Annotated in this window: 55 protein-coding genes (1 of these 55 running past the window's edge); 29 read left to right on the top strand and 26 right to left on the bottom strand. The window is 73.3% G+C overall.

Translation table 11 applies throughout. From position 1 onward, the window contains the following. Nucleotides 1-207: 207 nt before the first annotated feature. The 3 genes from PIJ49_RS08760 (at nt 208) to PIJ49_RS08750 (ending at nt 2,029) form a co-directional block, all read left to right on the top strand. Entirely contained in the window at nt 208-378 is a 171-nt protein-coding gene (locus tag PIJ49_RS08760) for a CsbD family protein (protein WP_066656081.1), read from the top strand. 65 nt (nt 379-443) lie between these two features. Beyond that, nucleotides 444-1,619, top strand: a complete 1,176-nt coding sequence (locus PIJ49_RS08755) for an Asp23/Gls24 family envelope stress response protein (protein ID WP_271826362.1) — start codon at nt 444-446, stop codon at nt 1,617-1,619. After that, nucleotides 1,616-2,029, top strand: a complete 414-nt coding sequence (locus PIJ49_RS08750) for an MFS transporter permease (protein WP_251155789.1) — start codon at nt 1,616-1,618, stop codon at nt 2,027-2,029. The genes PIJ49_RS08755 and PIJ49_RS08750 overlap by 4 nt, the downstream gene beginning before the upstream one ends. A gap of 27 nt (nt 2,030-2,056) precedes the next feature. Here the strand turns inward: PIJ49_RS08750 and PIJ49_RS08745 are convergent, their stop codons facing one another. The 4 genes from PIJ49_RS08745 to rimK form a co-directional block, all read right to left on the bottom strand. Then, the gene (locus PIJ49_RS08745) at nt 2,057-3,031 is read right to left on the bottom strand and encodes an NAD-dependent epimerase/dehydratase family protein (RefSeq protein ID WP_066658648.1); all 975 of its coding nucleotides are present in this window, start codon (nt 3,029-3,031) and stop codon (nt 2,057-2,059) included. Further along, nucleotides 3,028-5,832: an alpha/beta fold hydrolase gene (locus PIJ49_RS08740; RefSeq protein WP_271826361.1), complete on the bottom strand. Its 2,805-nt coding sequence runs from the start codon at nt 5,830-5,832 to the stop codon at nt 3,028-3,030. Before PIJ49_RS08740 ends, PIJ49_RS08745 begins: the two co-directional genes overlap by 4 nt. Then, nucleotides 5,829-6,902: a 3-oxoacyl-ACP synthase III gene (locus PIJ49_RS08735; protein ID WP_066658652.1), complete on the bottom strand. Its 1,074-nt coding sequence runs from the start codon at nt 6,900-6,902 to the stop codon at nt 5,829-5,831. Before PIJ49_RS08735 ends, PIJ49_RS08740 begins: the two co-directional genes overlap by 4 nt. A gap of 68 nt (nt 6,903-6,970) precedes the next feature. Continuing rightward, nucleotides 6,971-8,149, bottom strand: coding sequence for a 30S ribosomal protein S6--L-glutamate ligase (gene rimK / locus PIJ49_RS08730; RefSeq protein WP_058727301.1), 1,179 nt, complete (start codon nt 8,147-8,149; stop codon nt 6,971-6,973). A gap of 68 nt (nt 8,150-8,217) precedes the next feature. Between rimK and PIJ49_RS08725 the strand changes: the two genes are divergently transcribed. Both PIJ49_RS08725 and PIJ49_RS08720 read left to right on the top strand, forming a co-directional pair. Continuing rightward, nucleotides 8,218-8,679, top strand: a complete 462-nt coding sequence (locus tag PIJ49_RS08725) for an ATP-dependent zinc protease family protein (RefSeq protein WP_066656091.1) — start codon at nt 8,218-8,220, stop codon at nt 8,677-8,679. Between the two features lie 349 nt (nt 8,680-9,028). Beyond that, complete coding sequence (locus PIJ49_RS08720; RefSeq protein ID WP_209685816.1) at nt 9,029-9,700, top strand: peroxiredoxin-like family protein; 672 nt, start codon at nt 9,029-9,031, stop codon at nt 9,698-9,700. Between the two features lie 105 nt (nt 9,701-9,805). Here the strand turns inward: PIJ49_RS08720 and PIJ49_RS08715 are convergent, their stop codons facing one another. Further along, nucleotides 9,806-10,360 (bottom strand): TetR/AcrR family transcriptional regulator, encoded by a 555-nt coding sequence (locus tag PIJ49_RS08715; RefSeq protein ID WP_271826360.1) that lies wholly within the window; start codon nt 10,358-10,360, stop codon nt 9,806-9,808. A 23-nt stretch (nt 10,361-10,383) separates the two neighbouring features. On the opposite strand from PIJ49_RS08715, the gene PIJ49_RS08710 reads away from it, so the two are divergent. From PIJ49_RS08710 to PIJ49_RS08690, 5 genes are all read left to right on the top strand, one after another. Further along, nucleotides 10,384-11,622, top strand: a complete 1,239-nt coding sequence (locus PIJ49_RS08710) for an MFS transporter (RefSeq protein WP_271826359.1) — start codon at nt 10,384-10,386, stop codon at nt 11,620-11,622. A gap of 10 nt (nt 11,623-11,632) precedes the next feature. After that, nucleotides 11,633-12,901, top strand: coding sequence for a sensor histidine kinase (locus PIJ49_RS08705; protein ID WP_271826358.1), 1,269 nt, complete (start codon nt 11,633-11,635; stop codon nt 12,899-12,901). Continuing rightward, nucleotides 12,883-13,590 (top strand): response regulator, encoded by a 708-nt coding sequence (locus PIJ49_RS08700; RefSeq protein ID WP_209685824.1) that lies wholly within the window; start codon nt 12,883-12,885, stop codon nt 13,588-13,590. The genes PIJ49_RS08705 and PIJ49_RS08700 overlap by 19 nt, the downstream gene beginning before the upstream one ends. Nucleotides 13,591-13,720: 130 nt before the next feature. Further along, nucleotides 13,721-14,602: an ABC transporter ATP-binding protein gene (locus PIJ49_RS08695; protein ID WP_271826357.1), complete on the top strand. Its 882-nt coding sequence runs from the start codon at nt 13,721-13,723 to the stop codon at nt 14,600-14,602. Continuing rightward, nucleotides 14,599-15,675: an ABC transporter permease gene (locus PIJ49_RS08690; protein ID WP_209685828.1), complete on the top strand. Its 1,077-nt coding sequence runs from the start codon at nt 14,599-14,601 to the stop codon at nt 15,673-15,675. Before PIJ49_RS08695 ends, PIJ49_RS08690 begins: the two co-directional genes overlap by 4 nt. Nucleotides 15,676-16,103: 428 nt before the next feature. Here PIJ49_RS08690 and PIJ49_RS08685 read toward each other — a convergent pair whose 3' ends face one another. Beyond that, nucleotides 16,104-17,168: a YeiH family protein gene (locus PIJ49_RS08685; RefSeq protein ID WP_271826356.1), complete on the bottom strand. Its 1,065-nt coding sequence runs from the start codon at nt 17,166-17,168 to the stop codon at nt 16,104-16,106. Between the two features lie 53 nt (nt 17,169-17,221). On the opposite strand from PIJ49_RS08685, the gene PIJ49_RS08680 reads away from it, so the two are divergent. Next, the gene (locus PIJ49_RS08680; protein WP_271826355.1) at nt 17,222-17,914 is read left to right on the top strand and encodes a hypothetical protein; all 693 of its coding nucleotides are present in this window, start codon (nt 17,222-17,224) and stop codon (nt 17,912-17,914) included. 19 nt (nt 17,915-17,933) lie between these two features. On the opposite strand, the gene PIJ49_RS08675 is transcribed toward PIJ49_RS08680, so the two are convergent. Then, nucleotides 17,934-18,557: an LppP/LprE family lipoprotein gene (locus PIJ49_RS08675; protein ID WP_271826354.1), complete on the bottom strand. Its 624-nt coding sequence runs from the start codon at nt 18,555-18,557 to the stop codon at nt 17,934-17,936. A gap of 172 nt (nt 18,558-18,729) precedes the next feature. Between PIJ49_RS08675 and PIJ49_RS08670 the strand changes: the two genes are divergently transcribed. Then, nucleotides 18,730-19,071: a hypothetical protein gene (locus tag PIJ49_RS08670; protein ID WP_066656115.1), complete on the top strand. Its 342-nt coding sequence runs from the start codon at nt 18,730-18,732 to the stop codon at nt 19,069-19,071. 100 nt (nt 19,072-19,171) lie between these two features. Here PIJ49_RS08670 and PIJ49_RS08665 read toward each other — a convergent pair whose 3' ends face one another. Together PIJ49_RS08665 and PIJ49_RS08660 are read right to left on the bottom strand one after the other, a co-directional pair. After that, a complete protein-coding gene (locus PIJ49_RS08665) occupies nt 19,172-20,029 on the bottom strand; it encodes an ABC transporter permease subunit (RefSeq protein ID WP_271826353.1) in 858 nt (285 codons plus the stop codon). Next, nucleotides 20,026-20,946 (bottom strand): ABC transporter ATP-binding protein, encoded by a 921-nt coding sequence (locus PIJ49_RS08660; protein WP_271826352.1) that lies wholly within the window; start codon nt 20,944-20,946, stop codon nt 20,026-20,028. Before PIJ49_RS08660 ends, PIJ49_RS08665 begins: the two co-directional genes overlap by 4 nt. Before the next feature lie 214 nt (nt 20,947-21,160). On the opposite strand from PIJ49_RS08660, the gene PIJ49_RS08655 reads away from it, so the two are divergent. Further along, on the top strand, nt 21,161-21,619 hold the full coding sequence (locus PIJ49_RS08655; protein WP_271826351.1) for a DUF4383 domain-containing protein: 459 nt from the start codon (nt 21,161-21,163) through the stop codon (nt 21,617-21,619). Nucleotides 21,620-21,800: 181 nt separating this feature from the next. Here the strand turns inward: PIJ49_RS08655 and PIJ49_RS08650 are convergent, their stop codons facing one another. The 3 genes from PIJ49_RS08650 to PIJ49_RS08640 are packed head-to-tail and all read right to left on the bottom strand — an operon-like array spanning nt 21,801 to nt 24,563. Next, nucleotides 21,801-22,742, bottom strand: a complete 942-nt coding sequence (locus PIJ49_RS08650; RefSeq protein WP_271826350.1) for a 3-oxoacyl-[acyl-carrier-protein] synthase III C-terminal domain-containing protein — start codon at nt 22,740-22,742, stop codon at nt 21,801-21,803. Next, entirely contained in the window at nt 22,739-23,566 is an 828-nt protein-coding gene (locus PIJ49_RS08645) for an MBL fold metallo-hydrolase (RefSeq protein WP_271826349.1), read from the bottom strand. The genes PIJ49_RS08650 and PIJ49_RS08645 overlap by 4 nt, the downstream gene beginning before the upstream one ends. Beyond that, the gene (locus PIJ49_RS08640) at nt 23,559-24,563 is read right to left on the bottom strand and encodes an NAD-dependent epimerase/dehydratase family protein (protein WP_271826348.1); all 1,005 of its coding nucleotides are present in this window, start codon (nt 24,561-24,563) and stop codon (nt 23,559-23,561) included. Before PIJ49_RS08640 ends, PIJ49_RS08645 begins: the two co-directional genes overlap by 8 nt. 50 nt (nt 24,564-24,613) lie before the next feature. On the opposite strand from PIJ49_RS08640, the gene PIJ49_RS08635 reads away from it, so the two are divergent. Then, nucleotides 24,614-25,867 (top strand): glycosyltransferase, encoded by a 1,254-nt coding sequence (locus tag PIJ49_RS08635; RefSeq protein ID WP_066656131.1) that lies wholly within the window; start codon nt 24,614-24,616, stop codon nt 25,865-25,867. Nucleotides 25,868-25,923: 56 nt separating this feature from the next. Here the strand turns inward: PIJ49_RS08635 and PIJ49_RS08630 are convergent, their stop codons facing one another. The 3 genes from PIJ49_RS08630 to PIJ49_RS08620 are packed head-to-tail and all read right to left on the bottom strand — an operon-like array spanning nt 25,924 to nt 29,284. Next, a complete protein-coding gene (locus tag PIJ49_RS08630; RefSeq protein ID WP_271826347.1) occupies nt 25,924-27,081 on the bottom strand; it encodes a Gfo/Idh/MocA family protein in 1,158 nt (385 codons plus the stop codon). Beyond that, on the bottom strand, nt 27,078-27,920 hold the full coding sequence (locus PIJ49_RS08625) for a sugar phosphate isomerase/epimerase family protein (RefSeq protein WP_235426371.1): 843 nt from the start codon (nt 27,918-27,920) through the stop codon (nt 27,078-27,080). The genes PIJ49_RS08630 and PIJ49_RS08625 overlap by 4 nt, the downstream gene beginning before the upstream one ends. Continuing rightward, the gene (locus PIJ49_RS08620; protein ID WP_066656135.1) at nt 27,917-29,284 is read right to left on the bottom strand and encodes an MFS transporter; all 1,368 of its coding nucleotides are present in this window, start codon (nt 29,282-29,284) and stop codon (nt 27,917-27,919) included. The genes PIJ49_RS08625 and PIJ49_RS08620 overlap by 4 nt, the downstream gene beginning before the upstream one ends. A gap of 302 nt (nt 29,285-29,586) precedes the next feature. Here PIJ49_RS08620 and PIJ49_RS08615 point away from each other — a divergent pair, with 302 nt between their 5' ends. Beyond that, nucleotides 29,587-29,892, top strand: coding sequence for a putative quinol monooxygenase (locus tag PIJ49_RS08615; RefSeq protein WP_066656138.1), 306 nt, complete (start codon nt 29,587-29,589; stop codon nt 29,890-29,892). A 116-nt stretch (nt 29,893-30,008) separates the two neighbouring features. On the opposite strand, the gene PIJ49_RS08610 is transcribed toward PIJ49_RS08615, so the two are convergent. Beyond that, complete coding sequence (locus tag PIJ49_RS08610; RefSeq protein ID WP_271826346.1) at nt 30,009-31,265, bottom strand: endo-1,4-beta-xylanase; 1,257 nt, start codon at nt 31,263-31,265, stop codon at nt 30,009-30,011. Between the two features lie 203 nt (nt 31,266-31,468). Between PIJ49_RS08610 and PIJ49_RS08605 the strand changes: the two genes are divergently transcribed. The 6 genes from PIJ49_RS08605 to PIJ49_RS08580 all read left to right on the top strand — a co-directional run bounded on the left by PIJ49_RS08605 (nt 31,469) and on the right by PIJ49_RS08580 (nt 38,963). After that, nucleotides 31,469-33,520 (top strand): glycosyltransferase family 39 protein, encoded by a 2,052-nt coding sequence (locus tag PIJ49_RS08605; protein ID WP_271826345.1) that lies wholly within the window; start codon nt 31,469-31,471, stop codon nt 33,518-33,520. Between the two features lie 28 nt (nt 33,521-33,548). Continuing rightward, the gene (gene mobA, locus PIJ49_RS08600) at nt 33,549-34,157 is read left to right on the top strand and encodes a molybdenum cofactor guanylyltransferase (RefSeq protein ID WP_271826344.1); all 609 of its coding nucleotides are present in this window, start codon (nt 33,549-33,551) and stop codon (nt 34,155-34,157) included. 4 nt (nt 34,158-34,161) lie between these two features. Then, the gene (locus PIJ49_RS08595) at nt 34,162-34,494 is read left to right on the top strand and encodes a DUF6457 domain-containing protein (protein WP_271826343.1); all 333 of its coding nucleotides are present in this window, start codon (nt 34,162-34,164) and stop codon (nt 34,492-34,494) included. Then, the gene (locus tag PIJ49_RS08590; protein ID WP_271826342.1) at nt 34,491-35,687 is read left to right on the top strand and encodes a molybdopterin molybdotransferase MoeA; all 1,197 of its coding nucleotides are present in this window, start codon (nt 34,491-34,493) and stop codon (nt 35,685-35,687) included. The genes PIJ49_RS08595 and PIJ49_RS08590 overlap by 4 nt, the downstream gene beginning before the upstream one ends. A 106-nt stretch (nt 35,688-35,793) precedes the next feature. Next, nucleotides 35,794-36,660: a formate dehydrogenase accessory sulfurtransferase FdhD gene (fdhD, locus tag PIJ49_RS08585; protein WP_209685856.1), complete on the top strand. Its 867-nt coding sequence runs from the start codon at nt 35,794-35,796 to the stop codon at nt 36,658-36,660. A 38-nt stretch (nt 36,661-36,698) separates the two neighbouring features. Next, nucleotides 36,699-38,963, top strand: a complete 2,265-nt coding sequence (locus PIJ49_RS08580) for an FdhF/YdeP family oxidoreductase (protein ID WP_209685966.1) — start codon at nt 36,699-36,701, stop codon at nt 38,961-38,963. Between the two features lie 145 nt (nt 38,964-39,108). Here PIJ49_RS08580 and PIJ49_RS08575 read toward each other — a convergent pair whose 3' ends face one another. The 5 genes from PIJ49_RS08575 to PIJ49_RS08555 all read right to left on the bottom strand — a co-directional run bounded on the left by PIJ49_RS08575 (nt 39,109) and on the right by PIJ49_RS08555 (nt 43,234). After that, nucleotides 39,109-39,984, bottom strand: coding sequence for a hypothetical protein (locus PIJ49_RS08575; protein ID WP_271826341.1), 876 nt, complete (start codon nt 39,982-39,984; stop codon nt 39,109-39,111). Continuing rightward, nucleotides 39,981-40,541, bottom strand: coding sequence for an RNA polymerase sigma factor (locus PIJ49_RS08570; protein ID WP_066656163.1), 561 nt, complete (start codon nt 40,539-40,541; stop codon nt 39,981-39,983). Before PIJ49_RS08570 ends, PIJ49_RS08575 begins: the two co-directional genes overlap by 4 nt. A gap of 67 nt (nt 40,542-40,608) precedes the next feature. After that, the gene (locus PIJ49_RS08565; RefSeq protein WP_271826340.1) at nt 40,609-41,118 is read right to left on the bottom strand and encodes a hypothetical protein; all 510 of its coding nucleotides are present in this window, start codon (nt 41,116-41,118) and stop codon (nt 40,609-40,611) included. A gap of 128 nt (nt 41,119-41,246) precedes the next feature. Beyond that, nucleotides 41,247-42,848 (bottom strand): MFS transporter, encoded by a 1,602-nt coding sequence (locus tag PIJ49_RS08560; protein ID WP_271826339.1) that lies wholly within the window; start codon nt 42,846-42,848, stop codon nt 41,247-41,249. 161 nt (nt 42,849-43,009) lie between these two features. Continuing rightward, nucleotides 43,010-43,234 carry a PLDc N-terminal domain-containing protein gene (locus PIJ49_RS08555; protein ID WP_066658679.1) on the bottom strand — a complete coding sequence of 75 codons (225 nt, stop codon included), beginning with the start codon at nt 43,232-43,234 and terminating at the stop codon, nt 43,010-43,012. A 111-nt stretch (nt 43,235-43,345) separates the two neighbouring features. On the opposite strand from PIJ49_RS08555, the gene PIJ49_RS08550 reads away from it, so the two are divergent. From PIJ49_RS08550 to PIJ49_RS08540, 3 genes are all read left to right on the top strand, one after another. Then, nucleotides 43,346-43,762 carry an HIT family protein gene (locus tag PIJ49_RS08550; RefSeq protein WP_209685867.1) on the top strand — a complete coding sequence of 139 codons (417 nt, stop codon included), beginning with the start codon at nt 43,346-43,348 and terminating at the stop codon, nt 43,760-43,762. A gap of 106 nt (nt 43,763-43,868) precedes the next feature. Continuing rightward, entirely contained in the window at nt 43,869-44,300 is a 432-nt protein-coding gene (locus PIJ49_RS08545; protein ID WP_251155735.1) for a hypothetical protein, read from the top strand. Nucleotide 44,301: 1 nt separating this feature from the next. After that, nucleotides 44,302-45,732 (top strand): FtsX-like permease family protein, encoded by a 1,431-nt coding sequence (locus tag PIJ49_RS08540; protein ID WP_271826338.1) that lies wholly within the window; start codon nt 44,302-44,304, stop codon nt 45,730-45,732. A gap of 30 nt (nt 45,733-45,762) precedes the next feature. On the opposite strand, the gene PIJ49_RS08535 is transcribed toward PIJ49_RS08540, so the two are convergent. After that, on the bottom strand, nt 45,763-46,191 hold the full coding sequence (locus tag PIJ49_RS08535; RefSeq protein ID WP_066656185.1) for a hypothetical protein: 429 nt from the start codon (nt 46,189-46,191) through the stop codon (nt 45,763-45,765). Nucleotides 46,192-46,402: 211 nt separating this feature from the next. After that, nucleotides 46,403-46,852, bottom strand: a complete 450-nt coding sequence (locus PIJ49_RS08530) for a DUF4383 domain-containing protein (protein ID WP_066656188.1) — start codon at nt 46,850-46,852, stop codon at nt 46,403-46,405. A gap of 161 nt (nt 46,853-47,013) precedes the next feature. Here PIJ49_RS08530 and PIJ49_RS08525 point away from each other — a divergent pair, with 161 nt between their 5' ends. After that, entirely contained in the window at nt 47,014-47,736 is a 723-nt protein-coding gene (locus PIJ49_RS08525; RefSeq protein ID WP_271826337.1) for a tyrosine-protein phosphatase, read from the top strand. A gap of 101 nt (nt 47,737-47,837) precedes the next feature. Here the strand turns inward: PIJ49_RS08525 and PIJ49_RS08520 are convergent, their stop codons facing one another. Beyond that, nucleotides 47,838-48,704 (bottom strand): SMP-30/gluconolactonase/LRE family protein, encoded by an 867-nt coding sequence (locus PIJ49_RS08520; protein ID WP_271826336.1) that lies wholly within the window; start codon nt 48,702-48,704, stop codon nt 47,838-47,840. 29 nt (nt 48,705-48,733) lie between these two features. Then, the gene (locus PIJ49_RS08515) at nt 48,734-49,762 is read right to left on the bottom strand and encodes an LLM class flavin-dependent oxidoreductase (RefSeq protein WP_066656203.1); all 1,029 of its coding nucleotides are present in this window, start codon (nt 49,760-49,762) and stop codon (nt 48,734-48,736) included. A gap of 59 nt (nt 49,763-49,821) precedes the next feature. Here PIJ49_RS08515 and PIJ49_RS08510 point away from each other — a divergent pair, with 59 nt between their 5' ends. Next, on the top strand, nt 49,822-51,732 hold the full coding sequence (locus tag PIJ49_RS08510) for an ABC transporter ATP-binding protein (protein ID WP_271826335.1): 1,911 nt from the start codon (nt 49,822-49,824) through the stop codon (nt 51,730-51,732). A 431-nt stretch (nt 51,733-52,163) separates the two neighbouring features. Continuing rightward, nucleotides 52,164-52,652 (top strand): hypothetical protein, encoded by a 489-nt coding sequence (locus PIJ49_RS08505; protein WP_271826334.1) that lies wholly within the window; start codon nt 52,164-52,166, stop codon nt 52,650-52,652. Nucleotides 52,653-52,676: 24 nt separating this feature from the next. On the opposite strand, the gene PIJ49_RS08500 is transcribed toward PIJ49_RS08505, so the two are convergent. Continuing rightward, on the bottom strand, nt 52,677-53,624 hold the full coding sequence (locus PIJ49_RS08500) for a LysR family transcriptional regulator (protein ID WP_066656220.1): 948 nt from the start codon (nt 53,622-53,624) through the stop codon (nt 52,677-52,679). 119 nt (nt 53,625-53,743) lie between these two features. Between PIJ49_RS08500 and PIJ49_RS08495 the strand changes: the two genes are divergently transcribed. Next, nucleotides 53,744-54,748, top strand: coding sequence for a putative oxygenase MesX (locus PIJ49_RS08495; RefSeq protein WP_271826333.1), 1,005 nt, complete (start codon nt 53,744-53,746; stop codon nt 54,746-54,748). A 20-nt stretch (nt 54,749-54,768) separates the two neighbouring features. Beyond that, nucleotides 54,769-55,335, top strand: the 5' portion of a protein-coding gene (locus tag PIJ49_RS08490) for a methionine synthase (RefSeq protein WP_271826332.1). Its footprint extends 483 nt past the window's final position; the window shows 567 of its 1,050 coding nt (coding positions 1-567); its start codon is at nt 54,769-54,771; the stop codon falls past the right edge of the window.

Here is a 55,335-nt window from a genome sequence, read left to right as displayed (position 1 = left end):
GGCCGACAGATCCCGGTCCTGGTCCACCTCACCGGCGGCACCCGCACCGCACTGGCACGCACCACCCGCGTCCAGTAGCCCCACCCGGCGGACGACGCCGGACACGAACGCACCACCAGCACCACCGCAACCCGGTCGGACGAGGCAGACCGAGCCTCCCGACCGTCACCACCGGGCACCAGCCCACGAGCGAGAAGGGAACCCACCATGGGACTCGACGACAAGATCAAGAACGCCGCACAGGACCTGACCGGCAAGGCCAAGGAGGCCTTCGGCAACGCGACGAACAACGACGAGAAGGTCGCAGAGGGCAAGAAGGACCAGGCCGCTGCGAGCGCCAAGCAGACCGGCGAGGACGTCAAGGACGTCTTCAAGTAACAGCGGACCACGGCCGTCGCTCCCCGAGGGGAGCGACGGCCGTCCTGTTCACAGAGGAGGAAGCCATGCAGCACGATCCGAACGCCCGGACGCAGATCACCGAGGTCGACCTGCCGCCCGAGCTGACCACCCCGCTCCCCGAGGATGCCGGGCCCCTGGTGGTCGCCGCCCGCACCGCGGCGGAGACGGCGCTCGGCGTGCCGGGCGTCCACCACCTGGGCGGGCTCGTCGCCCGCGCCGCCGACCGCGTCCGCTCGCAGCTCGGCCGCACCGCCGGAGCGCCCGGGGTGCAGGTCGACGACAACGACGGCACGCTCGACGTGACGGTGTCCGTCGTCATCAGCTACCCGCAGCCGGTCCGCGAGGTCGCCGAGGAGGTCCGCCGCCAGGTGGCCGCCGCGGTGTCGCAGCTCGGCGCCGGACAGCCCACCACGGTCGACGTCCGCGTGCTCGACGTGCACGGGCCCTTCGACGACGAGCCGACCCCCGTCGACCGGGCCCGGGAGGCCGTGGGCGATGCGGTGGACCGCACGAAGGAGGCCGTCTCGGGTGCCGCGGAGGACGTCCGCGGCGGTGCCGCCGAGGTCGCCGAGCGTGCACGGGACGCCGCGCAGGACGCGGCGGGTGCCACGCGCGAGGCCGCCGGTCGCGCACGTGACGCCGCCGGCGACGCCGTCGACCGGGCACGGGAGACCGCGGGGGACCTGCGCGAGCGGGCGTCCGACGCCGTGGACACCGCGCGGGCGAAGGCGGCCGACGCCGTCGACACGGCGCGCGAGACCGCATCCGACGCGGCGGAGCGTGCCGCGGAGAAGTCCTCCGACGCCGGCGACGCGGCGAAGCAGGCCGTCAGCGCGGCGAAGGACGCCGCGGCGGACGCCTCGCAGGAGGTCCGCGACCGTGCCTCCGGTGCTGCCTCGGCAGCGACCGACGCCGCGGCCGACGCGGGCGCAGCGGCCTCGGACGCCGCCGACTCCGCAGCGACCGCGACGCAGGACGCGGTGACCGCGACGCAGGACGCAGCGGACCGTGCACGTCGCGAGGGCAGCACCGACGCCGACGAGCCGTCGGCGGAGAGCGCACCCGCCGCGGACGAGCAGGTCGCCGACGCGCTGGACGAGGCGGCCGACCGCATCGAGCACGCCGCGGACGTCGTCCGCGACGAGGCCGACGCCCGCCACGACCAGGCCGCCGCCCACCGCAGCGGCAGCGGCGACGGCGACGGCGAGGCACAGCGATGACCGCGTGGGCGGGACGCCGGGGCACCACCGCCCGGCGTCCTCGCCCGCGCGGCGTCTGGACCACGTCGGGCATCGGCATCGTGCTGGTGCTCGCCGTGGCCCTCGGCGGGTACCTGCCGCTCGTCGGGTTCCTCGGCGGCGTGACCGCCACCACAGCGGGGCTCGTGCCGTTCCCGTTCGTCCGGATCGCCCTCGTCACCGTGCTCGGCCTGGTGGTGGTCCTCGCCCTGTTGCTCTGGGCGCTGACCCGACGGCACACGGTCACGTCGGTGTTCGCCGTCGTGCTCGCGGTCCTGGTCAGCCTCGCGGTCACGGCCTACCCCGTGGTGACGATCGCCATCGCCTCGGCGGACCGCGCGGGCGACGTGTGGCCGATCGTCACCGAGCTCTGGCAGCGCTTCACCGGCTGACGGTCCGCCCACCCGACCGACGGCCGGTCAGTGTCCGGCGGCGGCCGCCAAGCGGGCCAGGCCCTCGTCGATCGTGATCGTCGGGGACCAGCCGAGGTCGTGGCGCGTCCGTCGCTGGTCGAACCAGTGGGCGGTGGACAGCTGCTCGGCGAGGAACCGCGTCATCGGCGGCTCGTCCGCCCCCGGACGCACCCGCCACACCGCCTCGACCACGGACCCGGCTGCACGGGCGACGGCGGCGGGCACGTGCAGCCGCGGTGCAGGGACGCCGGACGCGGTGCAGATGCCCGCCAGGAGCTCCCCCACCGGCCGCGGCTCTCCGTTCGTCACGACGTAGGCGTTGCCGTGCACGGCGTCGTCCGCCGCGTGCTCGAGCGCAGCGACCATCGCCGAGGCCGCGTTGTCGACGTAGAGCGTGTCGATGAGCGCGGCGCCCGAGTCGAGGAGCGGCAGCCGACCGGCACGTGCCCGGTCCACGATGCGTCCGACCAGCTGCGTGTCGCCCGGTCCCCACACCAGGTGCGGGCGGACGGCGACGACCGCGAAGCCCGGCTCGTCGGCCGCCAGCGCGAGGAGCTCCGCGGCGCCCTTCGTCCGCGCGTAGTGCCCGCGGGCGGCCATCGGCTCGGCAGGGTCGGCAGCGGCGCCGGCCAGCGACGACCCGGTGTGCGCCACGGACGGCGACGACACGAAGACGAAGCGCCCCACCCCGGCGGCCCGCGCGGCGTCGAGCAGCGCGCTCGTCCCGGCGATGTTGACCCGCGCGAAGTCGGCCGGGTCCCCGGCGAGCGAGACCTTCGCCGCCAGGTGCACCACGGCGTCGACGCCCTCGACCGCGCGCGCGACCGCAGCGGTGTCCGTCATCGTGCCGAGCGAGTCCTCCACACCGTCGACCCGGGACGGCCGACGCTGGAACGTGCGGACGTCGTGCCCGGCGTCCCGGACGGCAGCGGCGGTCGCCCGGCCGAGGAAGCCGCTGGCACCGGTGACCAGGACCCTCACGGGCGGGTCATCCGGCCGCCGCCGAGCACCGTCGTCGCCCATCGCGACAGCCGGGCGCGGTCGACCTTCGAGTTGTGCCGGACGTCCGTCGGCAGCACCGGGACGACGAGCACCGCGGCGAGCGGGACCCCGGCGGCGGTGCGGACGGCGGCGGCGAGCTCGGCCGACGCGAGGCCGGGACGCCGGGCTGCGGGGACGGTCTCGACCACGGCGACGACCTGCTGGGTGCCGGACGGTCCGGTGCTCGCGATGCCGGCACGGCCGACGCCGTCGACGCGCTCGATGCGCTGCTCGGGTCCGACGGGTGTCACGACACCGTGCGGGGTCGTCACGACGTGCTGGAGCCGGCCCTCGATCCACAGGCGCCCGTCGGCGTCGAGGTGCCCCACGTCGCCGGTGCGGTGCCCGCGCGGGTCGTCGACCCCGAGCCGCGAGACGCGGTCCGTGCGCCAGAGTCGGTCGTAGTGGTCGCGGACGTGCGGGGCCGCGACGACAACCTCGCCCGTGACGCCGGCCTGCTCCGTGAGGTCTCCGGTCGGTGCGCCGTCGGCGTCGAGCGGCGCGATCCGCACGCGCACACCGACCGCCGGTCGACCGACGCAGATGCCGTCGTCGGGAGCGGAACCCGCCGACCGGACGCCGTCCAGGTCGACGTCCGTCATGAGCAGGCCCTCGGTCATGCCGTAGGGCGTGTGCGCCGCTGCGTTCGGCATGAGGTCGGTGGCCGCCCGGAGGAGCGCCGCGGGCACCGGTGCCCCCGCGGACAGGAACAGACGCACCCGACCGAGGGCATCGCGGTCGCCGGCCGCCAGCGCCGGTGCCGTCGCGACGACGTTCGCCAGCGCTGCGGGTGAGAGGAACACCACGGTCGCGTCCACGGCGGCCACCGCGTCGGCCACCGCCGACGCCGTCAGCGTGCGCGGACGGGTGACGTCCATGTCCGGGGCCACCGACCGGGCACCGAGGGCGGGACCGAGCAGGGCGAACGGCGCGAAGCCGGCGACCAGCCCCGTGCCGACGCCGACGCCGTACTGCGCCGCGAGGACGTCCCGCACCGCGGTGAGCTGCCCGTGCGTGTAGACGACGCCCTTGGCCGGACCGGTCGAGCCCGAGGTGAACAGGACGGCCGCGGGTGCGTCCGGCGACGGTGCAGCGGGCAGGTCTGCTCCGGCTGCGAGTCGTCGGGCGCCACGTCGGGCGACCTCGGTCAGGGTGTGCTCCACGCCGAGGACCGCTCGCGCGGGGGCCGGGAGCGCGACCGTCGCGATGCGTCGACCCGGCCACCCGAGTGCGCGCGCAGCTCCGAGACCGGGCAGCGCCCCGATCACCCAGTCCGGCCGGGCGCCGCGGACGGCACGGGTGAGCCCGCGCAGACCGAGGCCGGCGTCCGCGACGACGACCACGGCACCGATCCGGACGCAGGCGTACAGGACGGCCGTCAGGTCGGCCCCGGGCGTGACGAGCAACGAGACGCGGTCGCCGGGACGCACGCCGAGGTCGGCGAGACCGACGGCGACCTCGCGGACACGGCGGGCGAGCAGCCGCCACGAGACCGTCCGCGGGCCGCCGGGAGCGGCCATCTCGACGAGCGCCGGGCTCGCGTCGTCCGCGAGGTCGTCGAGGGCTGCCCAGAGCGGTCGGTCGATCGCGGGGCCCTCGGTGGTCGCGCCGGTCGCGTCGCTCGCGTCGGCCGTCCGGGCGTCGGCCGTCCGGGCGTCGGCCGTCCGGGCGTCGGCCGTCCGGGCGTCGGCCGTCCGGGCGTCGGGCTGGAGGCTCGACTCGCCGCCGCCGGGCGCGTGCCCGTCCGGCAGGCGGTCGCCGAGCCAGTCGAGCACCGTGCCCGCGACGTCGGCGTCGTCCGGCAGCAGGTGACCGGCACCCTCGAAACGGTGCACGTCGGCGTGCGGCAACCGGTCGGCCAGGTCGTCGAGGTACCGCTCGAGGAACACCGGGTCACGCGGTCCCCACATGACGAGCGCCGGGACCTCGAGCGCCGCGACACCGGCCGCGATCCGGTCGAGCTCGGTCGCGCTGGGGTGCGCGGCGTCGACGGGGATGTCCGCCACGAACCCGCCGATGCCCCCGCGGCGGGCTGCTCCGCGGTACGGCGCCCGGTAGGCGTCGGCGGTCGGCCGGTCGAGCGTCGGGTGCGCGATGGCGAGCGTCGTCTCGAGGAACGCGGGCGTCAGGACGGTGCCGCGACCGAGCACGCCGGGACGCAGGGCCAGCCGCAGCGGTGCGGGGATCGGGGCGTCGTCGGGCTGGTGCACGGCGGTGTTGCACGTCGCCACGCCCACGACGAGGTCGGGGTGGTCGACCGCCCAGCCGAGCGAGACGACGCCGCCCCAGTCGTGCCCGAGCGTGACGACGGGTCCGGCGAGTCCGAGCTCGTCGGTCAGGGCGCCGAGGTCGCGCACGCGGTCGGCCAGACGGTGCTGGTCGGCGGTGCGCTCCGAGAAGCCCATGTCGAGCTGGTCGACGGCGATCACGCGCCAGGCCGGGCCACCGGCCCGGGCGACGCTGAGCGTGCGGGCCGCGACGGACCGCCAGAGGTAGGACCAGGTGGGGTTGCCGTGCACGCAGAGCAGGGTGCCGACCGGGGTGACGCCGAGCGCCTCGAGCTGACCGGCCGTGTCGAGGAGGTGCCAGGTGCGCGCGGGGTGGTGCGTGCCTCCCGGCCGGCCGTCCGGCGACCCGGGGACGGTGACCAGACGGGACCAGGCCGGGTCGAGTCCGGGCAGGGGCGGCGGGAGCGTCGCCGGGGCCGTGCTGGCGGCGACGCGCGGGAGGCCGGACCTCACCAGCGCAGTTCCATCATCGCCGTGTTGATGCCGGAGCCGACGCCGCCCAGGAAGACGCGGTCGCCGCGGGTGATGCCGCCGCGGTCGACCTCGTCGGCCAGGGTGATCGGGATCGACGCCGGGCCGACGTTGCCGTAGCGCTGGTAGGTGGTCGGGACCTTCGTGCGCGGGATGCCGATCGCCTCGACGAAGGCGTTCGTGTGCACGTCGGAGACCTGGTGGAGCACGTAGCGGTCCATGTCCTGCCAGTCGAAGTGCGAACGCGCCTCGGTCCAGGCGGCGACGACGAGCTCCATGCCGCCCTTCAGCAGCATCTTCGCGTCGGTGAACATGCCGTCCACGCTGCCGACGCACAGGTCGTACCACTGCGTCGCCGCGCGGGTGACGCCGCCGATGATGCGGTGCCCCTCGGGGTGGACGTCGGACGGGCCGAGCACGGCGGCCGCGGCGCCGGACCCGAGGGTCAGGCTCGCGAACTCGCTCATGAAGTCCTTGCGGTTCCGACCACCCTGGTTCAGGCGGTCGATCGTGTTGAGCTGCACCTGGTCGGCGTCCTCGCCGTCCACGATGAGCGCGTACTTGATCTGCCCGGAGTCGATCATGCCCGCGGCGACGCTCATCGCGTTGACGAAGCCGAGGCACGCGTTCGCGATGTCGAAGTTGATGGCCGACGTCGGCAGCCCGAGCCCGTGGTGCAGGCGGACGGCGACGCTCGGCTCGAGGTGCGGACGGGTCACCGAGGTGTTGATCAGCAGACCGACGTCCTCCGGGCGGATGCCGGCCTCGGCCATCGCGCGACGGCCGGCGTCGATCGCGGCGTCCTGGAAGGTCTGCCCCTCGCCCCAGTTGCGGCGTTCGGTGACACCGGCGACACGCTCGAGCAGACCGGTCGGGAGACGGAGCCGACGCAGCGCCCCGCGGAGCTTCGCCTCGATGTCCGCGGAGGTCGTCACACGGTCCGCGACGGTCGTCGCCACCGACAGCAGCGACACGTTCTGGTGCTTCGCCGTGGCGTTGCCGGGGCGCTCCGGTTCGCTGCTCGTCGACTGGTCGACCGGTCGTTCCGTCATGATCGTCACCGACACATACTTCCGCATCCGACCTGGATGTGCGATCCGGGTGCGCTGGGCGGCACCGGTCAGGCGTCCTTCGGCAGCTTGCGGACCTTCGACCGGCGACGCCGACGGTCCGGGATCATCGACCGCATCTCCTCGAGCTTGCCGAAGCAGAGCAGGCGGTCGCTGGCCTGCAGCTCGACGCCGCTGCGGGGGTTCGGGATCACCGAGGCGCCGCGGTGCAGGGTCAGGACCGTGATGTCCCGGTCCCAGAGCCCGGACTCCTTGATGGTCTTGCCGACCAGGTCCGCGTTCGTGTGCACGAGGAGCTCGGCCACGCCGTAGCCGGTCGAGACGCTGAGGCGCTGACGGACGTCGATCTCCGGGAACGCGACCTGGTTGCCGATGAAGTCGATGATCGCGCCGGCGACGTCGAGGCCCGTCGCACGCTCGATGCCCTCGAGCCCCGGCGAGGAGTTGACCTCCATGACGAGCGGTCCGTCGTTGCCCTCGAGCATGTCGACGCCCGCGACGCGGAGCCCCATGATCTGCGCCGAGCGCACCGCCGCCTCCTCGTACTCGGGGCTCAGGGTGACCTTCTCGACGGTGCCGCCGCGGTGCACGTTCGAGCGGAACTCGTCGCCGGAGGCACTGCGACGCATCGCAGCGACGACCCGGTCCCCCACGACCAGCGCACGGATGTCCCGGCCCCGGCTCTCGGAGATGAACGCCTGGATGAGCACGTTCTGCTTCGTGGAGTGCAGCGTTTCGACGATCGACTCGGCGACCTTCGCCTCGGGTGCCAGGATCACGCCGATGCCCTGCGTGCCCTCGAGCAGCTTGATGACGACCGGCGCCCCACCGACGCTGTCGATCGCCCCGCGGACGTCGGCACGGCTGTTCACGAACGTGGTCGCGGGCATGCCGATGTGGTGGCGGGACAGGATCTGGTTCGCCCGGAGCTTGTCGCGCGAGTTCGTGATGCCCGTCGCCGTGTTCGGCGTGTAGACGTCCATCTGCTCGAACTGCCGCACCACCGCGGTGCCGTAGTAGGTGATCGAGTTGCCGATCCGCGGGAGCACGGCGTCGTAGTCGCTGAGCAGCTTGCCCCGGTAGAGCAGGTCGGGCTCGTCCCCGGACAGGTCGATGGCGAACCGCAGGGTGTTCAGCACCTTGACCTCGTGGCCGCGATCGACCGCGGCGGCACGCAGACGCTGCGTCGAGTACGCGTGCGGGGCGCGCGACAGGATGGCGAGTTTCATCGGGGTTGCTCCACGGGGTCGAGACGTCGACGGCGACGCTCAATCAAAGCATGCGACAGGATGGGCACATGGCCCGGAACCCGACGATCGCAGGATGGCGTGAGTGGGCTGCCCTGCCCGGGCTGGACCTGCCCTGGATCAAGGTGAAGCTCGACACCGGGGCGCGGAGCTCGGCACTGCACGCGTTCGACCTCGAGGAGCTCCCCGGCGACCGCGTCCGCTTCTCGGTGCACCCGTGGCAGGACACCGACGCCGACGCCGTCACGCACGAGTGCGACGTGCACGACCGACGGATCGTCCGGAGCTCGACGGGGCACACGCAGGAACGCATCGTCGTGCTGACGCCGATCACGCTCGCGGGTCGCACGATCGACGCCGAGGTCACGCTGAGCAACCGCGACCAGATGGGCTTCCGCATGCTCGTCGGCCGCGAGGCGCTGCGCCAGGGCTTCCTGGTCGACCCCGCGCGGTCGTTCATGGCCGGCCGGGCCCCGAAGGAGATCCGGCGGCGCAACCGCGGTCGCGCCTGAGGCGCGGGGCGGGCCGCTTGCGCGACGGTGCGCGCCGCGCGCAGCGCGCTCCTCGTGGCCGACGGCGTCTGGCCGTGCGCGGCGCTCCCGCACAACGGGGAGCAATCCGCGCCACGTCGTTCCGTGGTGCGTAGTGCTCTCCGTTGTGCGCGCCTCCCGCCGCGCGTTCCGCACCACGGCGGACGGGAGGCGCGGGGCGGGTCGGATCCGCGCCTCCCGTCCGCCGCTCGGGTCGCGCTCCGCAGCCCGGATGACGCTCCGTGACGACGCCCGTTCCCCCGCCGAGGTGACGTGCCTACGCTCCACGCACCGGCCCAGTCGCCGGCGTCCCGGACCCGAGGAGACCGACGTGACCGACCAGACCATCGCCCGCCAGGTGGACGACTTCAACCAGGGCTTCACCACCCAGATCGGCCCGGAGCTGTCCGCGGTCTTCGACGGCGAGCAGGCCGACCTGCGCGCCTCGGGGGTGCCCGACGGGGTCGTCGGTGTCGGCGAGACCGCCCCGGACGCGCGACTCGTCACCCCGACCGGCGACGAGACGTCGTTCGCCGCCGTCCGCGGCTCCACGCCGACCGTCGTCGTCTTCTACCGCGGCGCCTGGTGCCCCTACTGCAACATCACGCTGCGCACCTACCAGCAGGAGCTCCTGCCGGCGCTGCGGGAGCGGGACGTCCAGCTCGTCGCGGTCTCGCCGCAGACGCCGGAGGCCGCCGAGCAGTCGATCGCGAACGGGGAGCTGGAGTTCCCGGTGCTGACCGACCCGGAGAACGTGCTCGCCGGACGCTTCGGCATCGTCACGGAGCCGAGCGACGCCGCGCGGGCGGCGCACACGCAGCTCGGGTTCGACGTCGCCGACAGCAACGCCGACGACACCGCGGCGATCCCGTTCCCGTCGGTCTTCGTGATCGACGCGGACGGCGTGGTCCGCTCCGCTGACGTGCACGTCGACTACACGACGCGCACCGAGGTCGCGGACGTGCTGACCGCGGTCGACGCCCTGGTGGTCCCCGCGCCCTGACCGGCCGCTCGGCGCGGAGCCGACCGGGGCGGACGGGAGGCGCGGGCCGGGTGACGGACGTCCGTCACCCGGACCGCGCCTCCCGACCGCACCGCGGCGCGGCCGTCAGGGCAGGAGTGCGGACGCGACCGCGCGTGCGGTGGCGGAGTCCGCAGCGGGGTCGCGCAGGCGCATCGCCAGCGCACCCGAGACGACGAGCAGCAGCTGCTCGGCGAGCGCCGGGGCACGGTCGCCGACGAGCGGACGAGCCGTCTCCGTCAGCCGCCGTCGCAGGGTGTCGGTCTCGCGGTCGAGGACGGCGCGCAGGTCCTCCGGGGCATCGACGTACTCGGCAGCGGTGCCGAGGAAGGCGCACCAGCGGGAGCCCGTCGGGGTGGACCGGTACTCGTCGAGCGCGTCGAACACGGCGAGCAGGCGGCCGCGGTCGTCGGTCGCCTGCTCGAGGGCACGGTCCCACGTCGCGACCCAGTCGTCGTGTCGTCGGTCGAGCGCCGCGGCGACCAGGGCCTCCTTGCTCGGGTACCCGCGGTAGAGCGTCGCCGACGACACCCCCGCGCGTTCGAGCACCGCGTCGACGGGGGTCGCCGCGATCCCGCGGGTGAAGAACAGTTCCTCGGCGGCGTCGAGCACCCGTTGCTCGGTCCCTGGACGCATCGCCATGCAGCCAGCCTAGGGTCGCAGAAGTGAAACGATCGTTTTCGTTACCGACCTCCGTCCTGCTCGCGAGCGGGCTGGGGCTCGTCGCTGCGACCTACGGCCTGGTGCGCCTGGCGTTCGGGCTCTTCCTGCCGGACGTCCAGCGCGACCTCGGCTTCGGCGCGGACGTCGGCGGTGCGGTGTCCTCGGGCGCCTCGGTCCTGTACTGCACCGGTGCCGTCGTGGGGTTCCTGCTCGCCGACCGCGCCGCCCGGGAGCTCGTCGTGGTCGCGGCGCTCACCGCAGGCCTCGGCGCGATCACGACGGCGGCGAGCGCGACGACCCTCGTCTTCGGGGTGGCAGCCGTGGTGGCGTCGACCGGGGCCGGGCTGGCGTCGCCGGCGATGGTGCAGCTGGTCGCCGGCCGGCTCGACGGCGCCGCACGCGACCGGGCCCAGGCGGTGGTGAACTCCGGGACGGGCCCGGGGCTCGTCGCGGCCGGGGTCCTCGCGCTCGTGCTGCTGCCGGACTGGCGCACCGCCTGGGCCGCCGCCGGCGTGGTCACGCTGCTGGTCGGTGCGGTGGTGTTCCTCGCGGCCGGGCGCGGGGCACCGGACGCGCGCTCCGCCCCGGCTCAGAGCTCCGCACTCCGGCACCCCGCGGTCCGGCGCTCCGCGCCCCGGCGCCCCGCGCTCCACGCGGCGCTCCCGGGCCGGTCGTGGTTCGGCGCACAGGTCGTGCCGGTCGTGGTCGCGCTCCTCTTCGGTGCGGGCTCGGCGGTGGTCTGGACCTACGGCCGCTCGGCGCTCGTCGGAGCCGGCGTGCCGAGCGGACTGACGGTCGTCGCGTGGATCGCGCTCGGCGTCGGCGGGGCCTCGGTCGCGGTGACGGCACGGTGGACGAGCGGGCTGCCCGCTGCCCGCCTGTGGCTGCTGACGACGACGCTCGCCGCCGTCGCGGTGCTCACGCTCGGGCTGCTGCCCCACGTCGTCGGGGCCGCACTGGTGGCGTGCGCGCTGTTCGGGTGGGGCTACACCGCGGCGACGGGCGCGCTCATCGCCTGGACGACCGAGATCGACCAGGACCACGCGGCCGCGGGCACCGCACTGCTCTTCGTGGTGCTCGTCGCCGGCCAGGCACTCGGGGCAGCGGCGGCCGGTGTGCTGGTCGGGCCGGCGGGCACGGCGACGACCTTCACCGCGGCAGCCGCCGTCGTGGCGGTCGCTGCCACCACACCGCTCGTCGTCGCCCGGCGGGACCTGCGGCCGGCGGCGCCCACCCGGTAGCGTTGCCCGCATGGGGTGGACGAGGGAGGGGTGGGCCCGGTTGCCCGTCGGACCGCGGGAGCACCGGCAGGACGAACTGCTCGCGCTCGTGCTCGGCGTCGGGTTGGCCGTCACGACCACGCTGTACGGCGCCGCGGGCGTCTACGAGGACGACCAGGCGCCGTGGTGGGTGTCGGCGCTCATGGTGGTCGCGAACGCCGCGCCGATCGCGTTCCGCCGCCGCTGGCCGATGACCGTCGCCGTCGTGTCCGCGCTGGCGTTCGCCGCGACACAGCTGCTCCACGTCCCCGAGATCATCCTCGTCAACTTCACCCTCTTCATCGCGCTGTACACGGTCGGGGCGTGGTGCTCGGACCGGATCCGTGCCGAGGTGGTCCGCTGGGTGATCATCGGCGGGATGTTCGCGTGGGTGTTCCTCGCGCTCTCGTTCGGGTGGGCGGTGCCGAACGCGCTGCCGAACGACGACGACGCCCTGATCCCGCCGTACATCGCGTACTCGCTCGTCAACATCCTCATCAACGTGCTGTACTTCGGCGGCGCCTGGTACGCCGGCAACCGCGCGTGGGCAGCCGCGGTGGCCAAGCACGACCTCGCCGAACGCACCGCGGAGCTCGCCGCCGAACGGGAGCGCACGGCTGCCCAGGCGATCACCCTCGAGCGCGTGCGGATCGCCCGCGAGCTGCACGACGTCGTGGCCCACCACGTGTCGCTGATGGGTGTCCAGGCCGGAGCCGCCCGACGCGTGGTCGGCCGCGACCCGGAGCAGGCGACCGCCTCGCTCACGGTGGTCGAGGACAGCGCACGCACCGCGGTCGAGGAACTCCGCCGGATGCTGGGGACCCTGCGCGAGGACGACCCCGGCGCGAGCGCGACCGACACCGCGCCGAGCACGGCCGGGCTCGGTCGGATGCCGGAGCTGGTCGACGCCGTCCGCTCCTCGGGCCGGGACGCCGGGCTCGTCGTGGTCGGTGACGAGCGCTCGGTGCCGCCGACCGTCGGGGCCGTGGCGTTCCGCATCGCGCAGGAGGCCGTGACGAACGTCGTCAAGCACGCCGGCCCCACCGCCCGCGCGGACCTGCGCCTGCGGTACCTCGACGACGGCATCGAGGTCGAGGTCGCCGACGACGGACACGGCGCCGGCGCGGTCCGCGACCCGGGCGGCAGCGGGCTGGGCCACGTCGGCATGCGGGAGCGCGTCGCCGCCGTGGGCGGTCGCATCGAGATCGGGCCCCGCGCCCGGGGAGGGTACCTGGTACGGGCATGGCTGCCGACGACCTGACGATCGTGCTCGCGGACGACCAGGACCTGGTGCGTGCCGGCTTCCGCGTCATCCTGGAGTCCGAGCCGGGCTTCCGCGTGGTCGGCGAGGCCCCGGACGGCGGCGCCGCGGTCGACGCGGTCGTCGCGCTGCGACCCGACGTCGTGTGCCTCGACGTCCAGATGCCCGGCATCGACGGGCTCGAGGCGGCACGACGCATCGGCGCGCTCCCGGACCCGCCGGCGGTGCTCGTGCTCACCACGTTCGACGACGACGACGCCCTGTTCCAGGCGCTCGAGGCGGGGGCGAGCGGGTTCCTGCTGAAGAACGCCTCCCCCGAACGGCTGATCGACGCCGTCCGCACGGTCGCCGCCGGGGACGCCCTGCTCGCCCCCGACGTCACGCGCCGGGTGATCAGCCGCGCGACCGCCGGGCACGGGCCCACCTGCCCAGCGCACGCCGGCCACACGGCGTCCCCGGTCGACGACGGTGCGGCCGCCATCGCCGCCGCGGGGCTCACCGAACGCGAGGCCGAGGTCCTGCGACTGCTCGCGCGCGGCTGCAGCAACGCCGAGATCGCCCGCGCGCTCTTCGTCGGCGAGGCGACCGTCAAGACGCACGTGTCGAACGTCCTGCAGAAGACCGGCGTGCGCGACCGCATCCAGGCGGTCGTGTGGGCCTTCGAGCACGGCGTCTCCTCCGCGGCCTGACGGACCCCGCTCCCCCGCGCGGCGGAGCCGGGTCGTCGGGAAGTCCCGCCTCCCGCCGGAGGTGGGCAGTGCCTCCCGGACCGTAGCGTCGAGACGTCGGCGAGGACCGCCGGCGGAAGGGGAACGGGCGATGCTCACCATCGAAGGCGTGACGAAGCACTTCGGCGACCGCCGGGTGCTCGACGACGTGGGGTTCTCGGTCGGCAGCGGCCGGCTGACCGGGTTCGTCGGCGGCAACGGCGCCGGCAAGACGACCACCATGCGGATCCTGCTCGGCGTGCTGCAGGCCGACACCGGGCGCGTGTCGATCGACGGCACCGAGGTCGGCCCGACCGACCGCCGCCGCTTCGGCTACATGCCCGAGGAACGCGGGCTCTACCCGAAGATGCCGGTCGCCGAGCAGATCACCTACCTCGCACGCCTGCACGGTGTCGACAAGCGGACCGCGGGGCAGCGGACCACCGCGCTGCTCGAACGACTCGACCTCACGCAGCACGCGAGCGACGCCGTCGAGAAGCTCTCGCTCGGCAACCAGCAGCGGGTGCAGGTCGCCGCGGCGCTCGTCCACGACCCCGAGGTCCTGGTGCTCGACGAGCCGTTCTCGGGCCTCGACCCGATGGCCGTCGACACCGTGCTCGGCGTGCTCCGCGAGCAGGCGGCGAAGGGTGTCCCGGTGCTCTTCTCGAGCCACCAGCTCGACGTGGTCGAGCGGCTGTGCGACGACGTCGTCGTGATCGCCGACGGGACGATCCGTGCCGCCGGCTCCCAGGAGGACCTGCGCCGCAGCGCCGGCCCCGCCGCGTGGGAACTGCTCGTCGACGGCGACGTCGCGTGGATCCGCGACGAACCCGGCGTGACCGTGCGCGAGTTCGACGGCGGGTACGCCGTGTTCGAGGCCGACGAGCCCACGGCGCAGCGCATCCTGCAGCGCGCCGTCCAGCACGGCACGGTGGGATCGTTCGCCCCACGCGTGCCCCGTCTCAGCGAGGTCTTCCGGGAGGTCGTCCGATGACCAGCCACTTCGTCGACGCCGTCCGGCTCGTGACCGTCCGCGAGATCCAGGCCCGCGTCCGCAGCAAGGCCTTCGTGGTCTCCGCCGCGATCCTGGTGCTCGCCGTCGTCGTGTCCGTCGTCATCGCGGGCATCATCGGCAAGGCGACCGCAGACGACACCACGCCCGTCGCGGTGGTCGACGGCGTCTCGCTCCAGTCCACCGACGGCCTCGACGTCACCCCGACCACCACCGTCGCCCAGGCCGAGCGCCTCGTGCGGAGCGGTGACGTGGACGCCGCCGTCGTGCCGTCCGACGACACCCTCGGGTACAGCGTCGTCGGGCTCGAGGACACCCCGACCGACGTCGTCGGTGCCCTCAGCGTCACCCCTGCGGTGGAGCTCCTGCAGCCCGGCACGCTCTCGGCGGGCCTGGTGTCCGCCATCGGCATCCTGTTCGGCGTCGTCTTCTTCACCTCCGCCGTGACCTTCGGGTCGTCGATCGCGCAGAGCGTCGTCGAGGAGAAGTCGACGCGGGTGGTCGAGATCCTGATGGCCGCCATCCCGGCCCGTGCCCTGCTCGCCGGGAAGGTGCTCGGCAGCAGCATCATGGCGTTCGCGCAGATCATCGCCATCGCGATCGCCGGCGCCGTGGCCCTCGCGGTCACCGGGCAGGACAACCTGTTCACGTTGCTCGGCCCCAGCGTGCTGTGGTTCGTCGGCTTCTTCGCCGTCGGCTTCGTGCTCATCGCCGCGCTGTTCGCCGCGTCCGCCGTGCTCGTGTCCCGCCAGGAGGACGTCGGCAGTGTCACGATGCCCGTGATGCTCCTCGTGATGATCCCGTACATCCTCATCGTCTCGGCGGCGGACAACGAGACGATCGTCGGGATCATGTCGTACGTCCCGTTCAGCGCGCCGATCGGGATGCCCATGCGGATCTTCCTCGGCACCGCCGAGTGGTGGGAGCCGATCCTCTCGCTGCTGCTCGTCGCCGCGTCGGTCGTCGTGGTCGTCGCCGTGGGCGCGCGCATCTACGAGAACGCGCTGCTCCGGACCGGCGGACGGGTGAAGCTGACGGAGGCGATCCGCGGCTGACGTCGCCGCACGACGGACGGGAGGCGCGGCGCCGGCTGGCACCGCGCCTCCCGTCCGGAACGCAGCCGCGCCGGGCGCGGGGCGCCCCGCACAACCAGACGCACGTCACGCCACGAAACCGCACGGCGCGACGTGCCTTCCGCTGTGCGGGAGCACGTCACGCCACGCGAACGCCGCCGGACGGGAGGGACGGTGCCGGCTGGCACCGTGCCTCCCGTCCGGAACGCAGCCGCGCCGGGCGCGGGGCGCCCCGCCCAACCGGAAGCACGTCACGCCACGGAACCGCACGGCGCGACGTGCCGTCCGCTGTGCGGAAGCACGTCGCGCCACGGAACCGCGCGGCGCGACGTGCCTCCCGTTGTGCGGGAGCACGTCACGCCACGCAGGCGTCGCCGCCGCGACGGCGCCGCCGCCGCACGACGGGCCCGTCAGAGCTGACCGAAGGCCGCCTGCACGCCCAGGCTCGTCCCCGCGACGAGCACCCACAGCACGATGCCGAGCAGCATCGGCCGGAACCCGGCCCGGCGCAGCGCCGCGAAGTCCGTCGAGACCCCGACGGCCGCCAGCGCCACCGTGATGAGGAACGTCGCCGCCGTCGAGAACCCCGGGGCCGCCGCCGCGGGCAGGACTCCGGTGGTCCGGAGGAGGACCACGACGAGGAAGCCGACCAGGAACCACGGGACCAGCCGCAGCACGCGGACGCCCCCGGCACGACCCGTGCCGTCGACGGCGGCGGGCTGCGTGCGGGCGGTGCGGCGCGCCTCCAGGCCGGCGAGCCCGATCACGATCGGGATGATCATCAGGGTCCGCACGAGCTTGACGACGACGGCGGTGTCCGTCGCCTGACGGCCGTAGACCGTGGCGGTCGCGACGACGGAGGACGTGTCGTTCACGGCGGTCCCGGCGAAGACGCCGAACGCGTGCTGGGACAGGCCGAGCGCGTGGCCGACGAGCGGGAAGACGAAGACCGCGGCGATGTTGCAGAGGAAGATCGTCGACAGGGCGTAGGCGACCTCGGCACTGGCGGCACCGACCACGGGGGTGATGGCAGCGATGGCCGATGCGCCGCAGATGCCCGTGCCGACCCCGATCAGTGTGCGGAGCGTGCTCGACACCCGGAGCAGCCGGCCGATCCCCCACGCCGCGACGAGGCACACCACGAGCGTGGTGAGCATCACGGGGAGGGTCTCGCCGCCGATGCGCAGGACCTCGCCGATCGACAGCTGTGCGCCGAGGAGCACGACCGCTGCCTGCAGGACGCGGCTCGACGCGAACTTCACGCCGGGCTGGAGCCCACCGAGGTCGGCTGCTCCGTCGTCCTGGGCCCGTCGACGCCGGACGAGCCAGCCGACCAGCGCACCGAGCAGGACGGCCGGCACCGGACCGCCGACGACAGGGACCGCGCGGCCGACCAGGGTCGCGGCGACGCCGATCACGACGGCGAGCGCGACACCGGGCAGGGCAGCGACGAGCGCCGGGCGGGACAGGGGCATGCGGACCAGCATCCCACCGTCCGGGGCCCAGACGGTACGGGCAGGCTGAGGTGGTGGACCATCAGTCGGAGCCGTGGGTGCAGCGACTGCGCGACGGCGTCGTACCGCCGCTGTGGCCGTTCGTCGCGGGCGCGCTCGGCCTGTTCGCCGTCGCGGTCGCCGTGCTCGTCGTCGAGGCCCGGTTCGTCGACCAGGCGTCGCTCACCGGCCGCGGCTCGGTTGCCGTCCTCCTGCCGCTGCTCGGCGCCGTGGGGTGCGTCGTCGCGCCGATCAGCGCCTGGCGGGACGGACGACGGGACCGACGTGCGCTCCGGCACGCGCACGGCCACGGCCGGGGTCGACCGGCGTTCCACCTCCCGGTCTCCGCCCGCGGGACCATCGCCGGACAGGACCTCCCCGACCCGCGGATCGCACTCGTCACCGTCGACCGGAGCGGGCTGCTCGGCTGGTCCCCCGTGTCACCCGACCCGGTGGTGACGATCCCCTGGACGCACGTCGCACGGATCGACCTGGCCACGAAGGACCACCGCGGGCGACGGGAGGACTACGGGCTGTGGCTCACCCTGACGGACGGCGGAACGTTCGTCCTCGAACCGCGTTCGGCACTCGGTCGACCGTTCAGCGCAACCCAGCCCCGGCTCGGCGTCCTGCGGGACGTGCTGCGGGCGCTGCGCCCCGGGTCAGGGCCCGGGTCACGGCCCGGGTCCGGGTCCGGGTCCGCCGGTCGACGCGGAGCACCGCGCTGAGTGACAGGGCGGCGGGACGTCACCGGGCGGGCGGGACGTCCCCGGACATCTCAACGCGACCGGCAGCGTCGTCCCACGTGTACGTCGCGGTCGCTCGACCGGAGGGGTCGGCGTTGCTGTCCGCACCCTGCGGGTAGCGGTACTCGACGCGGATCGCCCCCGCGGACTCCCGCGTCACCTGCGGGACGAACGGGTACTGCTCCTTCGTCGCCGTCCCCAGGTACGTCCCGTCGTGGAAGAGCAGGATCGCGACCGGCGAGCTCGCGGTGCCGTCGACGACGCTGACGGTCACCGCGGACAGCGCGGCGCAGCCGTCGTAGACCGAGGTGTCGGCGTTCGACGCGTCCCACCGCGCCGACTCGAGGCCGGCGGGCAGCGGGAGGTCGGCGATCGGACCAGCGGCGGCGGCGGCCCCGTCGGACGGTCCGCAGGAGGGTGTCACGGTCGGCGTCGACGACGGGCCCGGGGTCCCGCTGCCCGTCGTCGACGACGAGGACGACGCCGAGTTCGAGGGCGTGACCGTCCGCGTGACGGTCGCGGTCGGGCCACCGCCGCCCCCGCCGGTGCACCCCGCGAGGGCGAGGGACGCCCCGGCGACGATCAGGAGCAGGCCGGCGGGACGGGAGTGACGTGTGGTGCGCATGGGACCACCCTGCCCGCCGCGCTGCCCGGATGTTCATCCCCCGACCGCACCGACGCCTGGAGACCCCACCGCCTGTCGGCGTACCATCCAGGCGGAAGCAAGGGCGGTTCCGAACACCTCCCGAGCACCGACCTCACGGGCCGGTCGAGTCAGACACAGATCAGAGCACGCCGTGACCGAACACCTCATCGAGTACGTCGCCCGCGACCGGACGGGCATCACCACCGTCGTCACCACGACCGGTGTCTTCGACGTCGACACCGTCATCGACCACATCCGCGCCGGGCACGCCGGCTACTACGTCGCGGCCGATTCGTGGAAGCGGACGCCGGTCCGGAGCATGTCGTTCATCGGCGGTTCCTACCTGTTCGCGAACTGGGACGGCTCGAAGCGGAACATGCTCCACGACCTCGCCTTCCGGATGCCGACCCGCGCGGTCGAGGTCGTCCAGCAGCCGCGGCGCTCGTGGCGACTGACGCGCGCCCTGCGCGGGCTGTTCTCACGGGCGGCCTGAACCGCCCGTACCCGGCTGCGGACGGACGGGAGGCTCGGTGCCGGTCGGCACCGAGCCTCCGTTCCGTCACGCCCCGCCTCGCGGGCCGCGCGGCTCGTCGTCAGACGTCGCGCTTCTTGACCGCGGCCAGGGCGAGGACACCGATCGCGACGACCCACGCTGCCAGGACCCCGCCGCCAGCCCAACCGTTCAGCACGACGCCCTCGGGTGCGGGCTGGCCCGCGGACCGCTCGTAGGTGTAGAGCTGGCTGCCGGCCTGGTCGGGCAGGAAGCGGGACACATCGAGGAGCCACTGCTGGTCCACCAGCCCCGCGAAGAGCTGCAGCACGATCGGCAGGACGAGCAGCACGCCGAGCGCGATCGCGATGCCACCGGCGCTCGACCGGACCAGGAGGCCGATGCCGAAGGCGAGCAGTGCGATCCCCGTGACGTAGACCGACGAACCGAGGATCGGCATGAAGACCGCGGGGTCGGCCAGGTCGGCGTGCACGCCCTTGTCCGCCTGGAACAGCGCGACGAGCACGACCCCGATCCACGTCGCCGCTGCACTGACCACGAAGGTGGCCACGGCGAGGACGACGGCCTTGGCGAGGATCGCACCGGTGCGCCCGGGGTCGGCCGTGAAGGTCGAGCGGACCTGCCCGGTGCCGTACTCACCCGTGATGATGAGGACGCCCAGGACCGCGGCGACCAGCACGGTGAAGCCGACCGACGAGATGCTGAGGTTGACGATCTGGGCGTTCGCGACCGTCTGGGTCACCTCGGCGCCCTCGGGCAGACCGACGATCGGCGCGTAGAGCCCGAGCAGCGCACCGAGCCCGATGGTCAGCGCGACGATGATGGCGTAGCACCACCACGTCGACCGGATGCTGCGGAACTTGATCCACTCGCTGCGGACGAGTCGACCGAACCCGAGTCCGACGCGGTCGGGCAGCGCGGTGGCCGTCGCGGCGCTCATCGTGCGACCTCCGCCTGGTACTCGACCTCGTCCTTCGTGAGGGCCATGTACGCCTCCTCGAGGCTCGCACCCATGGGGGTGAGTTCGTGGAGCACCGCGCCGGCACGGGCGGCGATGGTGCCGATCTGCTGTGCGTCGGGACCGACGACCACGAAGGCGCCGTCCTCGCGCGGGGTGATCGACGACGCCGCTGATCCCACGGCATCGAAGAGCTGGTCGGGGTGCGGGGTCCGGACGAGGGTCCGTGCGCCGCCGCCCTGTCCGCTGCCCGCGACGAACTCCGCGATCGGGGCCTCGGCCAGGACCTTGCCGCGGCCCAGCACGACCACGCGGTCGGCCGTCTGCGCCATCTCGCTCATGAGGTGACTGGAGAGGAAGACCGTGCGTCCCTCGGACGCCAGGTGCCGGGCGAGCTGACGCACCCACACGACGCCGTCCGGGTCGAGGCCGTTGACCGGCTCGTCCAGGATCAGGGTCCTCGGGTCGCCGAGCAGTGCCGCCGCGATGCCGAGCCGCTGCCCCATGCCGAGGGAGAACCCGCCGACGCGCTTCTTCGCGACCGACTCGAGGCCGGTGAGCTCGATCACGTGGTGCACGCGGGACTTCGGGATGCCGTGCGTCGCCGCGAGCGAGAGCAGGTGGTTGTACGCGCTGCGCCCGGAGTGGACGGCCTTCGCCTCGAGCAGCGCGCCGACCTGGCGGAGCGGGTCGCGGAAGGACCGGTAGTCCTGGCCGTTCACCCGGACGCGTCCGGACGTGGGCGTGTCGAGGCCCATGATCATCCGCATGGTCGTGGACTTCCCGGCGCCGTTCGGCCCGAGGAAGCCGGTGACGCTGCCGGGACGGACGACGAAGGAGATGTCGTCGACGGCGGTCTTGGCGCCGTAGCGCTTGGACAGATGCTCGATCTCGATCACGTGGTCCACGCTATTTCCGGGACACCGTCGAGCGCGTCCCCCCTGGGGCGGAGACCCGGGGTCATCCCGGAGGAGGACGCCGCGCTGGAAGGACACCCGGACGGCGCACCAATCCGGCTGCGCACCTGCTCCGAAACCCCTGTACGACGACGACGCTGCCCCTGCGCGGTGACCCGGAGACGCCGTCGTGGAACGCATTCGGAAGGACCGCACCATGACCAGCAACGCAGCATCACCCCGTACCGGTTTCGCGTCGACCCTCGTCCAGAAGGGCGCACTGCTCTTCGGCGTCGTCTTCCTCATCGTCGGCGTCGCCGGCTTCATCCCGGGCCTGACCATGGACATGGGCACCATGTCCTTCGCCGGCAACAGCTCGATGGCCATGCTCCTCGGCCTGTTCCAGGTGTCGGCCCTGCACAACATCGTCCACCTGCTGTTCGGCATCGTCGGCATCCTCGCCGCCCGCTCCGCCGCAGGGTCGCGCTCGTACCTGCTCATCGGCGGCATCGTCTACGCCGTGCTGTTCGTCTTCGGCCTCTTCGTCGCCGGCATGGCCGGGGCTGCGAACTTCGTCCCGCTCAACAGCGCCGACAACGTCCTGCACGCCTTCCTCGCCGTCGCGATGATCGTCCTCGGCGTGCTCCTGCCCCGCGCCGGACGCACCACCCGCTGACCGACCCCGGTGGACCGCCCGGTGCTGGGCGGTCCACCGGACCAGCGGTGACCTCCCCGGGGATCAGGGGTCATCGGAAGCCCCCGCCGCAGCAGCGGCGGGGGCGTCGTCGTGTCCCCGGGGAACCCGGCGCAGCGCAGAGCGCGTGCGCGCCAGAGGCGCAACGCTGACCTCGCGCGCGTCAGAGGCGCAGCGCGAGGGCGTTCGCGGTCAGGCCGGCAGCCGTCCCGCAGAGCAGCACGGTGTCTCCGCGCCGGAGCCGACCGTCGTCGAGGCACCGCGCGAGCATGAACGGCACCGACGACGAGACCGAGTTCCCGAACGCCGCGACCTCGTCGACGTACCTGTCCGTCGGGATCCCGAGCCGGCGCATCGCGAGCCCGATCGCGCCGCTGGCCTGGTGCGGCACGACCAGGTCGACGTCGTCCAGCCCGAGACCGCTGCGCTCCCAGAACCGCGCGAAGAACCCGGGCAGGACCCGGAGCATCCCGGTCAGGGCGCGCCGGCCGTGCATGTCGAACAGGTAGTCAGCGGGGTCGCCGTCGGCGTACTGCTGCGCCGGGTACCGGGACAGGCCGCCCCGGAGCTCGGTGTCGTGGGCGTGCTCCGGCCAGGTCTGCTGCAGCGCCGACAGCACCCCCTGCGTCCCGTCGCCGCGCGTCAGCACCACCGCGGCCGCAGCGTCGGAGAACAGCTCGGCGGACTCCCGTTGCCCCGGGTCGAGGAAGCGTGACCCGACGTCCCCGGAGACGATGAGCACCCGGTCGTGGTCGCCGTCCTCCAGGTAGCGGGAGGCGATGTCGAGTGCCGTGATGAAGCTCGTGCACGTCGAGTTCACGTCGAACGCGGCCGCTCGGGCGTCGGGCGCGACCCGCTCCGTCACGAGTGCCGCCGTGCAGGGGATCGGCTGCACGCCGGCGGCGCAGGCGGCGATCACGAGGTCGAGGTCGGCGGCGTCGATGCCGGCGTGCGCGACGGCCCGGGACGCTGCCGTGGCGAGCATGTCGAGGTGCGACACGTCGTCGGCGATGCGGTACCGGGTGACGGTGCGGGCACCGCTGCCGTAGGTGACCGTCCGGTCCGGCAGTGCCGTCCCCCACCCGGCGATGGCGCAGTGCTTCATGGTCCCCCTCGGTCCTCGTCGTCGTCGACGAGCAGGTCCACCCCGGTCCGGTGCTCGTCGTGGCTGAACAGCAGTCTGACACCTGCGCGCTCGAGGGCGAGCAGGCGCTCGGCGGTGTCGCGCTGCGATCGGGCGTCGTGGGCGACCGCACGCGGCAGGAGGCGCAGGTCGCGCTCGCGTCCGAGCAGGTCGCGGCTCCAGGCAGCGTCGCCCGCGAGCAGCACACGGTCCTCGACCAGGAGGCCGAGGTGCCCGTCGGCGTGCCCGGGCAGCCGGACGAGCCGCGTGCGACCGTCGCCGAACGGGTCGGCCGTCGACAGACCGACCGCGGCGAGCGGCCCGGTCGGGGCGGGGCCGAAGGCGCTGTCCGGGACGACCTGCAGCCGGTCGACGAGCCCCGCGGGCAGCAGCCCCCGCAGCTGCCCGGCGAGCACCCGCGGGCGGGCGGCGCTCCGGGCCACGCCCTCGGAGACCAGCACCCGCGCGTGCGGCACGGCAGCCAGCCCGCCGACGTGGTCGGGGTGCAGGTGCGACAGGACGACGTGCGTGACGTCGTCCGTGTCGATCGCGTCGGCGAGTGTGCTGCCCGGGGGGACGACGGGCGGGAGCAGGCGTCGGTACAGCCACCCGGCGGCACCCGTGCGCCACGGCAGGGGCGCGTACCCGGTGTCGAACAGCACGGAGCGGTCCGGACCGGACCAGTGGAAGACGTTCGCGGGGAAGACCCGACGGCCACGGGGTGCACCGCGGAGCAGACCGTGCACGTCGTGGGTCGTCCACCCGCAGGCGGCGGCGCGCAGGGTACCGACCGGGCGCTCAGCCACGCGGCTGCCCACCGACGCGCCGGCCGGCGGTCGCGTAGCTCGCGAGTGCCTCGTCGAGCCCGACGACCGGCTGGTAGCCGAGCACCTGCCGGGCCCGGGTCAGGTCGAGGGTCTGCGAGTGCGTGATCGTCGTCACCGTGTACCGGGTGATGGGCGGCTCGGGCTGCCCGGGCAGCACCGTGCACACGGCCTCGAGCACGGTGGCCAGCGCGGACACCGGCCCGGCCGGCAGGTGCAGGTGCCGCGGCCGGACCCCGAGTCCGGTGAGCAGCTGGTCGAGGAGCTCGACGAACGGACGCGGGTCCCCGTTCGTGATGTTGAACGCCAGCCCGGCGGCCCCGGGCACCTCGGCCGCGAGCCGGACGGCGTGCGCGACGTTCTCGACGGCGGTCAGGTCGACGAGTCCGCGTCCGCCGCGCAGGAGGGGCACGCCGACCCGTTCGTGCACACGGAGCAGCCTCGGGACGAGTCCGGTGTCGCCCGCACCGATGACGCCGCGCGGCCGCAGGACGACGATCTCGGGTCCGTCGGGGTCGCCGGTCGCGGCGCGGAGGAGCGCCTCGGCGTGCAGCTTCGAGCGGATGTAGTGGTTCATCGGGCGGCTCGGGTCGACCTGGTCCTCACGGATGTCGAGCCGGTCGCGCGGTGCCGCGTAGATGCCGGGCGACGACACGTGCACGAGCCGCCGCGCCCCGACGCGACGTGCGTACTCGAGCACCCGGGCGGTCCCGGTGACGTTGGCGTGCTCGAAGGCCGACCACGAGCCCCACGGCGAGCTGAGCGCCGCGCAGTGCACGACGACGTCGGCGGGGACGTCCGCGCGGGCGAGGTCGTCGAGGTCGCCGACGTGGACGTCCCCGGCGGGCAGCGCCGATGCCCGCCGACCGGACGCCGTGACGCGGTAGCCGTGCTCGCGCAGGGTCCGCACGACGTGACCGCCGACGAACCCGCTCGCCCCCGTGACCAGCGCGCGCTCCCCGGTGCCTGCTCCCCCCATGCCCCAGATCCTACGAGCCCGGCAGGAGCCGACGGCCCTAGGCTCGGGGCGTGCGGATCGCGCTGGTCACCGACTACTACCTGCCGACGCTCGGGGGCGTCCAGACGGCGGTGCGCTCCCTGGCCGAGGCCCTCACGGCAGCGGGACACGACGTCACGGTCTTCTGTCCCGACGACCCGGCGGGCCCCGCGCACTCGGCGGGCACGGCGCAGGCACCCGGCACCGCCACCGTGCCGGCCGTCGTCGGTCTGCCCGTCTCCCCCGTGTTCCGCCCCGACGGCTACCCCTTCGCGTGGTCCCCGCGTCGCCTCCGCGCCCTGCTCCGCCGCGAGTTCGCCGCACGCCGGGTCGACGTCGTGCACACCCACTCCGAGATGTTCGCGGCGCTCGGCGGGATCCGGGCCGCGCAGGACCTCGGCATCCCGGTGGTGCACACGATGCACGGCCGCATCGACGTCTACACGCGGAACGTCCTGCCCGTGCCCGCCGTCACGACCGCGCTGCTCGCCTTCCTGCACGCGACGCAGGTCCCCCGCCGGGGCGTCCGTGTCGCGGCCGACACCCCGTACACCCGGACCCGGACGGCGCGGCGGATGTGGCGGGTCATGCTCGCGCAGTCCCGGGCGAGCGACCACGTCGTGGTCCCGTCGCGGCACTTCGCCCACAAGCTCGTCGACCGGGGCGTCCGGACCCCGGTGTCGGTCGTCTCGAACGGCATCGAGCCCGCGGTCCTCGACGCGATCGGACCGGCGACCGTCCGGACCAGGACCGCAGACGAGCCGCTCCGGGTGCTCTGGGTGGGGCGCCTGTCGCCCGAGAAGCGTCCGGAGGTCCTGGTCGAGGCTGCCCGCTCCTTCCCACCCGGCACCGTGGTCGACGTGCTCGGCGACGGCGTCGCGCGTGCTGCGGTCGCCCGGGCAGCGGCCGGCACCCCGGTCCGGCTGCACGGCTCGACCCCGCACGACGAGGTCCTCGCCGCCATGCGCCGTGCACACGTGCTCGTGTCGAGTTCCTCCGACTTCGACAACCAGCCGATGGTGATGCTCGAGGCCGTCGCCACCGGCCTGCCCGTCGTGCACTGCGACCCGGACCTCGCCGAGGTCGTCCCCGACGGCGGTGGCTTCACGACGCCGACGCCGGACGCCGCGGGGATCGCGTCGGTCGTCCGACGGCTCCACGACGAGCCGGAGCAGCTCGTGCGGGCGAGCGCCGCGCTGGTCGCGGCCCGCGGCCGCGTCGAGCAGCGCGTCGACGAGCTGGTGGCGGTCTACGCGAGCGTCCTGCGGCCGTCCCGCACCACGTGACGGTCTGGAGGCTCGGTGCCGACCGGCGCCGAGCCTCCAGACCGTCGTGTGGCCGCTCAGACCGTGGCGGACGCACCCTCGAGGGTCGCGGCGAGCGGGTCGAAGTCCTCGGGCAGCGACGCGATCGGCGCCACCGTCGACGCGACCTCGACGAACGCGCGGCGCGCGACGGACTCCTCGACCGCGACCATGGTGTCGAGCACGTGGTACCCGACCTCGCCGGTCGCGACGTGCGCACCGCCCCCGCGGATCGCCCGTGCCATGTCGAGCACGCCGAGGCCGCGGCCGACCGTCGGTTCCTCGTCGGAGAGGGTCTCCCACGCCTGCTCGATCGGGAACGACACGTCCGTGCCGAGCGGTCGTGCGATGCGGATCGGGTGTCCGCCACCGAAGGTGTTCGGGTCCGGGAGCACGATCGTGCCCTCGGTGCCGTTCACCTCGAAGACGCCGTGCCGGAACAGCGGGGTGTCGAACGACAGCAGCGACTGCGCGTTCCCGCCCTGCTCGAAGGACGTGAGCACCGAGAGGTGCGTCGGGACCTCGACCGGGAACTCCTGCCCGGCGTCCGGACCGACCACCAGCTGCCGGGTCTCGCGCGACCGGGACCCCGTCGCCACGACGGACGCGACCGGGCCGAGCAGGTGCACGAGCGCCGTGAAGTAGTACGGGCCCATGTCGAACAGCGGGCCGGCACCCTTCGCGTAGAGGAAGGACGCGTTCGGGTGGAACACGTCCGGTCCCTGCCACTGGAAGCTCGTGACGGCGGTGAGGGGGGTGCCGATCGCGCCGGCCTCGATCGCGCGCTTCGCGGTCTGCCACCCGGTGCCGAGGACGGTGTCCGGTGCGATGCCGAGACGCAGGCCGAGCTCGTCGGCGAGCGCCACGAGTCCGGCGGCGCTCTCGCGGTCGACGCCGATCGGCTTCTCGCTCCAGACGTGCTTGCCGGCGCGGAGTGCCGCCGTGGAGACCTCGACGTGCGTGGCGGGCAGGGTGAGGTTCACGACGATCTCGACGTCGGGGTCGGTGAGGACCTCGTCGCCGGTGCCCGACGCGGGGATGCCCCACTTCGCCGCCGACGCCGCGGCGCGCTCGGTGTCGATGTCGCCGATCCGGACCACCTCGACGTCCGGGAAGGTCGTGAGGTTCGTCAGGTACTGCTCGCTGATCATCCCGGCGCCGATGAAGCCGACGCCGACGCGGCCGGTGCGGGTCATGCGGACACCCCCGTGGTGGCGGTCTCGTCCGACCCGGCGAGCGCGGCCTGCAGCCAGCGGTACGACTGCTCGACCCCGTCGAAGATCTCCCCGTCGAAGCCGTCGAACTCGATGACGGCGTACTCGAGCGCCGGTGCTGCGGCGAGCGCCTCGGCCAGCCGGACGTCGCCCTGGCCGGCCGGGGTCTGGTCGGTCGGCACCTGCGCGGTGGAGATCCCCTCGCGCATCGGGCCGTCCTTGACGTGCACGGCGACGATGCGGTCGCCGAGCTCCTCGACGAAGGGCACGAGGTCGATGCCCGCGGCGGACGCCCAGTACAGGTCGAGCTCGAGCACGACGCGCGGGTCGAGCAGTTCGGCGAGCACCTGGAGCGCGGGCTTCCCGTCGATGCGCGGCCGGAGCTCGTGGTCGTGGTTGTGGTAGCCGACGCGCAGGCCGTGGACGGCGGCTTCCTCGGCGGCGGCGTTCAGCCGGGCGGCGACCCGCTCGACGCCCTCGCGGGTCGTCCAGTGGTCGGGACCGACGAACGGGTCGATGACGATCTCGATGCCGAGCGCCGACGCCTCGGCGAACGTCTCGGCGTGCGACGGGGCGGTCATCACCGTGCCGTCCGGCAGCGGGATCGACTCCTCGACCAGGAAGGCGTGGCCGGTGCGGGCGCTGATGCCGTGCGCGTCGAACGCCGTCCGGAGCTCGGCTGCGCGGCCGACGAAGGCGAACGCCTCGACGGTGTCGAACCCGATGCCGGCCAGGCGGGCGACGCCGCCGTCGAGGTCGGGCGCCAGCGCCTTGTCGACCGTGTAGAGCTGGAGGGAGATGCGGGGTGCCACGGTGGTCACCGGACCTTCTTGATCGGGAGGATGACGAGCGCACCGAGGAGCACGGCGACGCCGGCACCCCAGAGCATGAGCGTGTAGTTCTGGCCGCCGCCGAGGCCCAGCAGGAACAGGCCGACCGCCGGGGCGAGCGACTGCGGCAGGGCGTTGGCGATGTTGATGACACCGAGGTCCTTGCCCGGACGCTCGGGGTCGGGCAGCACGTCGACGACGAGCGCGGTGTCGATCGCTGCGTAGATGCCGAAGGCGAACCCGAGCACGATCTCCGCGAAGTAGAACCCGCCGACGCTGTCGACGTGCGCGAGGATCACCAGGCCGACCGCGGTGAGGGCGGTGGAACCCCAGACGAAGACCTTGCGGCGTCGGACGCGGTCGGACACCCAGCCCGAGACCGCGGCGCTGACGAGCAGGGCGACCGTGTACAGGAGCACACCGAACGCGACGGTGGCGGTGGCCTCGGCCAGGTCCTCGATCCCGATCTGCTCCTGCATGTACAGCACGCGGTACGTCGTGAACATGAACGTGCCGAAGGTGATGAGGAAGCGGCCCCACCAGGCGAGCCCGAAGTCGGGGTGCTTGATCGGGTTCGTCCAGAACGACGCGATCAGGGTGACCCAGCTGAAGGGCTTGGTCGTGGCCGGGAGCTCGTCGCGGGCCACGACCGCGTAGACGAGGATCACGACGATCGCCAGGATGCCCGGCGCGATGAAGAGGACCGGCAGGTTCCCGACCAGGTACACGGCGAGGTAGAGGCCGGCGAGGATCGCGATGTTCTGCGCGAGGGCGATGACGCTCGACGCCTTGCCGCGCTGGAACTCGGGCACGTTGTCCGCGAAGCTCGCGGTCAGGGTGGCGAGGACGGCGTTCGCGGCGACCTGGGCGAGCACCCACGCGATGGTGAGCTGCAGGACGTCCGGCGCGAACGCGAGCCAGGCCAGCGCGACGACGAAGACGACGACGCCACCGACCATCCAGGGCCGACGGCGACCCCAGCGCGTGCGGGTGCGGTCGGAGAGTGCCCCCGCCAGCGGGTTGGCGAGCAGGGCGCCGAGGGCACCGAACGGCAGGACCGACCCGACGATCGTCTCGGGGCTGTCCGGGTTCAGCACCGTCGCCTTGATCGCCATGCCCACGAACACCGGAGTGAGCAGGGCGGCGAAGAGGCCGAACTGGGCGAGGCTGAGTGCCCAGAGGTACTTCGGGCCGACCCGGACGGTGCTGACGTTCTGCGTGAGGCCCTCGACCGAGAACGCACGCGATGCGGCTGCGGGGTCGGTGCTCGTGGCTCCCGCGGCCGCGGTGACCGGCGGGTTCGCGGTACCGGCGAGACCGGACTGCGGTTCTTCCTTCGACGTCGGTGTCGACATGACTCCTCCTCGAGCCATCGGGGGCGGCGTGCCCTCTCGAATACCTAGTGCTGCTAGGTGATCAGGACAGTAACACCGAAAACCTTCCTCCGGAAGCTTTCTTCTCGACATGTGTCGGCGTCGAGCCCGCAACGCGCAACTCCGGCGGTTCCCCGCAGCGCCCTGCCGCTGCGAGCAGTCGCCGACGTTGCGTTCTGCACTTCTCCGTCGGGCTGCGGAACACCACGGGTCACCCGGACGTTGGCGCACTCGGCACCCGACGGACGGGTGCCGAGAACGAGCACCTGACGAAAGGCACGCACATGACCCAGACGGTCCTCCTCGAGGTCCAGCTGCGAGACGACGTCGCGCAGGACACGATCGACTCCGCGATCCGCGAGACCCTCGCCCAGACGGCGACCTTCGCCGGCAACGAGTCGCTCGAGGTCCTGGTCGACGACTCCGACCCGCTGCACCTCGTCGTGCTCGAGCGGTGGACGACGCCCGCCGACCACGACGCCTACGTCGCCTGGCGCGCGACCGACGAGGGTGCCCCGAGGGCCCTCGCCGCGATCGTCGCCGCGCCGCCCGTCACGCGGACGTTCGGCCGGACGCTCGACCTGGGCTGAGCACGCAGGGCCGCGCCGCGGTCCCGACGGCACCGCACCGCGCGGCGCGGGACCGGGGGCGACACCGGACGGGAGGCACGGGACGGACCCGCACCGCGCCTCCCGTCCGCCGCTGGTCACGTCGCGGACGCGACCACCCGCTGCTCGGCCGGCTCGCGCCCGACGGTGACCGCTACCGACGCGCCCCGCACCTCGGCCCGGTACTCCCCCCGGAACCCGCGCACCCGCACCTGCCCGCGCTCGTCGGTGCGGAGCACCGTCGGCCCGGTCCACCACTCGTCCTTCACCAGGCGACGGAGCGCCTCGTACGACGGCTTCGGCGTCCCGTCCTCGCGGACCAGCCCGATCGGCGCGCCGAGCCAGGCGCCCGCGTCGGTGATGCCCCAGGAGGTGACCGCCTCGACCGCGGGATGCCCGACCAGGCTCCGGTGGTGCCGCTCGACCTCGTCCGCCTGTCGGGCCTCACCCTCGGGCGTCGAGGGCCACGAGTCCACCACGTGGTCGTTCAGGTCCACGATGTCCGCGGGCATGAGGTCACCCGACACGAGCGAGGTCTCGGTCAGGTGCAGCGGCAGGCCGTACCGGGCGAAGCGGTCGACCATCGCGAGCATCGTCTCCTCACCCCAGTACCCCTGGTGCATGTGGGTCTGCAGCCCGATGGCGTCGATCTGCACGCCGGCCTCGAGCACGCCCTCGATCAGGCACTCGTACGCGCTCGACAGGTCGAAGTCGTTGAGCAGCAGGGTCGCGTGCGGGTTCGCGGCGCGGGCCTCCTCGAACGCCATCCGGATCGTCGGGATGCGGCCCTTCGCCCGGGCGAGCGGGGTGATGGCGTTGTCGCCGTTGTCGAACACGGGCATGATGACGACCTCGTTGATCGCGTCCCACGTGTCGACCAGCCCGGCGAGGTCGCCGACGTCACGGCGGATGCGCTCCCGCTGCAGCTGCTCGACCTCGTCGAGGGGCAGCCCGAGGAGCCAGTCCGGCTGCACGGTGTGCCAGACGAGCGGGTGCCCCTTGAGCGCGATCCCCCGGTCGCGGAACCACTCCGCGGTGCGCCGGAGTCGAGCGGTGTCCGGGCGCCCGCGCTCCGGCTCGAAGCGACCCCAGTAGAACGGCAGCGTCGCGGTCGTGAAGACGTCGGCGTACAGGTCGGCGAGGCGTTCGAGGCGCTCCCGTCCGGCACCGTCGACCTCGTCGTTCGCCAGCTCCACGAAGTCGAACCCGATGTTGCCGAACCCGAAGGCGTGCCGGGTCTGCTCGACGGCGACCTCGACGTCCGGCAGCGGTGCGCCGTGGTGGTCGACGACCGTCAGGACCGTCTCGCCGGTGCGGTGCGCGACCGACTCGTGCTGGACTCCGTGCTCGACCATGGGCTGCTCCTCCGGCGGCCGCGTCGCCACCGTCGTCCGGTTTTGTTGTGCTGCCGAACATAGCCGGTGCTCGGCGGACGCGACAGCCCCGACCCCACCGTCGTCCGGAGACCGCGGTTCCCTGGGGGCCTGGCTGAACGGATCCGTTGCCCCCGGGCGGCTCCGCACGGCTGCTCCATCGACTGCGGCGGGACAGTCACCGCATGACGACGATCGACGCGGCCGCGGAACGCCCGGCCCGGTGGTGGCACCAGAGCCGGTGGGAGCAGACCACCCTCACCCTGGTGGTGGTGCTCGGCGCGGTGCTCACGAGCTGGAACCTCGGCCGCGGCGGCGACCTGTCCTTCTACGCGAGCGCCGTCCGGTCCATGTCCGAGTCCCTGCCGGCCTTCCTCTCGGGCTCCTTCGACCCGGATGCGACCGTCACGCTCGACAAGCTCGCCGGCTTCGCGGTCCCCCAGGCGATCAGCGTGCACCTCTTCGGCATGTCCGCGGCCGCGTTGGGCCTGCCGCAGGTCGTCGAGGGCGCCGTCACCACGCTGGCGGTGTCGGTGGTCGTGCTCCGCTGGCTCGGGGCCCGCGCCGGTCTGGTCGCGGCCGCGCTGACCGCCGCGACCCCGATCTTCGTGTCGATGTTCGGCCACCCGATGGAGGACGGCCTGCTCACCGCTGCGCTCGCCGTCGCCCTCGTGTGGTGGCAACGCGCCGCCCTGACCCGCACCTGGTGGCCGCTGCTGCTCGCGGGACTGTTCGTCGGCATCGGGTTCCAGGCGAAGATGCTGCAGGCGTGGCTGGTCCTGCCGGCGCTGGTGGTCGGCACCCTCGTCGCGACCGCCGGTCCGGGTCCGCGCTGGCGTCGAGCCGCCGGTCACCTCGCCGCCCTGGTGTCGGCGACGCTGGTCGCGAGCCTCGGCTGGTCGGTCGTCGTCGCCCTGCTCCCGACGGCCGACCACCCGTTCGTCGACGGCTCCACCGACGACAGCGTCTTCGCGATGGTCTTCGGCTACAACGGGGTCGACCGGTTCCTGCCGGGCGCCTGGCCGGGCGCCGTCAGTGCGCTGCGGACCGCGGGTGACGCGGCCGCGGACCGGTGGTCGCTCGCGGTCAGCCACGCGGCCGGACACCCGCTCCTGCAGCTGTTCTCCCCCCGCTACGCCTCGCAGGTCGGGTGGTCGTGGCCCGCTGCGCTCGCCGGGATCGTGCTCGGCGCGTTCCGCTGGTGGCCGCGACGCACCGTCCGGGAGGCCCGGGTCCCCTCCGCCACGCTGTGCACGCTGGTCGTCTGGCTGGCGACCGCGGTGGCGGTCCTGTCCGTCATGCACCTGCCGCACACCGCCTACGTCGCGGGCATCGGCGTGCAGCTCGCCGCCCTCGCCGCCCTCGGCTGGTGGGGAGCCGCCCGGCTCGCGGACGCGCCGGACCGCCGACTGCGGCTCGTCCCCGCCGGGCTGCTCGTCCTGCAGGGCGCCTGGTGGACCTGGCTCGCACGCACCTCGGCAGAGCCGGCACTGCTCGCGACCGTCGCCGTCGGCACGACCGCCGCCGCCCTCGTCGTGCTCGCCGTCCGGAGCCGTCGGTCCGGGTCGGCGGCGACCGGACGAGCGCCGGGCGGGGCGGGGCGCCGGACCGCGGGGGCCCTGCTCGTCGCCGCGGTCGTGCTCGGGCCCGCGTGCTTCTCCCTGCAGGCGCTCGACGCCGCTCGCGACGGTGACCGGGGCGACGCGTCGGTCGGGGTGCGACAGGACGCTGCGACGTGGGACGCTGCGCGGTCGCAGCGGGTGTCGGCGCCGGGCCGAGGCGGTCCCCGCCGCGTCGGGCAGGCGACCGAGGACGCTCCCTTCACCGTCTCGGCACCGGACCCGTGGGGCGCTGGGCAGGGCCTGCCCACGGCGGACGCCGAACTGGTGCGGGACGCCGAGCGCGCAGGTGGCGGGCGGGACGGCGCCCCGCTGTTCCTCACCGACTCGTGGCGGGTCGCGTCGGACGTGATCGGTGCCACCGGGAAGGAGGTCCTGACCGACGGCGGGTTCTCCGGTCAGGTCGCCGTGTTCTCCGCGGCGCAGATCGAGTCGATGGTGCACTCCGGTCGGGAACGGCTGTTCCTCGTCGCACGGGACGGACGCGCCGCGGACCCGGTGCGCCAGGCCACGACCGCGCTCGGGTGCCGCGTCCTGCACCGGTGGGGCCCCGCGTTGGGCCAGGGACCGTCGCAGTGGGACGCACTCCAGTCCTTCGCGCTCGAGCGCTGCTCCTGACCCCGGGCCGTCCGGCTACGGTGCAGGCATGACCTCCCCGACCGCACCGCACCACGACGCCGTCCTGCTGGCCGGCGGCCGAGCGACGCGCATGGGTGGGATCGACAAGACCGCCCTCGTCGCCGGCAGCGTCGCACTGTCCGACCACGCCGTCGCCGCGGCCGCCGGCGCTCGTCGGACCGTGCTCGTCGGGCTGCGGGCGGGACGGGGTGCACCCGCCGGGGTCGTGCACACGCGCGAGGACCCGCCCCTCGGCGGGCCGGTCGCCGCGATCGCCGCAGGACTCGCCGCCGTGGCCGACCCCGCGCCGTGGACGCTCGTGCTCGCGTGCGACCTCGTGCGCCCGGAGCCGGCGGCCGCGCTGCTGCTCGACGCCGCCGGCACGGCACCCGACGACACGGACGGCGTCGTCGCGGTCGACGAGGACGGGCGTCGCCAGCACCTGCTCGCGCTGTACCGCTCGGACGCGCTGCGCGCCGCGGTCCGGGCGCTCGGCGACCCGACCGGCGCGGCGGTGCGACGGCTGACCGACGGCCTCCGGCTCGTCGAGGTCCCGCTGCCCGCCGCACTCTGTGCGGACGTGGACGAACCGGAGGACGCCACGCGGGCCACGGCGGACGCCCGGCTGCTTGACTGACCGCATGACCACTGACGACGTCCTCGCCGCCTGGACCGCCGAGCTCGCCGAGGCGCTCGGCCTCCCCCAGGGCTCTGCGCTCGACCGCGACGTCGTGCTCGACCTCGCCCGTGACGCCGCCCACGGCGTGGCCCGTCCGGCTGCCCCGCTGACCACCTTCCTGGTCGGGTACGCCGCGGGGCTCCGCGGCGGGTCGGAGGCGGACCTGGCCGACGCCGCAGCGACCGCGACACGGCTCGCACTCGCGCACGGGGACACCCCGGACACGACCGACGGCCCGGACGGACCCGAGCAGACGGGCCGGACCGACGGCACCACCGGGTCCGACGCCCGGTGACGCTGGTCCTGCCGTCCTGGTCCGACGCCCGGCACGAGGCACACCGGCAGGGCGTCCGCCTCGCCGCCGACACCGCCGCCGACCCGGGAGCCGGATCCGTCCGGCTCGACCTGGCGTCGGCGCTCGGCCGGACGCTCGCCGGCGACCTCGCCGCCCGCGGCGACGTCCCCGGGCACGACGGCGCAGCCATGGACGGGTGGGCCGTCGCGGGGCCGGGGCCGTGGGTGCTCGGCGCGCCGATCGTCGCCGGAGCGGTCCCCTCCGGCGCGCCGCTGACGACGGGGCACGCCCGACCGATCACGACCGGGGCACCCGTCCCGCCCGGCACGGCGGCCGTGGTGCGGTCCGAGGACGCCACCGTCGACGACGACGGCCGGTTGGTCCGCCACACGCCGTCCACCCGACGACACGTCCGGCCGGCGGGCGAGGAGGTCACCCGGGACCAGGTGCTGTTCACCGGCGGCACGGTGCTCACGCCTCCGCGTGCAGCGTTGGCAGCCGCCTCGGGGGTCGACGACGTGCGCGTCGCGCCGGCCCCGACCGCCCGGGTCGCGGTGCTCGGCGACGAGGTCGTCGGTGCCGGGGTCCCACGACCCGGACAGGTCCGCGACGTCTTCTCGCACACCCTGCCCGCGGTGCTCGGGACCTTCGGTGCCGACCCCGTCGCCGCTGACCGCGTGCCGGACGACCCCGACACCACCGCCCGCGTGCTCGACGCCGCCCGCGAGCGCCTCGTCGTGAGCACGGGCGGCACGGCCGGTTCGTCGACCGACCACGTCCGCGGTGCGCTCGCCCGGATCGGGGCGGAGCTGCTCGTCGACCGGGTCGACGTGCGTCCGGGACGACCGATGCTGCTGGCCCGCCGCGGCCCGACGGTGTTCCTGTGCCTGCCCGGCAACCCGATGGCCGCGATGGTCGGCCTCGTGCTGCTCGGTGGACCGCTCGTCGCCGGACTGCTCGGGCGACCGCTCGAGCCGGTGGGACGGGTGCGGCTCGCGGTCGACGTGCCCAACGACCGGCCGGGCGCGCTGGTGCTCGCGTACCGCGCGACGCCCGAGGGCGCCGTCCCGGCGTCGCACCAGACCTCGGCGATGCTCCGGGGCCTGGCCGACGCGGACGGACTGCTGGTCGTCCCGGCCGGCGGCGGCGTGGCGGGCGAGGACGTGCCTCCCGTCCGGCTGCCGTGGTGCTGACGGGCGCACCGGACGGTCCGACGGCGGGCCTGAGGACCGCCACAGGACGGCGTGCGGGAACCGCACCGCCCTGGCGGGTGCCGGGCACGGGTGGTAGACCCGGAGCATGAGCCGGATCACGGCGCGGAAGCGCGTCACCCGCATCACCGTCGCGACGTCCCGGTCGGTGCGCGACGACCTGCTGGCCGTCGAGGAGCCGCTCGAGATCCGCGTCGGCGGGAACTCGCTCGCGATCACCATGCGGACGCCCGGCAACGACGTCGACCTCGCCGCGGGGTTCCTGGTGTCCGAGGGCGTGATCGCCCGGGGTGACGACTTCGCCGCCGCCCGGTACTGCGCCGGGGCGACGGACGAGGGGCTGAACACCTACAACGTGCTCGACGTGACGCTCGCACTCGGCGTCCCCGCGCCGGACCCGAGCCTGGAGCGCGCGTTCTACACGACGAGCTCGTGCGGCCTGTGCGGCAAGGCCAGCATCGACGCCGTGCGCACGACCTCGCAGCACAGCGTCCTGCACGACGACCTCGTGCTCGACCCGGCGCTCCTCGCGACGTTCCCCGACCGGCTGCGCGAGGCCCAGGACGTGTTCGAGAAGACCGGCGGCCTGCACGCCGCAGCGCTGTTCGACGGCGCCAGCGGGCGGATGCTCGTGCTCCGCGAGGACGTCGGTCGGCACAACGCCGTCGACAAGGTCGTCGGGTGGGCCGTGAAGGAAGGACGGCTGCCCCTGCGGGGCACGGTCCTCATGGTCTCCGGCCGGGCGAGCTTCGAGCTGACGCAGAAGGCCTCGATGGCCGGGATCCCGGTGCTCGCCGCCGTGTCCGCGCCGTCGTCGCTCGCGGTCGACCTGGCGAAGGAGGTCGGCATCACGATCGTCGGCTTCCTGCGCGGCCAGAGCATGGTCGTCTACAGCCGCTCCGAACGCATCACCGAACCAGCACCAGCCCCTCGAGAGACCGTGAGCGCACCGTGACCGAACAGCCCCCGAAGGACGACGTGACCGACGCCGAGATGACGGTCGGCGAACCGAAGGAGTGGGCCGCAGGCGTCCCCGGCGTCCTGCACTCGATGGCCCCGGCGATCGAGCAGCTGGGCGTGGCCCGCACCGCCAAGCTCATGCTGAACCTGAACCAGAAGGGCGGGTTCGACTGCATGAGCTGCGCCTGGCCGGACCCGGACAAGCGCAAGACCGCCGAGTTCTGCGAGAACGGCGCAAAGGCGGTCGTGTGGGAGGCCACCCCGCTGCTCGTGCCGCGCACGTTCTGGTCCGAGCACTCGGTCCACGACCTCGCCGACAAGACCGAGTACTGGCTCGGACAGCAGGGCCGCATCACCGAACCCGTGTGGAAGCCCGCGGGGAAGGACCACTACGAGCCGGTCAGCTGGGAGCGGGCGTTCGGGATCATCGCGGACAAGCTGAACGGGCTCGACTCCCCCGACCAGGCGTCGTTCTACACCTCCGGGCGCACCTCGAACGAGGCGGCCTTCGTCTACCAGCTCTTCGTCCGTGCCTTCGGCACGAACAACCTGCCCGACTGCTCGAACATGTGCCACGAGTCGACGAGCCTCGCGATGGCGGAGGTCGTCGGCATCGGCAAGTCGACCATCGCCTACGACGACTTCGAGGAGACCGAGCTCATCATCGTGATGGGCCAGAACCCCGGCACGAACCACCCCCGGATGCTCACCGCGCTCGAGGACGCCAAGGAGAACGGCGCCGAGATCGTCGCCGTCAACCCGCTCCCCGAGTCGAGCCTGAAGCGCTACAAGAACCCGCAGAAGGTCCGGGGCATCGTCGGCCGCGGGACCGAGATCGCCGACCAGTTCGTGCAGATCCGGCTCGGCGGCGACATGGCCCTGCTGCAGGCGCTCGCGAAGCGCGTCGTGCAGGCCGAGCTCGCCGCCCCCGGCACGGTCGTCGACCACGCCTTCATCGCCGAGCACACCAGCGGGTACGAGGCGTTCGTCGAGCACGTCCTGCGGGTCGACGACGACGAGGTCCTCCGCGCCACCGGCCTGACCACCGAGGAGATCGACGAGCTCGCCGAGCGCTACATGCGCTCCGAGCGGACGATCATCACCTGGGCGATGGGCATCACGCAGCACACCAAGGCCGTCGACACGATCAAGGAGATCATCAACCTCCTGCTCCTCCGCGGGAACATCGGCCGACCCGGCGCCGGCGCCTCGCCGATCCGCGGGCACAGCAACGTGCAGGGCGACCGGACGATGGGCATCTGGGAGCAGATGCCGGACAGCTTCCTCGACGCCCTGGCGGAGGAGTTCCACTTCGAGCCGCCCCGCGAGCACGGGGTCGACGCGCTGAAGGGCATCACGGCCATGCAGCGCGGCGAGATCAAGTTCTGGATGGGGATGGGCGGCAACCTCGTCGCCGCGATCTCCGACAGCCAGCTCGCCGAGGCGGCGTTCCGCGGCACCGAGATGACGGTGCAGGTGTCGACGAAGCTGAACCGGTCGCACGCCGTCGTGGGCGAAGAAGCCCTGATCCTGCCGACGATGGGCCGCACCGAGATCGACGTGCAGGCCGCGGGCCCGCAGTTCGTCTCGGTCGAGGACACCGTGTGCTCCGTGCACGGCAGCCACGGGCAGGTCCCGCCGGTCGCCCCCGGGCTGCTGTCCGAGGTCGCGATCGTCTGCGAGCTCGCGAAGGCCACCCTCGGTGACCGCGTGGCCGTCGACTGGCAGGGCATGCGGGACGACTACGACGTGATCCGCGACCACATCAGCCACGTCGTCCCCGGCTTCGACGACTACTCCCGCCGCGCCGCGAGCAAGGAGGGCTTCGTCCTGCCGAACGGTCCCCGCGACTCCCGGACCTTCGCCACGAAGACCGGCAAGGCGATGATCACCGTGAACGAGCTCGAGCACGTGGAGCGCCCCGAGGGCACCCTGCTGCTGCAGACGCTGCGGTCGCACGACCAGTACAACACGACGATCTACAGCCTGAACGACCGGTACCGCGGCATCAAGAAGGGCCGCCACGTCGTCTTCGTGAACCCGGACGACCTGGTCGAGCTCGGGCTGCAGGACGGCGACCGGGTGGACGTCGCGACGGTGTGGGACGACGACGTCGAGCGCGTGCTGCGCGACTACCGGGTCGTCGCGTACCCGAGTGCTCGCGGGTGTGCGGCGGCGTACTTCCCCGAGGCGAACGTGCTCGTGCCGCTCGACAGCGCGGCGAAGGGCAGCAACACGCCGGTGTCCAAGGCCGTGCCGGTGCGGCTCACGCGGGTGGCGGTGCCCGCGGGCGTGTGAGGCACGCGGGCGGCGGCGCGTGACACGCGTCCTGCGACGAGACCGCTGTCGTTCGACAGCCGCGACGTCGCGGAACGCGCGCCGCTGACGGACGGGAGGCACGGTGCCAGCCGGCACCGTGCCTCCCGTCCGTCGCGGTGCCGGGTCAGGGCTCCGGGTGCTCGCCCTGCCAGATCGTGTCGACGGCCTCGAACTCGCGCGGGTAGCACTGGGTGTCGTAGACCTCGATGCTCTCCGACGCGATGCCGTACCGGTACCAGGGCCCGTCGCCGCCCGGTGTCGAGCTCGACAGGCCGTCCGCGGCGTACGTGAGCGGGACGACGGCCATCGGGTGGCCGGCCTGCGCCATGCACGCCTGCAGCCGGTTGAACGCCGTCGTGTACTCCTGCAACGTGACGACCCCGTCGTCGGTCTCGGCGTCCTGCTGCGGCGACGGCTCGGCGATCGTCGCCCGCTGCACCCACGACACCCAGACGGCGTACCGCGCCGACCCGGAGCTCGACAGCGTCACCGACGGGTTTCCGGCGTCGTCCGCCGGGGTCATGCTCCACGGCGTGCGGATGACGTCCTCGGTCGAGGGCAGGCACGGGTCGCCGACGTCCACGCGCGTCCCGTCGACCGCCACCCGGAGGTCCGCCCGGTCCAGGCACGTCCACGACACCGTGATCGCGTCGGCACCGCGCGGTCGGTCGTCCAACGTGATGGTCCGGTCGCCGTGCGTGACGAGGAAGGTCGGGGTCCCGAGCACCGTCGCGTGATTGCTCTCCTCCACCTGGTACCGCGCGGACGTCGCCAGCTGGGTCTCGACGGCGGCGTCCGGGTCGGCTCCGGGCAGCGCGGCCGCGGTCAGCCCGCCGGTCAGCCCACCGCCGACCACGAAGGCTGCGAGCACAGCGAGCACCGCGCCCCGGGTCGGACGGCGACGAGGGACGGGAGCGGTGCCGGGGGTGCCGGACCGGTCGACCTCCGCGACGAGCGCGTCGCGCATGGCGGTCAGGCGGGGGGAGAAGTCGTCGTTCACAGTGCGCCTCCGAGGGGTTCCGCTGTGGCTGTGTACCGCTTGTGGAGCCGGGCCTTCGCCCGGTGGAGTCGGGACTTGACGGTCCCGGGGGCGACGCCGAGCACCGCCGACGCCTCGCGCTCGCTGAGTCCCTCGAGCACGCAGAGGGTCAGGACGCGCTGGTCGTCGAGCGACAGCCGCCCCATGGCCGCGACCGCACCGCCGTCGCCGAACTGCTCCGCTGGGTCGGGCGCCGGCTCGGGCGCCGGGAACCGGCCGAGGAACGCCCGGTGCCGGTGCGCCGACCGGGTGACGTTGTGCGCGGTGTTCGTCGCCGTGACGAGGAGCCACGGCAGGAGCGAGTCGTCGACGAAGCGGACGTGGTCACGGCGCCGCCAGGCCTCGAGGAAGGTCATCGCGACGACGTCGTCCGCGTCGGCCGGTGCTGCTGCCGGGACGAGGCCGACGGCATGTCGCCGGAGCCTCGCGGCGTGCCGGTCGAAGACCCTGCCGAAGGCCTGCCCGTCCCCCGCGAGGCTCAGGGCCCAGTCGGCCCGGTCCCCCGTGATCTGGTTCATGTCAGGTGGTGTCCGCACCGACGCGATCGGTTCCCGGCTCGGCGTGTCGCGCGCGGGCGCGGCGTGTTCAGCGCTGGTCGGCGGCCTCGCGCGGCTCCGTGATCCGCTCCCCGGTCTGCGGGTCCCAGCCGATGGTCCTCGGTTCCTGCGCACGCGGGCGTCGCTCCCAGCGAGGGAACCACGGGCGTGCCGACGGCAGGTACAGCAGCACGGCAGCGGCGACGACAGCGACCGGCTCGAGCGTGGGCCAGTCCGCGCTCCCGACGGCCACGGCGATCACGACGTTCACCAGGGCGAAGGCACCCATCACCCCGAGCCACACCCGCGCGGTGCCGGAACCACGCCACACGAGCAGGGTCGCCCAGGCGAGCAACGCGCAGATCCCGATGCCGAGCACCCCACCGATCACCGCGATGAGCGGACCACCGGACTCGTCCTGCGCCAGCTGCACCGCTGCCACCGAGACCGTGGTGACCCGTACCAGCAGCACGACCGCCCAGATCGCCACGGCAGCGGTGACCACCGTCGGTCGTCGCAGCGGTCGGTCGCTGTCCTGCGCGCGGTCGTCCGTCGTCACGGTGCCCCCTCTGGTCGCTCACGGACTCGTCGCCCGCGTACCGCGACGGTAGCGGAGTCGGTGCACGGCAGACCAGTCCCCCGCGTGGTCACCGGGCGGAGCCGGCACCCGCGGAGCCGTGTGTCGGCTCAGACGGACGCCTCCGTCCCGCGGACCTTCCCCACCAGGACGTCGACGATCCCGGCGATGAGCGCCGCCGCGACGAAGACCAGGGAGACCCCGAGCCCGAGCGGCAGGCCCTGCGAGTAGTCACCCTTCGTGCTCGCCAGCGACGAGTAGAACACGCTGCCGACCGCGGCGATGCCGATCGCCGAGCCGACGCGGGCCCCCACCTGGATGAGACCACCTGCGGACCCGCCCTGCTGGACCGGTACCTCGGAGAGCGTGAGCGTCTGGTTCGGCGAGATGGTGAGACCCGACCCGATGCCGGCGACGAGCAGCGGCAGCACGAGCCACCAGCCGAGGTCCGGGCCGTAGTGTTCCGCGACGACCCAGACGACCGCGCCGAGGCCGATGAGCACCAGCACGGTGCCGACCACGATGAGCTGCCGACCGAAGCGGTGCACGATCCGGCCGCCGACGGTCGACGCGATGCCCGAGCCGATGGCGAACGGCACCGACGCGACGCCCGCGAGCAGCGCGGAGTACTGCAGGCCCGACTGCAGCGCCAGGGTGAGGACGAAGAACAGCGGGGTGAACCCGGCGAAGTAGACCGTGGCGAGACCGACCCCGAGCGAGAACGACCGACGGCGGAACAGCCGCAGGTCGACCACGGGCTCGTGGTACCGGCCGTAGCGGCGCTCCCAGAGCACGAACAGCACCGCGAACACCACCGCGGCGACGACGAGCCACCACTTGGCGTTGCTCTTCCACTGCTCCGACTGCACGAAGGGCAGCAGCAGCGCGACGACCGCGGCGCCGAGCAGGACGATCCCGACCGGGTCGAAGTCGTGCTTCTGGCCGCGCTCCGCCTTCGGCGTGGTGGGCAGGTAGCGGAAGGCGAGCAGGATCGTGACGAGCCCGACGGGCAGGTTCACGAAGAAGACGAAGCGCCACCCGTTCTCGGTGCCGAACGCCGTGATGAGCAGGCCGCCCACCAGCGGACCGATCGCGGTGGCGATGCCGACGGTCGCGCCGAACAGGCCGAAGGCGGTGCCGCGCTCCTTGCCGCGGAACAGCTGCTGGATCAGCGCGGTGACCTGCGGGGTGAGCAGACCGCCGGCCAGGCCCTGCACCAGGCGGGCGACGACGAGCACGAACCCGTTCGGGGCGAAGCCGCAGAGCGCGCTCGCCACCGTGAAGAGTGCGACACCGACGACGAACATGCGGCGACGGCCGACGGCGTCACCGAGCCGGCCACCGGGCACGAGCAGCAGTCCGAACGCCAGGGCGTACCCGGACAGGATCCACTGGACGGCCTCGGGGGTCGCGCCGCTCAGGCCGCTCGAGATGGACTGGAGTGCGACGTTGACGATCGACACGTCGAGCAGGACGATGCCGCCGCCGAGCAGGCAGATGACGAGTGCCTTCCACCGGTTCGGGTCCGGGGCGTCGTCCTGCTGCTGCGCCGGTCGTCCGCCGGTCGGCTGCTGCTGGTCGGAGTGCTGCTCGGGGTGTTGCTCGGCCTGCGGCCCCGAGGGCTGCTCGGCGCTCGCGGCGTGGTGCGCGGTGTGGTGCGCGACGGTGGGAGCCGCATCGGGCTCGACGGGTCTGCGGTGTTCGGCTGCCATGACGATGCCACGCTAGGCCGGGCCCTCAGGGCGATCCGCAGGCTGTGCGGTTCTTGTCCCCCGATCCGACCCGCGGACGCCGAGGACACCGCGAACACCTCGGACACCTCGAACACCTCGGACACCTCGGACGCAGCAGACGCCCCGGACGGGCCGGTGGGTCAGCGCCCCGTGCGCTGCAGGCCGTCCGCCGCCCTCCCCAGGAGCCAGTTGACCGCCCAACCGAGCACGCCGACGACCGGCACCAGGACGATGACGAGCGTCCAGACGATCTTCACCGCGTCGCTCCGGCGTCGGTCGCGCCAGACCTGCACCAGCGCCAGCACGTCCAGGGTCAGCAGCAGCACGAGCACCAGCACGTGGGCACCAGCGAGGTTCTCGAACACGTCGTCCTCCTTCGTCGTCGGAGGTCCCACGCTAGGACGCGCCCCGTGTCGGTCGCGTCCTCCGCGAGGACGACCTCACTCCCCCTGGTCGGCGTCGACCAGACTGGAGCGATGGAGTCGTGCACGTTCTGCAGCATCATCGCCGGCGGGGAACCGGTCACCTGGGTCGAACGCGAGGAGCACGCCGTCGCCTTCGCCCCGCTCCCGGCATCGGCGCTGGCGCCCGGGCACACGCTGGTCGTCCCGGTCGCCCACACCGCGGACCTGCTCAGCGCCGACCCCACCTCGCTCGCAGCCTGCACGGCGCTGGCGCGACGGGTCGGCCTCGCGCTGCGGGGTGCCCTCGGCGCGACCGGGACCGTCCTCCTGCAGGCCTCCGGCACCGACGCCGGGCAGAGCGTGCCGCACCTGCACTTCCACGTGGTGCCCTGCTGGCCGGACGACGGCACGACGCACTGGCCGGAGCCGCCGTCGGCGCACGTGCACGACGGCGATCCGTACGCCGACCTGCGGGCGATGTTCGAGTAGGCGCGGCACCGGATGTCATCCCGGAGGAGCACGTCGGTCCTCCGCTGTGCCGATCCCGCCGTGGGCCGCGGTGCGCTGTGATCGTCCCAGACACGAAAGGCTCGACATGCCCCGCTCCACGATCACCGCTCCCCTCGCCGTCGGCGTGCTCGCCCTCGGCGCCCTGACGCTCACCGGCTGCTCGGCCCTCGGCGACCTCGCCCATGACCGGGTGACCTCCGAGGCCTCGACCCGCGCCGACCTCGACTCCGCACCCGACTGGCTGCCCTCGGACGCCAGCGACATCACCTCGGTCGCAGGCACCGGCGGGAAGGGCTCCGACACGACCCCGACCACGCTGGTCTTCACGAGCACCGACGGTGTCACCGACGACGCCTGCAGCACGACGCCCCGGCAGTCCGCGCCGACGATGGACGTCGACGGTGCGCCGGACGTGTACAAGGCCACCTCGGTGCTGCGGTGCGGCCCGTGGTCGATGACGTCGACGGGTGACCGCTGGGTCGCCTGGACGCCGAACCCGGGCGACGGCGGGTCCTGACGTGCCCCGTCCCCGCGGCCGCCACCGACGCACGAGGACGCGGCGCGCCCGTCCGTTCGGCGAGCACCGCGCCACGGTCGCCGTCGCGGCCCTCTCCGCCGGCCTCGGCGCCCTCGTCGTCACCGGCGCCGAGGCCGCGCACCGGATCGTCGAGCTCGGCGAACGCACCGGGTCGAGCGCAACGGTGGCCGCGATCCTGCCTGTCGTGGCGTGGGTCTTCATCGGGATCGCCCTGTACGTCAGCGCCGTGGTCGCGTCCAACACCTGCGCGACCGTCATCGCCGGCCGCACCCGCTCGCTCGGACTGCAACGTGTCCTCGGTGCCACCGGTCAGCAGCTCCGCTGGCAGGTCACCCGGACCGGGGCGACCTGCGGGATCGTCGGCGCCGCCGTCGGCACCGTCCTCGGCGCGGTCGTCGCGGACGCCGCGCTCGCCGTCACCGCGGCCGCGGACGTGCTCCCGTCGCTCGGCGTCGTCGCCCCGCCGTCCCTGGTCCCGATCGGGCTCCTGGTCGCGGTCATCACGACGGTCGCGTTCCGCATCGGCTCCCGCGCCGTCCTCACCATCTCCCCGCTCCGCGCGCTCGAGGCCGGCGTCGAGGCCGCTCCCGGCACGACCCGTTCCGTCGGCCGCACGGTGACCGCGAGCACGCTCTCCCTGCTCGGCACGGCGGGGCTCGGCGTCGCCGTGGTGCTCGGCGCGACGAGCGTCGACTCCCTGCTGCTCGCGGTGGCCTGCGGTGCCCTGTCGTTCACGGGCGTCGTGGTCGCCGCCCCGGTGCTGCTCCCCGCCGTCCTGCGGATCGCGGCCGCCGCGTCCGCCCGGTCGGTCGTGCCGGCGATGGCCGCACGGAACTCACTCCGGGCGCCGAAGCGCACCGCCCGCGCGACGGTGGGGCTGCTCATCGCGGTGACGCTCATGGCCACGTTCGCCGTCGGGTTCTCGACCTACGCCAGCATGCTCCAGGGCCAGGCCGCGGACGACCCCGAGTACTACCGCGGCATCCAGGAGCAGTTCGACCAGCTCGCGGTCATGTTCACCGGCCTCGTCGGTGCCGCGGGGGTCATCGCGGCCGCCGGGGTCGTCGCCGTCACGGCCCTGACGACCTCGCAGCGGGGACGTGAGCTCGGACTGCTCCGGGTGGTGGGCGCGACGCGGCAGCAGGTCCGCGCGCTCGTCCTCGCGGAGACGGCGATCACGGTCGCGGTCGCGGTCGTGCTCGGCGGGCTGCTCGGCACCGCGTACGGCTGGGCCGGGGCGTACACCCTGCTCGGCGCGACGAAGGGTGCGGAACTCATCGCGCCCGTCGTGCCGCTCTGGCTCGTGGTCGTCGTGGTGGTCGGCGCTGCGGGCACCGGGCTCGCCGCTGCGCTCGGCCCGGCGGCACGAGCCGTGCGGGCGGCCCCGGTGACCGCGCTCCGGTACGAGTAGCGCCCGACGGGGCCGGGGGGTGTCGCGGGGTCAGCCGGCCGCCCGACGCACGAGCTCCCGGAGCCGCTGCTCGACCTCGTCGGTCCACTCGACGACGGCGAACGAGGTCGCCCACATCGCGCCGTCGTCGAGCGTGGCGTCCTCCTGGAACCCGACGGTCGCGTAGCGCGCACCGAACTTCGAGGCCGGCTGCACGAAGGTGACGACCTTGCCGTCCCGCGCGTACGACGGGAACCCGTACCAGGTCTTCGGATCGAGCTCCGGAGCGACCTCGGTCACGAGCACGTGGTAGCGCGCGGCCAGGACCTGGTCGAAGCCCTCGAGTGCCTCGATCGCGGCCGTGCACGCCTCGCGCTCGGCCTCGCGCTTCGCGGCGCCCTTCAGCCCGCGCGTCGCCTTCCGTTCCGCTGCTGCCTGCTGCATCGCGGCTCGCTCCGCGTCGCTGAACACCTCGGCCATGCCCGTCTCCCTCACCGATCCGCCCGGTCCGCGACCGGTGCTGACGGCATCCTGGCACCGCCGGTGCGGACCGCGCGACCCGGCGGACGGGAGGCACGGTGCGGGTCGACCACGAGCCTCCCGTCCGTCCCGGCGCACGCCCGTGGCCCACGGACGACAGGAGCGCGCCGGTCCGAGGACCGACGCGCTCCTGTCTGCGCTGGGCTGGGTGTCAGCGGGTGGTGCGTCCGGCGCGGGGCAGGAGCACGCCGAGGACGATCATCGCGACGGCGAGGAAGGCGTGCAGGACGTTGTCGGCGCTGTTGAGCGGGACGAAGTTCGCAGCCCCGGCCATGCCGGCGACGAAGAGGCCGAAGACGAACAGCACGGCGTAGACGATGCCGCCGATGAGCAGGTACGAGCGCGAGCCCGCGGCCGAACGGGCGGCGAGCAGGCCGACGATGCCGAACAGCAGGTGCACGATGTTGTGGAGCACCGACACCTGGAACAGGCCGAGGAGCATGGCCATCGAGCTGTTGCCCGCGAAGGACAGCGTGCCCATGTCCATCGTGAGTCCGGGGATGAACCCGGCGATGCCGACGATGAGGAAGACGATCCCGAAGAGCAGTGCGCCCTTCTGGACGAGGGTCGAACCGGTACGGGGGGTTGCTGCGCTGGACATGTGGTCTCTCCTTGTGTGCGAGGACCGGGTCGTGGTTCCGGTCGGGGACGTGACGCGTGTCACGCTTGGTCGCCTTTCACGGTAGACATGCAGCCTGCTCTCGGTTTCCCCCCGTCCGGGGGCACGCGCCGAACGGACAGGACCCGTCGTACGGTGGGAGGGTGCGGGAACTCGACTGGGACGGCTACCGGAACGTGCGGGACCTCGGCGGGCTCCCCACCCCGTCGTCCCCGACCGGTGCGACGCAGCGCGGCCGGATCGCACGCGGTCCGCGCCGCGAACTGCTCACGGACCGGGGCTGGCAGGACGCACGCGTGTGTGGGCTCCGGTCGGTGGTCGACCTGCGGTGCGCCGACGAGGTGGGGCGTCGCGAGGGCGATCCCCTCGTCGCTCCGGACGCCCTCACCGACATCACCGTCGTCGCGGCCCCGACCGAGGACCAGGACGACCCGGAGTTCCGCGAGGTGTGCTTCCCGATCCTCGACTCCCCCGAGTACTGGCGGCACAACTGGCGGATCCTGCCCGACCTGGTGCTCGGTGCGCTGCGGGCGATCGCGGACGCGCCGTCCGGGGTGCTCGTGCACTGCAGTGCGGGGCGCGACCGGACGGGCATGATCAGCACGCTGCTGCTCGCGAACGCCGGCGTCCCGCCGACGGCCGTCGCCGAGGACCACGCGGCTTCCGTCCGCGCGATGGCCGGCACCGGGACCCACGCTCCGGGTGACCGCCAGGCGACCTGGGATGCCGACCAGGTGACCGAGTGGCTCGCCACCGTCACACCGATCGTCGAGGACGTCGCCGCCGACGTCGACGCGGCGTTCGCCGCCGTCGGTGCCGACGACGACCTGCGCGCACGGTTGCGCGCCCGACTCACCATGCCCTGACCACGCGGGAGCCGTCGGACGGGAGGCACGCTGCCGGCCCGCACCGCGCCTCCCGTCCGTCAGCTGCGCCCCGCCGTCGACTGCTCAGGTCGGTCGTGCGGTCACGGTCCGGGGACGGTGACGCGGACGGCGCTGATCCGCCCGGCGCGCGTGCGCGCCGTGGTGTCCGGGTCGTAGCTGTCGGCGGTGGCGAGGTAGAGGGTGCGACCGTCCTCGCCGCCGAGCGCGCAGTCGATCGCGCACAGGCCGGGGGCGTCGACGCGGTCGGTGACCTCGCCGCCCTCGACGACGCGGAGGAACTCCCCCGTGTCCACCGAGCAGACCCAGATCGCGCCCTCGGCATCGACCGTGCTGCCGTCCGGCGTGACGCCCTCGGGCAGCGTCGCCCACTCGCGGCGGCCGGTGAGCGACCCGTCCGGCTCGATGTCGAACGCGGTCAGTCGACCACCCCAGGTCTCGCTGACCACCAGGGTCCGCGTGCCGGGGAGCACGTTCGCGCTGTTCGGGAACACCAGGCCGTCGGCGGCGAGCCGGGCGGAGCCGTCCTGGTCGACGACGTAGAGCGGTCCCGGGCGGAGTTCTTCACCGCCGTACAGGTCGTAGCCGAACGCGCCGACGTACGTCCGGCCGGTCGCCTCGTCGACGACCAGGTCGTTGAGGAGCGAGGGTTCGATCGACGACAGGTCGGCGAACGGCTCGTTCGAGCCGTCGGGACGCACGACCTGGATCGTCCGGGCGTTCATGGCACTGACGATCAGCCGGCCGTCGGCGAGCCACCCGAGGCCGGACGACTGGCCGGCGATGGTCGTCTCGAGGCGCGGTCGCGCGTCCGCCGCACCGGGGTCGACCGAGAAGACCTCGCCCGTGTGCATGTCGGAGTACCAGAGCCGGCCGTCGTGCCAGCGGTTGCCCTCGGGGAAGCGGATGCCGGAGACGACCTCGGTCGCGGAGTCGATGGTGGTGTGCACCCGTCCAACCTGCCACTCGGGACTGGCGGTCACCTGGCGCTCGTGGCCGGGGTCCAGCCGAGCTCGGGGCCGAGCCGACCGGCCATGTCCTCGATGATCTGCGCGTAGTCGTCGGGTGCGAACGAGAACGGCAGCGCGAAGGCCACCTCCGTCGCCACCTGGTACCCGGCGTCGGCGCGGAGTCGATCGGCGATCTCGGCCGAGCTCCCGACCAGGTCGGCGGCGAACAGCAGCTTCCCCGGCCCCTGCGGGACCCCGACCCGACCGGCTCGCGCCGCGGCGTAGGCCCGGTACCGCTCGACCTGCTCCGGCGTCGCCGAGTCGGTCGGGATGACCACGAGGCCCTGCGAGACCCGCGCCGCAGCAGGATCCGGGTGCGCGTCGAGGTAGGCGTCGACCTGCGCGCGCTGGTTCGCGGCGAAGTCCGTGCCGACCTCGCTCCGGGTCACGCTCGAGGTGAGCAGGTGGAAGCCGTGCTCGGCCGCCCACACCGCGGACCGCGTGCTGCCGGTGCCGTACCAGATCCGGTCGGCGAGCCCCGGGCTCTGCGGTTGGACGGTCGTGGCGAACTCCTCGATCCCCCGGCGCTCCACGGTCGCCGTGACAGGGTCGCCGCGCACGAGGTCCCGGAATCGCAGGAGTCGGTCGTTGCCGAGGTCCTCGTGCTCGGCGGTGTCCGGGTGGATCGCGTCACGGTAGAGGTCGTAGTGCATGGGCGTCCCCACGGAGAAGCCGGGCTGCAGCCGACCGCCGAGCAGCACGTCCACCGTGCCGAGGTCCTCGGCGAGGCGGAACGGGTTCTCGGCGCCGATCGGGGTGACCGCGGTGCCGAGGGCGATCCGCGAGGTGCGCTGCGAGGCTGCGGCCGTGATCGCCACGGGCGACGAGATGCCGTGCTGCAGGTGGCGGTGCCGGAGCCAGGCACTGTCGAAACCGAGGGCCTCGGCTCGCTCGATCACGCGGAGCGTCTCCTCGTGGCCGTCGGCCGGGCGCACGGGGTCGAACGAGCCGATGGTCAGGAAGCCGAGGCGCTCGAGGGGCCGGTCGTCGGAGGGCATGCTCCGATCGTCGCAGACCGGGGCGCGGGGCGTCGGTGGTCCCGACGTATCCTGGCTGCATGAGCATGGAAGGCGCTGCCTGGAGCTCGCTGTACAAGATCTCGTCCGCGAAGGACGCCGGGCGGGGCTTCTCCCGCGAGTCGCTCCGACGGATCATGACGTTCGCCGTGCCCTACAAGGTGCAGCTCGTGGTGTTCATCGCACTGTCCGTCGTGGGGGCGTTCCTCGCGGTCGCGACGCCGGTGCTCGCCGGTCAGGTCGTCGACGTCATCGCGGCCCGCGGCGCCGTGTCGACGATCGTCTGGTTGGCCCTGGTCATCGCGCTCGTGGCCGTCGCCGACGCCGCGTCGTCGCTGCTCACCCGCTGGTACTCGGCGCGGATCGGCGAGGGCGTCATCCTCGACCTCCGCACCGCGGTGTTCAACCACGTGCAGAAGATGCCGATCGCGTTCTTCACCCGGACCCGGACCGGCGCGCTGGTCAGTCGGCTGAACAACGACGTGATCGGCGCGCAGCAGGCCTTCAGCGGGACGCTCTCCGGCGTCGTCACGAACTCCGTGGCACTCGTGCTGACCCTCGTCGTCATGCTCAGCACCTCGTGGCTGGTGACGGTCATCGCCGTCGTCATGCTCCCGGTGTTCCTCGTCCCCGCACGCCGGATGGGCAGCCGCCTCGCCGCACTCCGCCGCGAGGCCGCCGACCACAACTCCGCCATGAGCACGCAGATGACCGAGCGGTTCTCCGCACCCGGCGCGACGCTCGTCAAGCTGTTCGGGCGCCCCGACGAAGAGGCCGAGGAGTTCCGCGTCCGCGCCGCCCGCGTGCGGGACATCGGCGTCCGCACCGCGATGCTGCAGTTCGTCTTCGTCACCGCACTCATGCTCGTCTCGGCGCTCGCGCTCGCACTCGTGTACGGGCTCGGCGGCACGCTCGCCCTCGGTGGCCAGCTGAACACCGGCGACGTCGTCACCCTCGCACTCCTGCTCACCCGCCTCTACGCACCGCTCACCAGCCTGGCGAACGCGCGCGTCGAGATCATGAGCGCCGTCGTGAGCTTCGAGCGCGTCTTCGAGGTGCTCGACCTCCGGCCGCTCATCCAGGAGAAGCCCGACGCCGTCACCCTGCCCGACGGTCCCGTCGCGGTCGAGTTCGACGACGTCCGCTTCGCCTACCCGTCCGCCGACAAGGTCTCCCTCGCCTCGCTGGAGGAGGTCTCCACGCTCGACACCCGCGGCGGTGACGAGGTCCTGCACGGTGTCTCGTTCCGGATCGAGCCCGGGCAGACCGTCGCCCTGGTCGGGTCCTCCGGCGCGGGCAAGTCCACGATCGCGCAGCTGCTCTCCCGCCTGTACGACGTCGACAGCGGCGCCGTCCGACTCGCCGGCACGGACGTCCGCGACGTCACCTTCGCGTCGTTGCGGCACACGATGGGCATGGTCACCCAGGACGGGCACCTGTTCCACGAGACCATCGGCGCCAACCTGCGCCTCGCCCGCCCCGAGGCCACCGACGACGAGGTGTGGGACGCCGTCCGACGTGCGCGCCTCGAGCCGCTCATCCGGTCGCTGCCCGACCAGCTCGACACCATGGTCGGCGAGCGGGGCTACCGCCTGTCCGGCGGCGAGCGCCAGCGCATGACGATCGCCCGGCTCCTGCTCGCGCAGCCCCGCGTCGTGATCCTCGACGAGGCGACCGCCGCGCTCGACTCGACGTCCGAGGCCGCCGTGCAGGCCGCCCTGAGCGAGGCGCTCGACGGTCGCACGGCGATGGTCATCGCGCACCGGCTGTCTACCATCCGGAGCGCGGACCTCATCCTGGTCATCGAGGACGGCTCCGTCGTCGAGCGCGGTACGCACGAGGAACTCCTCGCTGTCGGCGGACGGTACGAGGAACTGCACCGGACCCAGTTCGCCGTCCAGGCGGACCAGGCGCCGGACCCCGCTCCGCTGCGCGGGAGCGGCATCCGCTGACGGCGCGACCGCAGCGTCCTGTGACGGGCTGCGGGCGGACGTGCGATCGCGCCCAGCGCCGGCCCGGAGGCGCGTGGTGCGCGCGCCCCGCGCCTCCCGTCCGGCGGCACCGCGGTCCGCAGCCGTCAGCCGCTCCGTGCCCGAGACCGAGATCGGGTCCACGTCCGTGACGATCCCGGTGCACGAACCGCGGCATCCGTGCACCGGGATCGTCACGCGGCGGACGGGACGTGGCCGCCCCGTACTCGGCTCCCGGCTCGCTCGGTGCGACGAGGCGCAGGATGGCGTCGTGTCGTCGCTCACGCCGCCACGGGACAAGGAGTCGAGATGACCGCGTACCACCTCTCGAGGCCGGCCTCGGGATCGTCCTCGGGATCGTCCTCGGAGCGGATCCCTGACCGATGCGGACGGTGAGGGAACACGTCCGTGCGGTGATCGCCGTCGTCACTGCGGTGACAGCGATCGTCGTCATCACCGGTTGCAGTGGAGGAAGCCGCGTGGACTCGGAGAGCAACGGGGCCGTGAGCACTGCCGAGGCCCGGCAGTCCGTGCAGGACATCGTCGACCGGACTGCCTCCTCACTCGAGGGCGACTGGGAGGTCTACAGCGGGCCCTCGGTCGAACAGTGCAGCAAGAGCGACGGCAGCGACGGCGCTGCCTACAGGTACATCACGGCTCTCGCGAAGCCGACCGGTGAACCCGAAACGGACATCGCCGTCGTCGAGAAGCTGTGGGAGGAAACCGGGATCACCACGCAGCCGTACGAGAGCGGGGGCGACGACCCGATCCTCGGTCTCCGCGGCGCAGGAGGCCCGACCACGTCCATCAGCTTCCTGGCGGACACCCGTCGGTACACGGTCTCAGCAACGTCCGAGTGTGCTGACGGGGACGCCGTCGAGATGCAGCGCAACGGCGAGTGACGAGCGGCGGAGATCCTCGACGGATCAGTGCGGCCCGAGCAGCTCGACCCCGTAGCTGACGACGACCGCCCGCAACTCCTCCAGGTACGTCTGCGCCTGCTCCGTCAGGGGCACCGAGGAGTGCGCGATCCACCCGATCTCGATGCGCTCGTCGACGTCGAGCGGGATGGCGACGATCTCCGGGTCGAGGTCGTCACTGATGAGCCCGGTCGAGATCGTGTACCCGCCGAGCCCGATCATGAGGTTGAAGATCGTCGCCCGGTCCGACACCCGGATCTCCCGCTTGCTCGACATCGTCGACAGGATCTCCTCGGCCAGGTAGAAGGAGTTGTTCGCGCCCTGGTCGAACGTCAACCGCGGCAGCTCGGCGAGGTCGTCGAGCGTCGCCCGCTCCTGCGACGCCAACGGGTTCCGCCGGGCGACGAAGACGTGCGGCTGTGCGACGAACAGCGGCGTGAACACGACCCCGGCGTCCCGCATGAGCTTGCCGAGCACCTGCCGGTTGAAGTCGTTGCGGTAGAGGATGCCGAGCTCGCTCCGCAGCGTCCGGACGTCCTCGATGATGTCCCACGTGCGGGTCTCGCGCAGCGAGAACTCGTACTGGTCGGCGTCGGCGCCCTCGACCATCCGCACGAAGGCCTCGACCGCGAACGAGTAGTGCTGGGCCGACACCCCGAGCAGCCGGCGCGACGCCTGGCGCCCGACGTACCGCTGCTCGAGCAACGACACCTGCTCGACGACCTGGCGGGCGTACCCGAGGAACTCGACGCCGTCGACGGTGAGCACGACCCCACGCGCAGAACGGGTGAAGAGCGGCCGACCGATGCGCGCCTCCAGGTCCTTCATCGCGGCCGACATGGTCGGCTGCGAGACGTAGAGCAGGTCTGCGGCCGCGCTGATCGATCCTTCGGAGGCGACCTCGATGAAGTACCGCAGCTGCTGCAGGGTGATGTCGTTCGCAACGCGAGCCATAGGAACAGGCTATGCGACCGCATAGCGTCTCGGTATTACCTGATGACCCGCGCCTCCCGTCATGATCGGAGGACCCTTCCCACAGTGCCCGCGGGCGCTCGACGACCGGACTGCGGACCATGGCGAACGACATCACCTTCAGCATCAGCAGGACACGCTTCGACGAGGACTACTCGCCGGCCGAGAGCTCGCGCTTGACGACGAACTTCGCGAACCTGGCCCGCGGGGAGCACCGGCAGCAGAACCTCCGCGACGCGCTCGCGCTCATCGACGGGCGCTGCAACGACCTGGCCGGTCACCCGGACGCGGATCGCTACCGCGTCGAGCTCGACATCGTGTCGGTGACGATGCAGTTCGAGGACGGCGGACAGGTCGAGCGCTTCCCCTTGATCGAGGTGCTCGACGTCACGATCGTCGACCAGCACTCCGGCGAGCGCCACCAGGGCATCGTCGGCAACAACTTCTCGTCGTACCTGCGGGACCACGACTTCGCCGTCCGCCTGCCGTCCGCATCCTCGCTCCCCGCCGACTTCGGGCTGCTGCACGGGCAGCTCTTCCAGCACTTCCTGCGATCGGACGCGTTCCGGTCGGAGTTCGACGCGGAGCCGGTCGTCTGCATCAGCGTCTCGACGAGCCAGACCTACCGGCAGACGGGCGTCGTCCACCCGGTCCTCGGTGCGGAGTACGAGCACGAGCACTCGTCGCTCACCGACGACTACTTCGGTCGCATGCGCATGCAGGTCCGGTACTGCATGCCGCCGGGGTCCAAGGCACCGCTCGCCTTCTACTCGCGCGGCGACGTCCTGACCGACTACTCGGACCTGCAGCTCATCGGCACGATCGCCACCATGGAGACGTTCCAGAAGATCTACCGGCCGGAGATCTACAACGCGAACGAGGTCGCGCCGAGCACGTTCCGCCCGACACTCGAGCACGACGACTGGACGTCGACCGGCATCGCCTACGACCGCGAGGAACGCAGCCGCCTCGGCGTCACGCAGGGCCGGTGGACCGAGGAGCACCTCGTCACACCGCACCGCGACTTCCTCGACCGCTGGCTCGCTGAGCAGACCGCACACGCCGACCAGGCTCTTCCCGCCGCCCCCGCTGCCCTCACCCACTGACCGACTGGACCCCCACGCGCATGAGCACGCTCCTCCCCACCGCGATCGTCGGCAGCCTGCCGAAGCCCTCCTGGCTCGCCGAGCCCGAGCGACTCTGGTCCCCCTGGCTGCTCGAGGGTGACGCCCTCGTCGAGGGCAAGCAGGACGCGCTCCGCTCCGCCGTCCACGAGCAGGAGCGCAACGGCATCGACATCGTCAGCGACGGCGAGCAGACCCGGCAGCACTTCGTCACCACCTTCATCGAGCACCTCGACGGCATCGACCAGGAGCGCAAGGAGACCGTGCGCATCCGCGACCGCTACGACGCCGCCGTGCCCACGGTCGTCGGCGCGGTGAGCCGCCCGGAGCCGGTGTTCGTCGAGGACGCGAGGTTCCTCCGGGCCCAGACCGACCGCCCGATCAAGTGGGCGCTCCCCGGCCCGATGACCATGATCGACACGCTCTCCGACCAGCACTACAAGAGCCGCGAGAAGTTGGCGTGGGAGTTCGCGACGATCCTCAACCAGGAGGCACTCGAGCTCCAGGAGGCCGGCGTCGACGTCATCCAGTTCGACGAGCCCGCGTTCACCGTCTTCCACGACGAGGTG

Origin of the sequence: Curtobacterium uvaldense, from assembly GCF_028307415.1 — a bacterium.
Taxonomy (GTDB): Bacteria; Actinomycetota; Actinomycetes; order Actinomycetales; family Microbacteriaceae; genus Curtobacterium.
The sequence above is the reverse complement of the archived record's forward strand: the minus strand, read 5'-3'. Positions and strand labels throughout refer to the sequence as shown.

Coding starts and splice junctions, on each gene's coding strand:
- PIJ49_RS08750 (WP_251155789.1), top strand. CDS start 1,616: ATGACCGCGTGGGCGGGACGCCGGGGCACCACCGCCCGGCGTCCTCGC.
- PIJ49_RS08755 (WP_271826362.1), top strand. CDS start 444: ATGCAGCACGATCCGAACGCCCGGACGCAGATCACCGAGGTCGACCTG.
- PIJ49_RS08630 (WP_271826347.1), bottom strand. CDS start 27,081: ATGACCCGCACCGGCCGCGTCGGCGTCGGCTTCATCGGCGCCGGGATG.
- PIJ49_RS08685 (WP_271826356.1), bottom strand. CDS start 17,168: ATGCCCCTGTCCCGCCCGGCGCTCGTCGCTGCCCTGCCCGGTGTCGCG.
- rimK (WP_058727301.1), bottom strand. CDS start 8,149: ATGAAACTCGCCATCCTGTCGCGCGCCCCGCACGCGTACTCGACGCAG.
- PIJ49_RS08655 (WP_271826351.1), top strand. CDS start 21,161: ATGACCAGCAACGCAGCATCACCCCGTACCGGTTTCGCGTCGACCCTC.
- PIJ49_RS08495 (WP_271826333.1), top strand. CDS start 53,744: ATGGCGAACGACATCACCTTCAGCATCAGCAGGACACGCTTCGACGAG.
- PIJ49_RS08535 (WP_066656185.1), bottom strand. CDS start 46,191: ATGGCCGAGGTGTTCAGCGACGCGGAGCGAGCCGCGATGCAGCAGGCA.
- PIJ49_RS08510 (WP_271826335.1), top strand. CDS start 49,822: ATGAGCATGGAAGGCGCTGCCTGGAGCTCGCTGTACAAGATCTCGTCC.
- PIJ49_RS08715 (WP_271826360.1), bottom strand. CDS start 10,360: ATGGCGATGCGTCCAGGGACCGAGCAACGGGTGCTCGACGCCGCCGAG.
- mobA (WP_271826344.1), top strand. CDS start 33,549: ATGACCTCCCCGACCGCACCGCACCACGACGCCGTCCTGCTGGCCGGC.
- PIJ49_RS08500 (WP_066656220.1), bottom strand. CDS start 53,624: ATGGCTCGCGTTGCGAACGACATCACCCTGCAGCAGCTGCGGTACTTC.
- PIJ49_RS08700 (WP_209685824.1), top strand. CDS start 12,883: ATGGCTGCCGACGACCTGACGATCGTGCTCGCGGACGACCAGGACCTG.
- PIJ49_RS08760 (WP_066656081.1), top strand. CDS start 208: ATGGGACTCGACGACAAGATCAAGAACGCCGCACAGGACCTGACCGGC.
- PIJ49_RS08610 (WP_271826346.1), bottom strand. CDS start 31,265: ATGGTCGAGCACGGAGTCCAGCACGAGTCGGTCGCGCACCGCACCGGC.
- PIJ49_RS08595 (WP_271826343.1), top strand. CDS start 34,162: ATGACCACTGACGACGTCCTCGCCGCCTGGACCGCCGAGCTCGCCGAG.
- PIJ49_RS08550 (WP_209685867.1), top strand. CDS start 43,346: ATGGAGTCGTGCACGTTCTGCAGCATCATCGCCGGCGGGGAACCGGTC.
- PIJ49_RS08515 (WP_066656203.1), bottom strand. CDS start 49,762: ATGCCCTCCGACGACCGGCCCCTCGAGCGCCTCGGCTTCCTGACCATC.
- fdhD (WP_209685856.1), top strand. CDS start 35,794: ATGAGCCGGATCACGGCGCGGAAGCGCGTCACCCGCATCACCGTCGCG.
- PIJ49_RS08615 (WP_066656138.1), top strand. CDS start 29,587: ATGACCCAGACGGTCCTCCTCGAGGTCCAGCTGCGAGACGACGTCGCG.
- PIJ49_RS08705 (WP_271826358.1), top strand. CDS start 11,633: ATGGGGTGGACGAGGGAGGGGTGGGCCCGGTTGCCCGTCGGACCGCGG.
- PIJ49_RS08725 (WP_066656091.1), top strand. CDS start 8,218: ATGGCCCGGAACCCGACGATCGCAGGATGGCGTGAGTGGGCTGCCCTG.
- PIJ49_RS08570 (WP_066656163.1), bottom strand. CDS start 40,541: ATGAACCAGATCACGGGGGACCGGGCCGACTGGGCCCTGAGCCTCGCG.
- PIJ49_RS08650 (WP_271826350.1), bottom strand. CDS start 22,742: ATGAAGCACTGCGCCATCGCCGGGTGGGGGACGGCACTGCCGGACCGG.
- PIJ49_RS08735 (WP_066658652.1), bottom strand. CDS start 6,902: ATGACGGAACGACCGGTCGACCAGTCGACGAGCAGCGAACCGGAGCGC.
- PIJ49_RS08605 (WP_271826345.1), top strand. CDS start 31,469: ATGACGACGATCGACGCGGCCGCGGAACGCCCGGCCCGGTGGTGGCAC.
- PIJ49_RS08580 (WP_209685966.1), top strand. CDS start 36,699: ATGACGGTCGGCGAACCGAAGGAGTGGGCCGCAGGCGTCCCCGGCGTC.
- PIJ49_RS08560 (WP_271826339.1), bottom strand. CDS start 42,848: ATGGCAGCCGAACACCGCAGACCCGTCGAGCCCGATGCGGCTCCCACC.
- PIJ49_RS08640 (WP_271826348.1), bottom strand. CDS start 24,563: ATGGGGGGAGCAGGCACCGGGGAGCGCGCGCTGGTCACGGGGGCGAGC.
- PIJ49_RS08620 (WP_066656135.1), bottom strand. CDS start 29,284: ATGTCGACACCGACGTCGAAGGAAGAACCGCAGTCCGGTCTCGCCGGT.
- PIJ49_RS08665 (WP_271826353.1), bottom strand. CDS start 20,029: ATGAGCGCCGCGACGGCCACCGCGCTGCCCGACCGCGTCGGACTCGGG.
- PIJ49_RS08545 (WP_251155735.1), top strand. CDS start 43,869: ATGCCCCGCTCCACGATCACCGCTCCCCTCGCCGTCGGCGTGCTCGCC.
- PIJ49_RS08530 (WP_066656188.1), bottom strand. CDS start 46,852: ATGTCCAGCGCAGCAACCCCCCGTACCGGTTCGACCCTCGTCCAGAAG.
- PIJ49_RS08675 (WP_271826354.1), bottom strand. CDS start 18,557: ATGCGCACCACACGTCACTCCCGTCCCGCCGGCCTGCTCCTGATCGTC.
- PIJ49_RS08695 (WP_271826357.1), top strand. CDS start 13,721: ATGCTCACCATCGAAGGCGTGACGAAGCACTTCGGCGACCGCCGGGTG.
- PIJ49_RS08690 (WP_209685828.1), top strand. CDS start 14,599: ATGACCAGCCACTTCGTCGACGCCGTCCGGCTCGTGACCGTCCGCGAG.